The sequence below is a fragment of the Streptomyces sp. CNQ329 genome, assembly GCF_000482585.1.
Window position 1 is genome coordinate 1 of record NZ_AXVU01000015.1, and the last position, 57671, is coordinate 57671.

General features: G+C 69.2%; 48 protein-coding genes, 1 tRNA gene and 1 other RNA gene (1 of these 50 running past the window's edge). 37 read left to right on the forward strand and 13 right to left on the reverse strand.

The window, feature by feature from the left end; translation table 11 throughout:
* The 3 genes from I003_RS36860 to I003_RS0112140 all read right to left on the reverse strand — a co-directional run.
* Positions 1 to 153, reverse strand: a 153-nt coding sequence (locus I003_RS36860; protein WP_037720698.1) for a transposase, incomplete at its 3' end; no start/stop codon positions are given.
* Positions 154 to 233: 80 nt separating this feature from the next.
* On the reverse strand, positions 234 to 491 hold the full coding sequence (locus I003_RS31995) for a WXG100 family type VII secretion target (protein ID WP_051368202.1): 258 nt from the start codon (positions 489 to 491) through the stop codon (positions 234 to 236).
* Positions 492 to 501: 10 nt separating this feature from the next.
* Positions 502 to 789, reverse strand: coding sequence for a hypothetical protein (locus I003_RS0112140; protein WP_027771785.1), 288 nt, complete (start codon positions 787 to 789; stop codon positions 502 to 504).
* A 450-nt stretch (positions 790 to 1239) separates the two neighbouring features.
* Between I003_RS0112140 and I003_RS34200 the strand changes: the two genes are divergently transcribed.
* From I003_RS34200 to I003_RS0112165, 5 genes are all read left to right on the forward strand, one after another.
* Entirely contained in the window at positions 1240 to 2769 is a 1530-nt protein-coding gene (locus I003_RS34200; protein WP_078563950.1) for a serine/threonine-protein kinase, read from the forward strand.
* Between the two features lie 216 nt (positions 2770 to 2985).
* The gene (locus I003_RS0112150) at positions 2986 to 7086 is read left to right on the forward strand and encodes an FtsK/SpoIIIE domain-containing protein (RefSeq protein WP_486584189.1); all 4101 of its coding nucleotides are present in this window, start codon (positions 2986 to 2988) and stop codon (positions 7084 to 7086) included.
* Positions 7087 to 7470: 384 nt separating this feature from the next.
* Positions 7471 to 8289 carry a SpdA protein gene (locus I003_RS32005; protein WP_199784286.1) on the forward strand — a complete coding sequence of 273 codons (819 nt, stop codon included), beginning with the start codon at positions 7471 to 7473 and terminating at the stop codon, positions 8287 to 8289.
* Positions 8290 to 8864: 575 nt separating this feature from the next.
* A complete protein-coding gene (locus I003_RS0112160) occupies positions 8865 to 10229 on the forward strand; it encodes a hypothetical protein (RefSeq protein ID WP_158688962.1) in 1365 nt (454 codons plus the stop codon).
* 26 nt (positions 10230 to 10255) lie between these two features.
* On the forward strand, positions 10256 to 12367 hold the full coding sequence (locus tag I003_RS0112165) for an AIPR family protein (protein ID WP_027771788.1): 2112 nt from the start codon (positions 10256 to 10258) through the stop codon (positions 12365 to 12367).
* A 15-nt stretch (positions 12368 to 12382) separates the two neighbouring features.
* Here I003_RS0112165 and I003_RS0112170 read toward each other — a convergent pair whose 3' ends face one another.
* The 7 genes from I003_RS0112170 to I003_RS0112205 all read right to left on the reverse strand — a co-directional run bounded on the left by I003_RS0112170 (position 12383) and on the right by I003_RS0112205 (position 24815).
* The gene (locus I003_RS0112170; protein ID WP_027771789.1) at positions 12383 to 13990 is read right to left on the reverse strand and encodes a serine/threonine-protein kinase; all 1608 of its coding nucleotides are present in this window, start codon (positions 13988 to 13990) and stop codon (positions 12383 to 12385) included.
* A 182-nt stretch (positions 13991 to 14172) separates the two neighbouring features.
* The gene (locus I003_RS0112175; protein WP_051368204.1) at positions 14173 to 17325 is read right to left on the reverse strand and encodes a type I restriction enzyme subunit R domain-containing protein; all 3153 of its coding nucleotides are present in this window, start codon (positions 17323 to 17325) and stop codon (positions 14173 to 14175) included.
* A gap of 53 nt (positions 17326 to 17378) precedes the next feature.
* Positions 17379 to 17993, reverse strand: coding sequence for a DUF4276 family protein (locus tag I003_RS0112180; protein WP_027771791.1), 615 nt, complete (start codon positions 17991 to 17993; stop codon positions 17379 to 17381).
* Entirely contained in the window at positions 17990 to 19231 is a 1242-nt protein-coding gene (locus tag I003_RS0112185) for an AAA family ATPase (protein WP_027771792.1), read from the reverse strand. Before I003_RS0112185 ends, I003_RS0112180 begins: the two co-directional genes overlap by 4 nt.
* Before the next feature lie 7 nt (positions 19232 to 19238).
* Positions 19239 to 20552, reverse strand: a complete 1314-nt coding sequence (locus tag I003_RS34755) for a restriction endonuclease subunit S (RefSeq protein WP_078563954.1) — start codon at positions 20550 to 20552, stop codon at positions 19239 to 19241.
* The gene (locus I003_RS0112200) at positions 20549 to 22615 is read right to left on the reverse strand and encodes an HsdM family class I SAM-dependent methyltransferase (RefSeq protein WP_027771793.1); all 2067 of its coding nucleotides are present in this window, start codon (positions 22613 to 22615) and stop codon (positions 20549 to 20551) included. The genes I003_RS34755 and I003_RS0112200 overlap by 4 nt, the downstream gene beginning before the upstream one ends.
* Positions 22616 to 22694: 79 nt before the next feature.
* Positions 22695 to 24815: an N-6 DNA methylase gene (locus tag I003_RS0112205; RefSeq protein WP_027771794.1), complete on the reverse strand. Its 2121-nt coding sequence runs from the start codon at positions 24813 to 24815 to the stop codon at positions 22695 to 22697.
* Between the two features lie 195 nt (positions 24816 to 25010).
* Between I003_RS0112205 and I003_RS0112210 the strand changes: the two genes are divergently transcribed.
* Both I003_RS0112210 and I003_RS32010 read left to right on the forward strand, forming a co-directional pair.
* Positions 25011 to 26705: a TIGR04141 family sporadically distributed protein gene (locus tag I003_RS0112210; RefSeq protein WP_027771795.1), complete on the forward strand. Its 1695-nt coding sequence runs from the start codon at positions 25011 to 25013 to the stop codon at positions 26703 to 26705.
* A 552-nt stretch (positions 26706 to 27257) separates the two neighbouring features.
* A complete protein-coding gene (locus I003_RS32010) occupies positions 27258 to 29009 on the forward strand; it encodes a recombinase family protein (protein WP_486584190.1) in 1752 nt (583 codons plus the stop codon).
* 571 nt (positions 29010 to 29580) lie between these two features.
* On the opposite strand, the gene I003_RS0112220 is transcribed toward I003_RS32010, so the two are convergent.
* Together I003_RS0112220 and I003_RS0112225 are read right to left on the reverse strand one after the other, a co-directional pair.
* Positions 29581 to 30813, reverse strand: coding sequence for a helix-turn-helix domain-containing protein (locus I003_RS0112220; RefSeq protein WP_037720701.1), 1233 nt, complete (start codon positions 30811 to 30813; stop codon positions 29581 to 29583).
* 2 nt (positions 30814 to 30815) lie between these two features.
* Positions 30816 to 31163 (reverse strand): putative quinol monooxygenase, encoded by a 348-nt coding sequence (locus I003_RS0112225; RefSeq protein WP_486584191.1) that lies wholly within the window; start codon positions 31161 to 31163, stop codon positions 30816 to 30818.
* A gap of 471 nt (positions 31164 to 31634) precedes the next feature.
* Between I003_RS0112225 and I003_RS34205 the strand changes: the two genes are divergently transcribed.
* From I003_RS34205 to I003_RS32045, 23 genes are all read left to right on the forward strand, one after another.
* Positions 31635 to 32087 (forward strand): hypothetical protein, encoded by a 453-nt coding sequence (locus tag I003_RS34205; RefSeq protein WP_158688965.1) that lies wholly within the window; start codon positions 31635 to 31637, stop codon positions 32085 to 32087.
* 68 nt (positions 32088 to 32155) lie between these two features.
* Positions 32156 to 32350: a hypothetical protein gene (locus I003_RS34210; RefSeq protein WP_158688966.1), complete on the forward strand. Its 195-nt coding sequence runs from the start codon at positions 32156 to 32158 to the stop codon at positions 32348 to 32350.
* 153 nt (positions 32351 to 32503) lie between these two features.
* Entirely contained in the window at positions 32504 to 32770 is a 267-nt protein-coding gene (locus tag I003_RS0112240) for a DUF6284 family protein (RefSeq protein WP_027771798.1), read from the forward strand.
* Positions 32767 to 32904, forward strand: a complete 138-nt coding sequence (locus I003_RS36020) for a hypothetical protein (RefSeq protein ID WP_158688967.1) — start codon at positions 32767 to 32769, stop codon at positions 32902 to 32904. The genes I003_RS0112240 and I003_RS36020 overlap by 4 nt, the downstream gene beginning before the upstream one ends.
* A 42-nt stretch (positions 32905 to 32946) precedes the next feature.
* Positions 32947 to 34023: a hypothetical protein gene (locus tag I003_RS0112250; RefSeq protein ID WP_027771799.1), complete on the forward strand. Its 1077-nt coding sequence runs from the start codon at positions 32947 to 32949 to the stop codon at positions 34021 to 34023.
* Between the two features lie 215 nt (positions 34024 to 34238).
* Positions 34239 to 34481 carry a hypothetical protein gene (locus tag I003_RS0112255; RefSeq protein ID WP_027771800.1) on the forward strand — a complete coding sequence of 81 codons (243 nt, stop codon included), beginning with the start codon at positions 34239 to 34241 and terminating at the stop codon, positions 34479 to 34481.
* A gap of 97 nt (positions 34482 to 34578) precedes the next feature.
* Complete coding sequence (locus I003_RS0112260) at positions 34579 to 34767, forward strand: hypothetical protein (RefSeq protein ID WP_027771801.1); 189 nt, start codon at positions 34579 to 34581, stop codon at positions 34765 to 34767.
* Positions 34768 to 34884: 117 nt separating this feature from the next.
* Entirely contained in the window at positions 34885 to 36384 is a 1500-nt protein-coding gene (locus I003_RS0112265; RefSeq protein ID WP_027771802.1) for a hypothetical protein, read from the forward strand.
* A gap of 3 nt (positions 36385 to 36387) precedes the next feature.
* Positions 36388 to 36780: a hypothetical protein gene (locus tag I003_RS0112270; protein ID WP_027771803.1), complete on the forward strand. Its 393-nt coding sequence runs from the start codon at positions 36388 to 36390 to the stop codon at positions 36778 to 36780.
* A gap of 98 nt (positions 36781 to 36878) precedes the next feature.
* Positions 36879 to 39407, forward strand: coding sequence for a hypothetical protein (locus tag I003_RS0112275; RefSeq protein WP_027771804.1), 2529 nt, complete (start codon positions 36879 to 36881; stop codon positions 39405 to 39407).
* Between the two features lie 36 nt (positions 39408 to 39443).
* Positions 39444 to 39659, forward strand: coding sequence for a hypothetical protein (locus tag I003_RS0112280; RefSeq protein WP_158688968.1), 216 nt, complete (start codon positions 39444 to 39446; stop codon positions 39657 to 39659).
* 80 nt (positions 39660 to 39739) lie between these two features.
* A complete protein-coding gene (locus tag I003_RS32025; protein ID WP_051368208.1) occupies positions 39740 to 40258 on the forward strand; it encodes a hypothetical protein in 519 nt (172 codons plus the stop codon).
* Between the two features lie 15 nt (positions 40259 to 40273).
* An RNA gene (locus tag I003_RS34760) (hammerhead ribozyme type II) lies at positions 40274 to 40340 on the forward strand.
* A 32-nt stretch (positions 40341 to 40372) separates the two neighbouring features.
* Positions 40373 to 40558, forward strand: coding sequence for a hypothetical protein (locus tag I003_RS32030; RefSeq protein WP_037720704.1), 186 nt, complete (start codon positions 40373 to 40375; stop codon positions 40556 to 40558).
* Positions 40559 to 40647: 89 nt separating this feature from the next.
* Complete coding sequence (locus tag I003_RS32035; RefSeq protein ID WP_486584192.1) at positions 40648 to 41508, forward strand: deazapurine DNA modification protein DpdA family protein; 861 nt, start codon at positions 40648 to 40650, stop codon at positions 41506 to 41508.
* Positions 41505 to 41744 carry a hypothetical protein gene (locus tag I003_RS0112300; protein ID WP_027771806.1) on the forward strand — a complete coding sequence of 80 codons (240 nt, stop codon included), beginning with the start codon at positions 41505 to 41507 and terminating at the stop codon, positions 41742 to 41744. Before I003_RS32035 ends, I003_RS0112300 begins: the two co-directional genes overlap by 4 nt.
* Complete coding sequence (locus I003_RS0112305) at positions 41741 to 41980, forward strand: hypothetical protein (RefSeq protein WP_027771807.1); 240 nt, start codon at positions 41741 to 41743, stop codon at positions 41978 to 41980. Before I003_RS0112300 ends, I003_RS0112305 begins: the two co-directional genes overlap by 4 nt.
* Positions 41977 to 43866, forward strand: coding sequence for a DNA polymerase (locus I003_RS0112310; RefSeq protein ID WP_027771808.1), 1890 nt, complete (start codon positions 41977 to 41979; stop codon positions 43864 to 43866). Before I003_RS0112305 ends, I003_RS0112310 begins: the two co-directional genes overlap by 4 nt.
* Before the next feature lie 14 nt (positions 43867 to 43880).
* The gene (gene ssb, locus I003_RS0112315; RefSeq protein WP_037720708.1) at positions 43881 to 44363 is read left to right on the forward strand and encodes a single-stranded DNA-binding protein; all 483 of its coding nucleotides are present in this window, start codon (positions 43881 to 43883) and stop codon (positions 44361 to 44363) included.
* An 88-nt stretch (positions 44364 to 44451) separates the two neighbouring features.
* Positions 44452 to 45387: a bifunctional DNA primase/polymerase gene (locus tag I003_RS0112320; RefSeq protein WP_051368209.1), complete on the forward strand. Its 936-nt coding sequence runs from the start codon at positions 44452 to 44454 to the stop codon at positions 45385 to 45387.
* Positions 45384 to 47150, forward strand: a complete 1767-nt coding sequence (locus I003_RS32040; RefSeq protein WP_051368210.1) for a hypothetical protein — start codon at positions 45384 to 45386, stop codon at positions 47148 to 47150. The genes I003_RS0112320 and I003_RS32040 overlap by 4 nt, the downstream gene beginning before the upstream one ends.
* A gap of 209 nt (positions 47151 to 47359) precedes the next feature.
* On the forward strand, positions 47360 to 47530 hold the full coding sequence (locus I003_RS36865; protein WP_486584198.1) for a helix-turn-helix transcriptional regulator: 171 nt from the start codon (positions 47360 to 47362) through the stop codon (positions 47528 to 47530).
* Positions 47527 to 48987, forward strand: a complete 1461-nt coding sequence (locus I003_RS32045; protein WP_027771811.1) for a tyrosine-type recombinase/integrase — start codon at positions 47527 to 47529, stop codon at positions 48985 to 48987. Before I003_RS36865 ends, I003_RS32045 begins: the two co-directional genes overlap by 4 nt.
* 147 nt (positions 48988 to 49134) lie before the next feature.
* Here I003_RS32045 and I003_RS0112335 read toward each other — a convergent pair.
* Positions 49135 to 49206 (reverse strand) — tRNA-Arg (locus I003_RS0112335).
* Positions 49207 to 49369: 163 nt separating this feature from the next.
* Here I003_RS0112335 and I003_RS0112345 point away from each other — a divergent pair.
* From I003_RS0112345 to rho, 7 genes are all read left to right on the forward strand, one after another.
* Positions 49370 to 49822, forward strand: a complete 453-nt coding sequence (locus tag I003_RS0112345) for a response regulator (RefSeq protein WP_486584193.1) — start codon at positions 49370 to 49372, stop codon at positions 49820 to 49822.
* A gap of 126 nt (positions 49823 to 49948) precedes the next feature.
* Entirely contained in the window at positions 49949 to 50941 is a 993-nt protein-coding gene (locus I003_RS0112350) for a DALR anticodon-binding domain-containing protein (RefSeq protein ID WP_027771813.1), read from the forward strand.
* A gap of 42 nt (positions 50942 to 50983) precedes the next feature.
* Positions 50984 to 52372, forward strand: coding sequence for a diaminopimelate decarboxylase (gene lysA / locus I003_RS0112355; RefSeq protein ID WP_027771814.1), 1389 nt, complete (start codon positions 50984 to 50986; stop codon positions 52370 to 52372).
* A gap of 131 nt (positions 52373 to 52503) precedes the next feature.
* A complete protein-coding gene (locus tag I003_RS0112360; protein WP_027771815.1) occupies positions 52504 to 53796 on the forward strand; it encodes a homoserine dehydrogenase in 1293 nt (430 codons plus the stop codon).
* Positions 53797 to 53831: 35 nt separating this feature from the next.
* The gene (gene thrC, locus I003_RS0112365) at positions 53832 to 54896 is read left to right on the forward strand and encodes a threonine synthase (protein ID WP_027771816.1); all 1065 of its coding nucleotides are present in this window, start codon (positions 53832 to 53834) and stop codon (positions 54894 to 54896) included.
* Between the two features lie 412 nt (positions 54897 to 55308).
* Positions 55309 to 56280, forward strand: a complete 972-nt coding sequence (thrB, locus tag I003_RS0112370; RefSeq protein ID WP_027771817.1) for a homoserine kinase — start codon at positions 55309 to 55311, stop codon at positions 56278 to 56280.
* Between the two features lie 543 nt (positions 56281 to 56823).
* A protein-coding gene (gene rho, locus I003_RS0112375; protein ID WP_027771818.1) for a transcription termination factor Rho crosses the window boundary here: on the forward strand, positions 56824 to 57671 show its 5' portion. It continues 1114 nt past the right edge of the window; only the first 848 of its 1962 coding nucleotides appear in the window; its start codon is at positions 56824 to 56826; its stop codon lies off the right edge, out of view.

Consider the following 57671-nt stretch of genomic DNA (forward strand, 5'->3'; position numbering starts at 1 on the left):
GTAGAGGATCGAGTTCACGATCTCCCGCATCGCGTAGGCGCCCTGGTGACCGCTGACCGAGCGGTGCCGGTCCTTCCACGCGGTGATCACCGGCTCGATCAGAGCCCACTGCTCGTCGGATAAGTCGCTGGGGTACAGCTTGCGTTCACTCACACCATCACACCAGCAGACGAGCGGCTATGGACCGGCAGACTCCGCCCCGTACCCACACCAACAGGTGACGCGATAACCCATCAAAGAGTCACGAACCGCCCTCTGAGATAGGACGCCATGCCCTCCAGACCCTGGATCATGTTCTGCGCGCCGGTTGTCCACTGCTGGTAGGACTCCAGGAAGGTGCCGGACGCGAGTTGGGTGCGGAACTCGCTGGCCACTAACTGGTCGACCATCGACTTGAGGGACTGGAGCTTATCGTTGATCTCGCCTTGGCCGGTCTGCAAGGAGGTGGCGGCGCGGTTCAGGCCGTCGTAGCCGACACTTACATCTGCCATCAGGGTCTCCTCATCTGTCGCTGCTACGGACAGCGAGTGCTTTGTCAAGATCGAGTGTGCCTTCCACCAGCTCGATGAACAGGTCTCTGACCTGCCCGACAGACGCCAGCAGGCCGGCGTGCGTTTCGGCAGTTGCTCGGAGGAAGTCGTTCATAGCCGCCTGAACTGGCGGGGAAGAGGCGATGCTCTGCGTGGAATCGAGCGGGCCCGGCGACGTGCGCATGTCGGAGTGCAGGCGGGTCAGTTCGCGTGCGACTGCTTCGGCTTCCTGTGGATCGAAGGCGAATCCTTCAGCCATCTGACTCGGCCTCCAGCTTTCAGTGGATGGCTCCTCCTCGAAGCTTGAGCGTTTAATTATGCAACGGATACCCTCTGTTGGGGCAACCTGTTTCGAAAGGGAAACCGTGGAGAGGGTGGGGACGGGTCACGAAGGCGGCATCGGCCGGATCTGGCAGGGCGGTGCCGAGTGAACGGGGTCCTGGGCGGGGCGGGATGGCTTGTGGCGCCGTGGGCGCCCGTGTGATTGATCAGCCGATCGGTGGCGGATCGAGGAGCTACCTGTCAGCACCTGTCCGAGCTGGAGCGGGCGGTGGTCATCGAACAGGCGCTGGGCGAGGCCCGTGCGGCGTGGGTCAACCTGACGAGGGTTGGTGAAACTGCTCAGCCGTCGGTCATCGGTCCGGTCACGGTGAGCTGCGCACGTTGAACAGGGAACTCGCTGAGATTGCGATGTGAAGGGGGTTGGGACATGCCGGCGCGGGTGGTGGCTGGGCGGTACCGGATGAACGGTGTCCTGGGGCGGGGTGGGATGGGCGTGGTGTGGCGGGGATCGGATGAGCTGATCGGTCGATCGGTGGCGGTGAAGGAGCTGCGGGTTCCGACTGGTTCGTCGGAGGGGGAGCGGGCCAGTTTCAATGAGCGAGCGTTACGTGAGGCGCGTACCGCGGGTCGCCTGAGCCATCCAGGCGTTGTGGCGATCTACGATCTCGTGCCGGCGACCGAGCAGGATGACGCGGTCTACATCGTGATGGAGCTGGTGGAGGCACCCTCACTCGCGCAACTCCTGCAGAGCAGTGGTGGGGTGGGCCAGGAGCGGGTGGTGGGTATGGCCCGCCAGTTGTTTGCGACGTTGGCCGCGGCGCACGGCGTCGGGCTGGTCCACCGGGATGTGAAGCCGAGCAACATCATGGTCTTACCCGGTGACCGAGTGAAGCTGTTGGATTTCGGTATCGCTCATGCGATGGACGACACGCGGTTGACCCGTCAGGGTGTTGCCGGGTCGACGGGGTACATGGCGCCGGAGTTGTTCGAGGGGGCTGATCCCTCGCCGGCGGTGGATGCCTGGTCTTTGGGTGCCACTCTCTTCCAGGCTGTGGAAGGGTTTGATCCATTTGCTCGCCCCACGACGGCCGCGACGCTCCACGCCATCTTGCACGACAGCCTGCCGTCCCTGACATGTGGTGCGCCTCTTTCGGAGGTGATCGCCGGGCTTCTGACCCGGGATATCAACGAGCGGTTGAGTATCGAGCAGGCTGCCGCGCTTCTCGACGCCGACACCCCGGCCACGCCGGCGGCTTCGACGCCCGCCGCCCCGGCACCGCGACCGGATGACGGCCCGCGGCAGGACGAGACGACCTCCATCCGCCCCACCACTCCTCCCGCTGCCCGTAGGTCACCCGCATCGCCGAACCGTCCCACCCAGGCATCCTGGGCAGACCACCCCACCACTACCGGACACAACACCCTAGAGATCCGCATGGATATGCGGGGGTCGAGAAAGACGCAGGCAGGGTGCCTGGTCTTTACGCTGGTGCCCTGCTCGGCGCTGGCGATCCTTCTATGGACCATTGACCCCGAGTATCACTGGTCGTTCGCAGCACCCCTCGGCGTCGTGTCCGGTTTATCTCTTCTCATCTTCATTGGTGTTTTCACGCAGCCCCGTATTGCAACGGTGAGAGGTGCCCCCGATCGCCTGGCCTATAAACGGGGTTGGCAGAAGTGGAGCGTGGAATGGCGGGAACTGCAGCGGATCACGGTGCGTCTGTACAAAGGCGCCAGGGGGAGAACTTTTTGGGAGATTGAAGCGACCCATCTGAACCGGAATGCGAAGATTCCGCCCTCCTTCCGCCAGGGCGAGGGAACCGCCACTCTGTTCCTCAGATTCTCCACGGAGGAGCAGGCGCGCGACGAACTAGCCCGTCTCGACATCTTTCTCAGGGCGCACGCCCTCACCAGGTATCAGGCGCATGGGGACCTGGCCGACCTGCTCGACTCCTAGTCACGGCGGACTGAGCGGAAAGAGGAACGGATGATTCTTCGATTCTCGGTGCAGGACGCCGCCGGGGGAGTACGCCATGATGTGGAGGTCGTCGCCGCTTCGGAAAGTCGTGTGGGCTCGGTATTGGACGCCCTGCCGGCAGACGTGGACGGTCGGCGGTGCTACGTGGGAGCTGCCGAGTTGGATCCGCGGGCCACCGTGGCCGAGAGTCCCCTGATGCCGGGGGTTGTGGTCAGCGTGGGTGCGCCGGGGCCCGCGTTTCGTCCTGTGCCGGGGCACAGCGTGGGAGTGCTTGAGGTGGTGCAGGGGCCGGACGCGGGTCTGACCGTGGCGTTGGGTTCGGGGACTCACACGGTGGCGAGGAATCATGAGGCCGAGGTGTGTCTGCGGGATCTGGACGTCTCCCGGAGGGAGCATGCCCGGCTGGAGATCTCTCCGGACGGTCAGGTCGAGGTGGTCGACCTGGATTCGACCAACGGCACATTCGTGGACGGCGTCGAGGTCGTCGGCCGGGCAGTGTTACGGCCGGGGCGTGTACTGAGGATCGGCGGGGACGAGCTGAGATGGGTTCCCGTCCCCGAAGGGGGACTGCGGGTGACCCGCGCCCCTGACGGCCGGCTGGACTTCGACCGCACCTTCACCGCCGTTCCGGAATTGCCACGAGCCGGGGTCACCCTGCCCAGGACGTCGGCCGCTGACGATTCGACGGACCATGCGGAGTGGCTCATCTACCTCTCCGCGTTCGGAGTCATCGCCCTCGCCTTGGCTACGGGTCGCCCCATCTTCGCCCTTTTCGGCATCATCGGTATTTTCGGTGGCTTGATGCGGTCCAGCCTCACGGAACGTCAGCACAAGCAGAAGGCGAAAGCTTTCACCGCGGCGAAGGACGACGTCTGGCAGGAGATGAGCGCTCACGCGGACGAGGAACGGCGCGTGCGTCTGCTGTTGTCTCCCGGTCCTTCCGAGATCTTCGAACTGGCCGGCGGTGCTCGACCGGAGTTATGGCCGCGGCGCGTCGACTCCTCGAACGGCCTGGTCCTTCGTGTAGGGACCAGCGATCAAGCGCCGTCGGTCGATGTGCGCGGTGAGCGGTGGGACGGCTTCGAAGTTCCGTTGATGGCGGGCGTGCCGGTCACGGTGGATCTGCGCGTCACCGGTGTGCTGGGGATAGTCGGCTCCCGGGCAGGCGCCGGAGGTCTACTGGGTTGGCTGCTGATCCAACTCGTCACGTTACGCGGTCCCGACGACCTGCGCATCGTGGTGATCGCGGCGGATGGACGCGAGGACGCGGTATGGACCAGGTGGCTGCCGCACGTGGACGCCGGGCTGGCGTCGGACGGGCCCTGTCTCATCGGGAACACCCACGCCACGCGGGCGGCCCGGGTGCGGGAGCTGAGGACGCTCGTCGCCGAACGGCGTGCGGAACGCGCCAGGGCCTCCGCAACCCGGTTCGCCGAGGAGGTCGTCGTCGTCCTGGACGGCGCGCTGGCGCTGCGCAACATGCCGGGCATGAGTGAGGTGTTCCGCGACGGCCCGTCGGTGGGGGTCTACCTGCTGTGCTCGGACCAGCAGGCCATGAACGAGTGCCGCGGCCTGTGCGAGGTGAGTAACGCCGTCGTGAGTCTCACCGTCAGCCCCGGCGCTGCCCCCGTCCCGGCCAGGGTCCATGTGCTAGACGGTGAGCGGGCTGAAGGGCTGGCCCGGGCACTGGCCCCGATGCGCGATCGGGCCACTCTCGGCACCAGTGCCAACGCCGTGCCCGACCAGGTACGGTTCCTCGACCTGCTGAGCATCGGCACACCGTCCGCCGAGGACGTGTCGCGGCTGTGGCGCAACGGCGAAGGGCCACGCACCAGGGTCGTGCTCGGTGCGGATGCCGGCGGTGCGATCACCGTCGACCTCGCCGGCCAGGGTCCGCACAGCATGCTCGGTGGAGCCACCGGAGCGGGCAAGAGCATACTGCTCCAGACCCTGGTCACCTCCCTGCTCCTGGCCAACCGCCCCGACGAACTCAACCTCGTGCTGGTGGACTTCAAGGGCGGAAGCGCGTTCCTGCCCTTCCAGCGCTGCCCCCACGTCGTCTCCCTGATCCGCTCCACCGGCGAGACACCGGCCGACATCTTCGACGCCACCGCCGCAGCCAGGGTCCTGGCCTCCGTGCGTGCCGAGGTGAGCCGCCGGGAGTCCCTGCTCGCCAGGTACGACGGGGAGATCGACACGTACTGGCACCGGCGCCGGACCCAGCCCGGTCTGCCGCCGCTGCCCCGCCTGGTAATGATCTTCGACGAGTTCGCCCGCGTACTGGAAACCTCGCCCGACTTCCTCAAGGAACTCGTCAACGTCGCTGCCAAGGGCCGTTCCCTCGGCATGCATCTGATCCTGGCCACCCAGTCGTTGCAGGGCAAGCTCTCGCCCGAACTGAAGAACAACATCTCCCTGCGCATCAGCCTGCGGCAGAACGAGCCCGCCGACAGCAGCGAAGTCCTCGGCGTGCCCGACGCCGCGACCATCCCCGGCTCCCTGCGAGGTCGCGGGCTGATCATGTGCACCACCGACGAGTCGCGCACACCTCAGGTGTTCCAGTCCGGCTACCTCGGCTCGCCACCACCGTCCGGATCAGCGCGCCCCGCGGAAGTACGCGCACTGCGGTGGACCGACCACGGAGCACTCCGCCCCGCCGCCCCCGCCCCGCGCGGCAACGAGCCCACCGACCAGGAACTGGCCATCGCCGCCATCGAGGAGGCCGCCCGCCGCCAAGGGCTCACCGCCCCCTTCCGGCCCCTGCTGCCCCCGCTGCCCGTCACGCTGACACTGGAAGCCCTCACCGAGCGGCCGTCCGCCGCCCTTCCCGCCGGCGCGGTGCCGTTCGGCCTGGCCGACGAGCCGGCCGAACAGACCCAGCCCACCGAGTACCTTGACCTCGACGGCCCGGATCGACTCCTCGTCGCCGGCGGCCCCCAGTCCGGCCGTACCACCTTCGCCCGGACTCTGATCACCAGCCTCGCCACCCGGTTCCGCCCCGACCAGGTTCACCTCTACGTCATCGAGCGGCATCCCGCCGGGCTTGCCGACTACAGCGAGCTGCCCCACTGCGGGGGCGTCTTCTCCCCAGCCGAACCCGACCGGATCCGCCGCCTGATCACCTGGCTCAGCCAGGAGATCCACCACCGCGCAACCACCCCCGCATCAGAGGCGGACCACCCCCGCCCACACATCGTGGTCATCATCGACGGCTGGGAACACTTCGAGGACCACAGCGACCCCGCATTCGTCGAAACCTCACTGCTGACAACTCTGCGCGAAATCGTCGCCGCCGGAACACCACTGGGTGTACACCTCGTGCCCCTCGGCGGACAGGACATGCTCAACCACAAGCTGCCCACCTACTACACGCGCCGCCTGCTCCTCCCCTTCCCCAAGGAAGAGACCCGCCGCGCCCACCTCACCTCCCGCATGACCAGCCCACCCCTCCTGCCGGGCCGGGCCATCGACGCCGCCACCGGCCGGCACATCCACCTCTCCCGAACCACCGCCTCACCCGGCGACCTTGCGCAGCGGTCCGGATACACCGACCCCACCCACTTGCCGAGACTGTTCCCTGCCCTGCCGAGGGACATCGCCCTCAACGAACTGCCAGCGCCGCAACCGCCGCCCTCACCCACCTGGGTCCCCCTCGGCATCGGCGGAAACGACCACACCACCATCGGCATCGACCCCATCGCCGGCCCTCACTTGCTGCTGATCTCCGGGCCCTCCGGCTCCGGACGCACCACCGCCGCAGCCGCACTCGCCCACTCCCTGCGCCGCGTCGGCATCGGCGTACTCGCCGTCACCTCACCCCGCTCCCCCCTCCCCGGTCTCCTCCCCAACGACCCGGGCATCCGGCTGCTCAGCGACATCTCCCACAAGGACACCGACCTGCGCGACGCCGCGGCGGCCTTCGGCGACGGGCCCTGCACCGTCATCCTCGACGATGCCGACCACCTCACCGTGATCCCCACCCAACAAGGCTTCGCCGACGCCCCCACCCTCCTTGACGACATCGCCCGCCCCGCAGCACGCGGTCACCGCGCCCTCGTGCTCACAGCCGACGCCACACCCATCCTTACCGGCTTCCCCAGCCCGCTCTCCCGGCTGATCAACACCATCGTGACCACGGGGAACCGCATCCTGCTCGCTCCTTCAGGCAGGCCAGTCGCCGTGGCGCACAACATCGCGCTCGAAGCGGATCAGTACTTCAACGCCCCACCAGGGCGCGGCTACCTCGCGACCGGCCCGACCTCTGTCCTGCTGCAACTCGCAAGAACCGAAACCTGACCGCGGCTGCCAGGGCCCTGTGGCAGCCCAGGTCTGTCAATGCGGTGATGACCAGTGAAGCAGCCTTGTCGCGGCATACCCCCAGCGTGCACGGTCACACAGATCCGGCAGTCCAGCAGGCGATGGCGAGGCGCAAAACCGTCAGCGCTGTTCGATGCAAAGACCATTACGTGGTCATTGCGTCGCATCCGGCAGTTTTCGGTTGCGTACGCAAGAAGACCCCGTACTCAGCGCTTGCGCTGGTCACGGGGTCTTGGGCACCTCATCCAAGGTGCCCCCGGGGGGAGACTCCACAGATGGTCGCGCCCCTGACCAGCGCATTCAGGCCGGCCGCCTCGTCATCGAAGGGCGCTTCCATCCCAAGGTACTCAAGAGGGAGGCGTGATGGCTCCTCTGACATCGTCACACGACGCCGCCGCGTCGAGGAAGTCCTTCGAGCATGCGGTCGCGATGCGATGTGTGACCCTGGTCATGGCGGCGGTGATCGGGCTGACGTTTCTGTTCGGGTTCGGCAACGTGCTGGCGTTGGGGCTGCGGCTGGGCGTGCCGGTCTACGTGGCGCCGTTGGTTGCTCCGGCCGTGGATCTGTCGGTGCTTGGGCTGCTGTTGGGCGTTCGATACCTTGCCCTCAATGGTGCTCCACGTGAGCAGATCCGCCCGGCGCGCAGATTGCTGATCTTCGCGAGCGCGATGACGCTGGCGTTCAACGTGGCCGAGCCGTTGCTGGCGGGAACGTACGGGAAGGCGGCCTTTGACGCTGTGGGTCCCCTGCTGTTGATCGGCTGGGCAGAGGTAGGCCCTGGGCTCCTGCAGGCAATCAGCAGCACCGGTGGTGCGGATATGGTCTCGGCGGCTGTCGAGTCGCCCGAAGGATCACCTACAGCACCCAGCAGGATCAAGCCAGCCGGAGGCCAGCGAATCAGGAGGCAGCGCAAGAAACCGGCGCAGCCGGACCGGGAGTTGTTGCGGCGCGCTCAGCAGGAGGACGCTCGTCATCGTGAAGAGCAGCAACGGCCCATTTCGGCTGAGACGCTCAGGAAGCGGCTGGGCATCGGGGCGAAGAGATCGCGGATGCTGGTGGCCGCAGTGCGCTCCGAAGGGGTGCACTCTCTTCGCGCTGGGCGACTGGAAGGTTCTTCCGGTGAGCAACTCGGTGGTGGCCAGGGAAGCGAAACCGCGGGCAATAGCGTCTCAGCCCGTTGACGAGCGCCTAGAGGCAACTTGGTCCGGGACTGAAGCACACGCCTTGTACGGACCGTCGGTTCGATCCGTTGGCGAGATCCTCGGACCATCGGCCAACTGTCTGCCCCCGGTTCTCGGTCACCCCGGAGGGCGACCGCCACCGTCGTCGTCGCCCCAGATCGGTGCGAGCAGCCGCGGATTGCGCTGACCGCAGGGCCCGCGGAGCCACCCAGCCGCCACCGCTGCATAGACCAGACACCGACTCGTAACCCCTTTGCGATCACCGAGCTGGGCTCGCCCCACACGACCCGCTCGGGCCCTCATGGAACCACCACGCCCAAGTAGATAGCGGACCTCCTTGCGCGTACCAACCCCATTACACCGGCGGACAGGTAGGAGCAAGCTCTGTCCGCCGCTATGACAACCGAGTTCAAGATCAGTAATCCATCGGCTTGATTTCTAGAAAAATGTCCAAAATCATAACAAAACCGGACGAGTATGTGGGAAACGGGTTGTGTGAACCGGTGGTTGGAGCTGGCGCGCTACCATCCCCTTGAGCCTGGTTCGGTGTGGCGGCAGGTAATTCGGAGGAGTGGATGGCATTCGCACAACCAAGGCGGCTGGATGTCCTGCCTTCGGCGCGATCGCCACGGCTGGCGATTCTGCGCCCTGACAGTGACTTCCTGCGTCTGCTCGGCGCAGACCACACCAAGGAAAGGTCCTACTCCCAGCCGTGCCGTGACTGGCCCGAGGTTAAGTCATACCTCGCGATCCTGCTTGCTCCTGCCGACCAGCATGGCGACGATGGAGATCGGGAGCTACCGGAGCAGATCTGGGGGCTGGCCATCATGCGTCCCGCTCACGAGACCGACCGGGACCGAAAGGTCTTCGTCACCCGTGCTCGAAGGATTCAAGGAATGGTGCCCTTCTCGGGGCTCTGGTGCGCAGGCGGCGAGCGCGACGGCGCACTTGGCAGGTCACTACCGGAAAGCGGTCCTGTCACGGTCGATGCCGACATCGTGTTCGCCAATCTCCGGCGTATTTCCCCTGATGTCGAAAGGGAAGTCCAGAGGCTGTTGCCGTTGCTCGACGACGGCGAAGGCTGGAGCGACCGGGAGCTCCGCTGGCGCGATGAACGTGATGCTCTGCTGCTCTTCGCCAAAATAGCCGGGTTGGCCCCGAACAACTTCGCGCCGGTACGCAGCTGGGACAGGACAACCGCCCAGGCAAGCTTCCTCAGCGGGCTCACCGGGACTGCGGTTCAGCCGATGCTCGACGACATCCGCGGGCGGGCAGCGGAGAGGTTTAGCGGCGTAGGTGAGACCGTTGTCCAGGCGTTCGCGAGCGGTGGAGGCCGCCACAACTATGAATTCGAGGCCACGTCGATCACCGATCGGTGGGTGGTCGACGGCGGGGAGGGCTCCCTCGACGCCTACTACTACCATGTTGACACCCGGACGCTTGTCGTACTGCGCTACCTGTGCCCTGGCCCGAACGGGGGCTTGTCGACCGATGACCGGCACAGTCTGGACGATTTCCTCGGGCGTGTTCATCGCTTGCGGAGACTCGCCCAACGCAGCCCCGACGATTACGGCTTGCTGAACGACCCTCTCTTTCTGCGCATTCACGAGCAGGTGCCCTTCACGGCCGCCCTGCACCGGACGAGCTCCGGCGCGATCTACCCCTACGGCCAGATTGCAGCAGCGGTCTCGGCCGGCACGGTGCATGGCCTCCCAGGTCTTTCCACCGACTTGCTCACCCGCCACCTGGTGCCGACCGACTTCACCCGCCTGGTGCGCGACGGCTGGTTCGGTGCGCGCGACGTACCTTTCGGCGTAGTTCTGGACTGGGTGGACGCGACAATCGCAACTGCCGGTGTCGCTTTGATTGTTGCTGACTTCAGCCGTCGGCCGCGTGGCAACGGCCCAGGGATCGGGATGCGGGCTCAGGGCATCGCATGACACCACCAGTGGGAAGGCAACCCTCCATGGCCACCTCGGGCGCGGACACGCCTCGCCAGGTCACGCAGGTCCGCGAGCAACTGCACGAAACCTTCGACGGGGTGATAGACGACAGCGACATCGCCCACTTCGGAGGTGGCAACTACGAACAGCGATTCCTCTCCCGTGCGCTCGCAGCCCTCGCGGTTCGACGCGTGGGCCAATGCACCGTGGCCGAGGCGGCCCGGTTCGTCACGGACGGCATTGCTGACCAGGGATTGGACGCCATCGCCCCCCTGCCGGAGAGCGGGCAGGCTCTGCTCGTCCAGGCGAAGTGGAGCGACAAGGGCACGGCGACCTTCGACGTGGATGCCGCCAAGGCGATGGTGGACGGCCTGAACCGGATCGAGAACGAGCTGTACGACCAGTTCAACCAGCGTGCTGGCGCCCTCGCGCTGCAGGCCAGGCGGTTCATCGTCAACAAGAGAGCCACCCTTGTCATCGCACTGATGGGCACCGTGGAGCCCTCCCCGCCCGCACGCGAGGTTCTCGCGAACGCTCTGGACGAGTTCAACAGGCACGGCGCCCGCTTGAGTGTCAAGGTGCTGTACGCCGCCGACTTCCACGACCAGATCCATGCGGATCTCCGGCCGGAGCCGATCCGTCTGGACGTCCGCCTTGACGACTGGTACCAGCAGAATGGACCGCTACAGGCATATCAAGGCACGGTCTCCGCCGAAAGCGTCGCCGAATGGTACGAGACACACGGTACCGGGCTGTTCGAGCAGAATCTCCGGGCCCCGCTCGCGACCAGCGTCACCAATGCGGAGATCGGCCAAACCCTTACCTCTGATCCCACCAGGTTCTGGCATCTGAACAACGGCATCACCATGATCTGCGACTCACTCACGGCGACGCACGACAGCGCGAAGTCGCCGCGCAGCAGGCCGACCACCCTCACTGTGACGGGGGCGAGCATCGTCAACGGAGCCCAGACGGTACGGGCTGTCACCCGGGCGATGGATGACGACGGGGAGGCTGCGGCCCATGCCACGCTGAGCATCAAGGTCATCAACACGCATGGCGACGCAGGATTCGGCGTACAGGTGTCGCAGGCGGCGAACCGGCAGAACGCCATCGAGCAGCGTGATCACATCGCGCTCGAACCCGTGCACCAGGCGATCAAGGCCAACCTGCGCGCCGAGCTGCGCAAGCACTACGTGATCAAGCGGGGCGAGCCGGTCGCGCCCGAAACCGGTTGTTCACTGGACGAACTCGCTCTCGCACTCGCCTGTCTGCACGGGGATGCCGAACAAGCCGCCCGGGCCGCCAGTTCCACAGAGAACCTCTGGGAGCAGGGACCCCAGGGCAGCCACACCGTGCTGTTTCACCGTGAACCCTCTCCGCAGAAGGTGTGGCGCTCCGTCCTCACCCTGCGTGCGGCACGGAGCGCGGTCTACGAACTGGGCAGCGGCCAGAACAGCCGCGAGGCGGCGACCGCGGAGCACGGTGGCCTTCTCGTTGCTCACGTGCTCTTCCAGCATCTCGGGGCCACGAGCATCGATGACCCGGACTTCGACTGGGAGAGCGAGGTCCTGGAGAAGATCCCCACCCTCGTACCGGATCTGGTGCGCCGGCTGACACACCAGATCGTCACTCATTACGGGCCCCGCCCCCAGATCAGGATCGCCTTCCAGAGCGCGGAGACTTGCGGAGAGCTGGCGAAGCACGTCCTCGGCGACCTGGCCGACGGCGTCGCCGTTCCCATACCTCCCGCGAAGGAGCGCAAGCCGCGCCGCAGGAACACGGTGCCGGTCCTGGTCGACCGCCGTGTCATCAAGGAGGGAGCCCCCCTTCTGTATGCGGCGCTGAACGAGCCCGAGCGTGAGGCGTTGGAGGAATGGCTCGTCGAGGACGAAAGGCGACGCCAGGCAACCTGGGTCAATCACCGAACCAGGCCGATCCTGTGGGCCTACGACGAGGAGCGGTACTCGCCGTCCGGGCTCGTGTCGAAGATGTGGGCGGATGCTGGATGGGACGACCGGCCGGTGTCCAACCAGGGGACGGCTCGTTGGTTCCTCGCGGACGGCTGGAGCCTATGGGATCTTGCACAGCGCATCCACAGCGAAGAGGACGAAGAGGGCGAGGACGACGCATGACGGTACGGCGGGACGTCAGTCGGCGCCTGGCCCCTCCGGGCGGCGCAACCGGGTGAGAAGGTCGGCGATTTCGCGGGTTTCCTCATGGTCCTCGCCGAGGAGAACGCACATGTCCTCGTGGAGGGCGTCGAGGACGCCCTCGGCCTCGGTGCGGCGGCCCTCGGAGTAGAGGAGCACTCCGATGCTGCGGCGCAGGTCGAGAGCGGTCTCCGAGGCGTCGCCGGCCGTGTCGGAGAAGACCTCCAGGACGTCCTGGAACTCCCGCAGGGCGGAGGTGGCCTGGCCGAGGTTGGCCCGGCAGTGGGCGGCGTACCGGCGGCACTCCAATGCGTCTTCGCTGGACGGCCCGGCCGTACGGGCGTAAACGGCGGCCAGCGCGTCGAACTCCGGCAGGGCGCGCCGGAAGTCCTCGCCGGCCATGAGGACCGCCGCGCGCCGCCGCCGCAGGCCGAGCACACGCGGGTTGTGCGCGCCGAGGGCGGTGGACGCCGTGGCGATCGCCGCCTTGAGGACGTCCGCGGCCTGGGCGAACCGGCCCCTCTCGGCGAGGTCCGCGGACAGGGCGTAGGCATCCTGCAGCGCGGTGCCGACGCGCGCCGGGACCGGCACGGGCGGCGCCGCTGGCTCGGGTGAGGGCGCCGACGCCGTGGTCCGCCGCAGTGGCGCGTTCGGCTGCCGGTAGATCACCGTCGGGTCGGGTACCACGGCGGGGGAGTCACCGCCGGTGAAGCCCGCGGGGACGGCCGCGGAACCCGCCTGCGGCAGGTGCGGCGACAAGCGCTCGTACACCGCGTACGCGTCGGCCGGACGCTGCTCGGGCACCTTGGCCAGCAGATCGAGGGTCAGTGCCTCCAGGTCCTCCGGCACCTCGGGCCGCAGGGCGCGCAGCGGCGTCGGCGGCACGTCCATGTGCTGGTGCATGAGCTGGTAGTCGCTGTCTCCGCTGAAGACCGGCTCACCGGTCAGGAGTTCGTGCAGCACGCAGCCGAGCGCGTACAGGTCGCTGAGAGGTGTGATCTGCGCGCCGTCGATCTGCTCGGGCGGCATGTAGCGGCTGGTACCGACCAGATTGCCGGTGGCCGTGAGCCGGGTGACGTCGGTGCGCAGCAACTTCGCGATGCCGAAATCGAGCACCTTGACCGTGCCGTCGGCGGCGATCAGAACGTTGTCCGGCTTCAGGTCGCGGTGCACGACCGGGATGGCGTGGGCGTACGACAGAGCGGTGCAGATCTGCGCGGCGATCGACGTGGCCCAGCTCACCGGGAGCCGCACCGCCGCTCCGTCCCCCGCGCCCGCGAGCACCTTGCGCAGGGAGATCCCGCGCACGTACTCCATCACCAGGTACATCCGGTCGTACGACGCCTCATCCAACACCGCGTCGAACACCTGCGGCACTCCGTGATGCCCGATCCGCGCGGTGACGCGCGCCTCGCGTTCGAAGCGGCGGGCGAACTCCTCCGCCTGCGCGGGCGACGCGACGACGTCGGGCCGGATGAGCTTGACTGCGATCTCCCGGTCGAGAACGGCGTCGTAGCCGCGCCAGACCGTACCCATCCCGCCGGACTCGATCTCCTCGATCAGCTCATATCGGCCCTGCTCACCGATCCTGAGTGCCTGCGCCATCCGTAGCGCCCCCACCGTCCTGATGCCTCGTCACCTGACAGCCGTACACCGTACCGACCGGCGGCGGCGCGCACGGCAGGTCCTCCAGCAGGAGGCGGAGTATCCGTGGCCGCGGGCCTCTCTTTCCGCCAAGGTGGTTGACCCAGCGGAGCGGTCAGCCGGGAGTGCCGGAAGGCGGCGGGTCAGGCCGACTCGTCGTCGATGTTCTCCTCCCGGCGGATCATCCGCCAGGCCGCCCGGCGCGCACTCTGGTTGAGCGACTGCTTGAAGCTGTCGTCGTGGCTGAAGTACTGGCGTCCCATGTCGGCAATGGTGTCCATGTGCTTGGCCATCCTGTCCTCGAAGACCTCGTCGAAGACGAGCCCGAAGTTCTCCTCGTCGTTGACGGCGGCGGCGCGGACCTTCGGGTCCGCCTTCGCCTCCGAGAACGGCGTGATCACGTCCTGCTCGGTGAAGTCGGTACCGAACCTGTCGTTGAACTTCTCGATCAGCTCCGACAGCAGCGACTTCTCCTGCTCCTTGGCGCCGCCCGTGCCCTCGCCGAAGCCGCGCAGCTCCGCGGCTCCCTCGGCGGTCAGCGCGAGGTTGTGCTCGCCGGTCTTCTGGATGCGCAGGTGACTGAGGTCGATGTCCCCTATGTCCACGCCGCCGTCCCCACGTCGCGGCAGACGGTTGAGCAGGTGGCGGCCGTAGAGGTAGAGGCGTTCGAGGTCGGCGTCGCGGTAGGGCACGATCTGCGAGAGGAAGCCGTACTTCCGCACGTAGTCGTTGAGGTCCGCGCGGAACTGCTCGGCTACTTCCTGGGCGTCCTCATCCGGGTCGCCCGCCTCGTCCTTGCGGTCCAGCAGCTCGGTGAACCGCTCTACGGCGGAGCCGAGATGCCGGTACAGCTCCGCGTGCAGCTTCTCCCATCGGGCCACCGAGCCCGCCGCCTTCTCCTCGGCCGCCAGATAGGCGTCGGCGAACTCCCGCATCTCCTCCTCGACGAGGATGTCAGGCTGCATGACCCGGCTCTGTGCCGTGTAGAGGAGGTTGGGATCGGAGGGGAGGGTGTTCGCCTCCTCGAAGTACGGGCGGAAGGACTCCTTGATGTCCTCGGCGTCGTTGACAAAGTCCAGTACGGCCAGGTCCGCCTGCGACTTGCGGTCGGCAGTGCGGTTCAGGCGGGAGAGGGTCTGGACGGCGCTGATGCCCGCGAGCTTCTTGTTCACGTACATTGTGGTGAGCAGCGGCTGGTCGAAGCCGGTCTGGTACTTCTCGGCGACGACCAGGATGCGGTACTCGCGCTGCGTCGCCTTCCCGCCGGTGCGCACGGCCCTGTCGTCCTTGCGCGCGTACGCGAACGCCTTCGGTAGCGCGGACTCGGCCAAGCCGCCGTTTTCCTTTGGCTCGGTCGTCTCCTCGCCGTCGTACGTCAGGCTCCCGGAGAACGCGACTAGGACGCCGGGATCGGCGTACGCGCGGTCGTCGATGTACTTCCTGATCGCGCGGGTCATCTGCACGGCGCTGTGCCGCGAGGCCGTCACCACCATCGCCTTGGCCCGCCCGCCGAGCCGGCCGGCGGTGTGCGTGCGGAAGTGCTCGACGATCACCTGTGCCTGCTGCGCCACGGTGGAGTCGTGCGTGAGCGCGTACCGGGCGAGCAGCGGATTCGCCTTGGACGGGTCCACCTCGCGCTCGTCCGGGTTCTGGTTCACCAGCTTCCAGTACGTGTTGTATGTGACGTAGGTGCGCAGGGGGTCGAGGATGAAGCCTTCCTCGATGGCCTGGCGCATCGAGTACGTGTGGAAGGGGACGTACGCCGGCTTGCCGTCGACGCTCTCCAGGGTGCCGAAGAGTTCGAGGGTCTTGGCCTTGGGCGTGGCGGTGAACGCGAAGTAGGACAGGTTCGCGGCCTTGCTGCGCTGGAGGGCCTTCCGGCGGAGCTTGGCATCCGTGGTGGACGGCGCTGCCTGTTCCGTGGCCCCGGCCTCGTCGGAGTCCGAGTCGAGACCCAGGTCGCGCAGCACGGCGCGGACGTCCGTGGCCGCGTCGCCGGACTGCGAGGAGTGGGCCTCGTCCACGATGATCGCGAAGTTGTGGCCATGGATCTCGGTGGGGTTGCGACGCAGGTAGTCGATGAGGGCCGGGAAGGTGTGCAACGTGACCGTGATGATCTTCCCGGTCTCGCGGGACAGCGCCTTAGCGAGCTGCTCGGACTTTGCGCCATGCTTCTCGTCGATCTTCACCACCAGACCGGCGGTCTTCTCGAAGCTGCCCACGGTCTCGCGGAGCTGGGCGTCGAGATTGCGGCGGTCGGTGATGATCACGACCTTGTCGAAGACGGGCGCGCCCGGCTTGAGCCCGGCGGCCAGGGCGTCGGGGTCGATCTCGGCGGGGTCGGTGGGCGTGTGCAGCGACGACAGGCGGTGCGCAAGCCATCCGATGGTGTTCGACTTGCCGGAGCCGGCGGAGGCCATGCCGAGGTAGTGGTGACCGGCGCCGTGCCGGGCCGCGTGGTCGGCGAGCTTCATGACGATGTCCCACTGGTGGTAGCGCGGGAAGATCAGCTTCTTGCGGGTCCGCCCGTCCGCGCCCTTCACCCTGCTGAGGTGCACGAACCGCTCGATCAGGTCCAGCCAGGTGTCCCGCTCCCAGATCTGCTCCCACAGGTACGAGGTCGCGTACGTCCCGGGGAGGGTGGGAACCGGATTCCCACCGCCGCCGGGCTTCCCCGGACCCTCCGACCCGGTGTTGAACGGCAGGAACCGCGTCGGCTTGCCCCGCAGCTCAGGTGCGACGAACACCACGTCCGTGTCGATGGCGAAATTCGCGATCACGCGCCGCGCGAAGATCAGCTCGGTGGGGTCGCGGTCCGTACGGTACTGGTCCTTGGCGGCCTCCGCTCCCTGGCGGGTGAGGGCGTTCTTCAACTCGGCGGTCGCCAGCGGGATCCCGTTGAGGAAGAGCGTGAGGTCGAGGCGCTTGCCCTTGTCCGCCTGCTTGGCGGCGTACTCCAGTTCCCTGACGAAGGTCAGCCGGTTCGCCCGGTAGTCGTCCAGGACCGCGTCCGACGCGACGAGCGACGGCTTGAAGTAGGCGAGCCTGATCAGGACGCCGTGGTCCTTCACGCCCTTGCGGAGTACGTCCAGCACACCGTCGGCCGCGATGGCCTGGTCCACGCGCTGGGCGAAACCGGCCTGGGCGGTGTTGGGATCGCCACCGTAGAGGGCGATCAGATCGGCCCAGTCGTCGGCTTGGGTCTTACCGATGAACTCGAAGAGCTGGGCGGTGTCCAGGCCGAGTTGAGGGCGGTAGTGCGACCGGTTTCCTTCACGCCAACCGCGCTCCAGCATGGCGGCGACTATGGCATTCCCGAACGCGGCTTCGTCGTGGACGGACAAGGCGGTTACCCCTCCCGCTTTCCGGTGATCAGGTAGGTGACGTCGCGGCAGAATTTGGCGAATGAGGATGAGTGGGAGCGGGCCAGGTCGAGATCGATGACGTCGGTCAGTGCTGCCTGGTCCACGCGGGGGCGGTACCGAACTCCGTCGCGCCGGTGGTGGGTCAGCCAGCCCTTGCAGTCGCGTAACGTCTCGCTGCCGGCCGGGACCTCCAGATTCTCGGCGAGCCCGGCCCTGCCGCCGAGGGTGGGCGCTGAGGCGAGGAACCATGCCTCGAACTCCCGGTTCGCCAGCACGACGGCAGTCCGGCGGTCCGGGCGGGCGGCCTCGGCCCTGGCCAGTAGCGAAGGCCCGAGGCTTGCCGGGCAGTCGTCGTCGGCGTCGATCAGGACCAGGATGCCACCCGGTTGGCCGGCGGGCAGGCGTCGAGCCTGGGCCTCGACGGCGGCTTCCAGCCCGCCTGGCCGGACGAGCCGGCCGCGGTCGATCAGGAAGGGCGGCTGGATGTCCGCGTCCCAGATCCGCGCCTCGTACATCAGCCTTCGGAGGAGGACGGGCAGCGCGCTGATCTCGCCCTCGCCCTCCACGACGGAGGCGATCGTGACCGTCTGGTGGTTCACGCCTCACCCTCCGGCTGCTCGTCCGGCTGGGCGGCTGGTTTGACGACCGGGCGCAGTTGATCGGAGCGCAGCAGTTCTGCCGTGGTCGCCAGGCCGTCGGCGACGATCGACCGGCTCACCGGGTCCACCTCACCGATCAACGTCACCCCGTGCTCGGCGGCGACCACGCGGATGGCCGACAGGTCCGCCTCCTTGCGGTCGAACAACTCCGCGCTCTGCGTGGTGGCCAGGACCTGTACGTGCTCGCTCGCCTCCGTGAGGGCGTCGTAGAGAGCCCCGGCCGCGAGCGGGTGCAGGGCGAGTTCGGGCTCCTCGACGGCGATGAGCGGAATCCAGCCTTCACGGGCACCGGGCTGGAAGAGCGAGGTCAGCAGACCGATGGCCCGGATGGTCCCCTCCGACATGGACTCGGCCCGGAACACGTGCTGTTCCGTCTCGCTGTCCGGGGCGAAGTTGATCCGCGCCGCGATGTAGTCGGCGGCGGGGTCGGTGGGACCGGCCTCCACGACACCGGGCACGATCACCCCGAGGTACTGCGAGACACGCGCACGCTCCTGCTCCCCGAGCGCGGCCAGTGCGGGGCCCAGGTCGCCGCCGTCCTCGGCCAGGACTGCCGCGGTCGGCACGTTCGGGCTGGCCCTACGGAGATTGGCCAGGTCAGGGCTGTAGAAGAACATCTCCGTGAGAGTCCCGTGAAGTTCATCGAACGGCTCCGTATCGGCCACTCGTGAGAGTTCTAGCCGCTTCTGACGACGCCCCGTTCCCGAGTGGTCTGGCATCCGGAATCGCTCGGCGCCAGTCCCGCCCTTGCCGCCGGGGTGACTCATTTCGCAGAACTCACGCTGGATGCGGACACCAGACACCGGATGTCGTCTCCCCCCCGTGGCGGTCGGCGGCGCGACGGTGATCTCGTACCGCCCCACCCAGGGCTTCGCGCCACGGGTGCTCGCGGGCAGGTGGAACTCCAGCCCGATCGTGCAGGAGTCCGCCGGCTCAGGGACCCGGCGCAGCACCTCTTCCCAACCGCCGCGTTCTGCCACGGCCTCGCCCGGGCCGTTCACCAGCGCGTCGCGTACGAAGCGCAGGGCGTCGAGAAAATTCGACTTGCCTGCGGCGTTGAGTCCGAGTAGCACGGTGAACCGGCCGAGAGCCACGTCGCACTGCGCGATGGACTTGTAGTTGTCGATCCGGACACGGGTGATGAACGGCATCGGGCGGTGAGGTGCGGCGGGAGTCATGGCGCGATCATTCCTCGATCCCTCGTCCGCTGGCGGTGGACACGTCGATCTGGCCGGTGACGGCGGCGGTGATCAGGGCTTGGCGTCTTTCAGCGAGGAGCGTCATCTGAGTGTTGAGGGAGTCCTCAACTCTGCGCTGTGAGAGCTGATATCGCTCAAGATCATCGGCGATCCGTGACTGTTCTGGGAGTGGTGGGGCAGGAACACGCACCGCAGATACCTGGCCTTCACTGATAGACGGTACTGGCCCCGGGTTCATCAATTGGCCCATGTCGAGAAGCGATAGCACGTTCAACCAATACCTAGGGTCACCCTTGGAGAAGGAGATTGCCCTTACGTTATCGTCAATAACACATGGGTGCGCGGCGATCCGTCGACGGTTCAACAGGAGAGCAGCTCCGACGCGGGCGTACAGGACGGCGCCAGTTGGAACAATCCTGGCCCCGAGCTTTCTGGCTACATTCCGGGTGATCCAGTTTTCCGCGGACCCAAGACGGCCGATCTCGTCGGCGTTTGAGAAATCCCCAACCTTGATGAATGGGTAATCTCCGGATTTATTTCCCTGGTGGTCGTGCGGAAAAGTTGTGCCCATGATGAAGCGTGAGATGCGGTTCAGAAGTGGAGCTCCCCATGCTGCCGGGACGGAGCCGAGCCAATCGATCTCACGAAGCTCCTTGGTCGTCCTGTTGCCCCCTGTGACCTTATAGTGCACATGCGTTTTGAATCTCTCGCCCAGTAGTCTGAGTTGCTCTTTTCGGAGGAGTGTCAAACGATGGATCCGGGCAGTCTCTGCGTCGAGGAAGTCGGCGATACGGTGCTGCTCGTCCACGGGGGGCACGGGAAGACGGATGTCGCGCGCCACCTCAAGATTGATCCGAGACCGCGTCGACCCTCGGGACGAGGCGGAGACTTGGTCTGCGACGGTTGAGGATCCGAGTGCCCATGCCGCGAACCGATGAGAAAGGCGGGTTTCATCCAGTCGAACTCTGTAACAATCCGCCTTGACGATGGCGGGACCTAGGTATTCTGGTGCAATGCAGGCGCGCCCTACCGGATGTCGTTCATCGCCGAGTCCCGCAACGAGCAAATCTCCAGCCTTGACTTCATGTCGGCGCAGCTCGCGGAAATAGTCCATCGGAATGAACGCTGCATCGCAGTTTCTGAAGTGAGCAGGTCCAATATTTCCGAGACGAATAACACGTGCGCCCTCATCGGAGTAATGACTGCTTGTCAGTGAACTTCCGAAGGGGCCGTCGGTCATCTCATGAACGAAACGTCGGAGCGGAAACGTTGGGTAGGTGCAATGTGCCCTGTTGCTCATTCCGTCACCTCTCCAAGCAGCACCTGAATCTCGGCCTCCAGGGACTTCAACTCGGCATCGATCTCCGCCAACGGCCGTGGCGGCTTGTACACGTAGAAGTGCCGTGTGAACGGGATCTCGTACCCGATCTTCGTCTTGCTGTGGTCGATCCACGCATCCGGCACATGCGGCAGAACCTCGCGTCGCAAGTACTCCTCCACTTCCTCCTTTAGCGGCACGTTCTCGTAGTCCCGCAACTCCGGGTCCGGTTCCGGTTCGCCCTTGATGCGCTGCACCTCGCCTTCCGGGTCGCGGACGCCGACCGCCTCCCGCAGCGCTTTGCCGAACGGTGCGCCCGTCGGCCACAACCGGCCGGCCGCGACGACCGCGTCCTTGAGGTCGATCCACGCGTCGGACTTCGTCGCCCAGGACTTGCCGACCAGCGGGCGCAGCGCCGCTGCGAACGCATCAGCGTCAGTCGCCCGTTTGATCGGCTTCGACGTGGTGATGGTCGCCAGCGTCTCCTCCGTCATCTCGAAGCGGAGCTTCAGTGGGCGTTCGACGGTGATCCGGCGATAGCCGAAGTCCTCGCTGCGGAAGACCTTGATCTTCCCTGCCCGGTCGGCTAGGTCGTGGCCGCTGCCTTTCTTCGCGGCGTCGAGGACCGCCAGCGCCTCCGTGTACAGCCGCGTGATCTCGGAGATGTGCTGCTCGCCCAGCTCCTTACGCTTGTCACCGAGCGACTTCCGCATCTTGCGCCAGTAGTCCCGCGCGTCCAGCAGGACGACCTTGCCGCGCCTGTCCTTGGCCTTGCGGTTGCTGAGCACCCAGACGTACGTGGAGATGCCAGTGTTGTAGAAGAGCTGGTCGGGGAGGGCGACGATGCCCTCCAGCCAGTCGTTCTCCAGGATCCACTGCCGGATCCTGGACTCACCGGACTCCGCCGCCCCCGTGAACAGCGGGGAGCCGTTGAAGACGATCGCGATGCGGCTGCCGCCCGCCCCCGAGGGGGCCACCGGCTTCATCTTCGAGATCATGTGCTGGAGGAAGAGCAGCGAGCCGTCGTTGATGCGGGGCAGGCCGGCCCCGAACCGCCCGCTCTCACCCAGGCGTTCGTGCTCGTCCTCTACCGCGTCCTTGACCTTCTTCCACTCCACGCCGAACGGCGGGTTGGACAGCAGGTAGTCGAAGCTGGCTCCGGCGTGGCCGTCGCGGCTGAACGAGTTGCCGAACTCGATGTTCTCCGGGTCCTGGCCCTTGATCATCATGTCCGACCGGCAGATGGCCCAGGACTCGGGGTTGAGTTCCTGGCCGAAGACCTTAACGGTGGCGTCCGGGTTGAGGGCCGTGATGCGATCCTCAGCCGCGCTGAGCATGCCGCCGGTCCCGCAGGCCGGGTCCATGACCGTACGGACGGTGCCCGGGAGAGCCAGCGCGTCACTGTCCGGCGCGACGAGCAGGTTGACCATCAGCCGGATGACCTCCCGCGGGGTGAAATGCTCTCCGGCCGTCTCGTTGGACTGCTCGGCGAAGCGCCGGATCAGGTCCTCGAAGATGTAGCCCATCTGGTGGTTGGAGACGATCTCGACCGGCTTGCCTTCCTCCCCGAGCACGACATCGCCGTCGGCGTCCCTCTCCACCGGCCGCAGGTCGAGGTCGGCGAACCGTCCGACCACCTGGTACAGCAGGTCCGCCGCGGCCAGCCGCTTGATCTGCAGGGCGAAGTCGTACCGTTCCAGCACCTCCCGGGCGTTGGGGGAGAAGGCGCCGTAGTACTCGTTGAGGTGCTTCGCCGCGTGTGAGGGGTCGCCCGCGATGGCCTTCAGCGTGTAAGTGCTGGTGTTGTAGAAGCTGTGGCCGGACGCGATGCGCAGGAAGCGGTCGGGGTTGATGTCCTGGCCCTCGTAGCGGCTGGCGACCTCCAGGACGTTGTCCTTGGTCGGAGCGAGGACACACTCCAGGCGCCGCAGCACGGTGAACGGCAGGATCACCTTGCCGTAGTCGGACTGCTTGTAGTCGCCGCGCAGGAGGTCGGCGACCGACCACGCGTGGTTCGCCAGTTCCGTGTGCTTGCTGCTGTTCAACGGGGTCCTTCCGGTGTTCGCCGTCCCAGCGGGACAGATGACGTCAAGTCTGGTCGTTCGCGGTGCTGGGCCGCACGCTTCACGCCGATCCGTGACCGTCCGGCAACAGGGCGCCGCCGGTGAGTCCGGTGCTGAGGAGACGGGTGACCTCCTCGGCGGCCCGGTCGGCACGGCGGGCGGTGGCGCGCAGTTCGTGCAGGCGGCGGAACGCGGCGCCGTAGCGCTGCTGCTCGGCGAGCGGGAGCAAGGGAACGCGCAGGCGTCGCGGGTCCACCCGGACGAGGGATGTGCCAGTGGCGGCGGCGTTGACGTTCTGCTCTGCCGCGAGGAATCCGGCCAGGAACCATGGGTCGAGCCGGCTCCGGTCCGGGCGGAAGAGCAGGAGGTGAGGACCTAGGAGGCAGCCTGTCTCGCCCGGCTCGACGACCCGGGCCACGGCCGTGCGTCCCGCGCGGAGGATTTCTGTGAGAAGCACGTCACTTGCCTGAACCGAGGAGAGGGCGACGCCGCTGGGAAGGTCTGCTTTCGTTCCGGAAGGCGTTCGGTTCTCGAAGACGTCGGCAGCCGTGAGCGCCGGTCGTGCGCCGGGTTCCGCTGCGGGGCGAGGCTGCGGTTGGCTGCTACGGGTCCGGCGGCCCGGTGGCGCGGTGTGGAGCAGGCTGAGAGCGCCGCCGCGCAGAAGATCCGCGGCCGTAGCGGTGCGCCATTCGCGGGGCCGGTCGACGGCCGGCGGCCATTCTTCGCCGGTGCTGAGGCCAACCAGGTCTGTTGCTCCCTGACGGAGTTGGTCGTACAGCTCCGATGCCTGCCGGGCCAGCTGGGCGGGGCGGAGTGCTTGCCGGGGGGCCGTCCGGATGCGGCGGGCCGGAGTCAGGTCCACGGCCTCGTCCAGGAGGCCGGTGACCGGCACGGCGGCGGCGATACCCCGGGCTCCCGTCAAGCTGTCCCGGCGGTCGCGATAGGGCCGCCACGCCGAAATCACCCTGTCGTTGATGTCGTCCCAGTTGAGATTTCGGGTCTCGGCAGCGGCATTGACGAGCAGGACCGTATCCGGGGCCTCCGCCTGTGGCTCGGGGCGCTCCAGCACCCACAGGTGCAGGCCGATGTGGAGCGGGGTGGCCGCGCCCTGGGGAAGCGAGACGACCGCGCGGAGGGCTCCGTCGCGTACGAGTTGCGCGCGGATACGCCGGCCGGCGGTGCGTTCCGCCACGGCCGGCGGCATGAGCAGTACGGCTCGGCCGCGAGGGGCGAGATGGGCCAGGCAGTGCTGGATCCAGGCGAGTTCGGGCTCGCCTTTGGGAGGCACGCCGTAGGCCCAGCGCTGGTCGTACGCCAGATCGTCGTGCCCCCAATCACGGACTCCGTACGGGGGATTGCACAGGACGGCGTCCGCGGTGAGGCCCTTGAATGCGTCGGCACGCAGGCTGTCCCCCTGACGTACGGAAATCGCCACCTCGGGGGCGCTCAGCCGGAGCCGCACGGCGGCCTGGGCGGCCTGGGCGACCAGCACATCCTGTCCGTGCAGTTCGCTCGCGCCCGCGGACGCCGCCGCGGCGAGCAGCGATCCCGTACCGCACGCGGGGTCGAGAACGCTCGCGGGGAAGTCGCCCGCGCTGTCGGTCAGGAGCCGGGCCATCAGACCGGCCAAGGGGTGCGGCGTGAGGTACGTGCCGGTGCCCCCCGTGTCCTCCAGCAGGCGTTCCGCAAGAACATCCGTCGCGACCTCGGCGCCATCCGTGACGACGCACCGCAGCAAGGCCCTCAGCGGCCCGGCCGCCGCGGGGGCGTATGCGGCGTCCTCGGTGCCTGGGATGTCCTGGGCTCCGTCGTCTGCGGCTGACCGGACCCATCGCAGTAGTGCGTCGTCCCGCAGTTCGGGAAGGGCCTCGCGCTCTCTCCGGTCCAGCCGGGCAGCCGCGAGCACCACAGGGAGCAGGTGCAGGGCCAGTTCGCCGTCGCCCGGGTGGGTGCGCAGCGCGGTGCGCAGCCGGTCCGCCGGTGTGTCTTCAGGGAGCCGGCCACGGGCGGAGAGCCAGGCGCGTACGGCGTCGAGGTCGTACGTCGGGCTGGTGTCCGTGCCCCCCGCAGGGGCCGGGAAGTCCGGATGCCGACGACGCCAGTTGCTCACCGTGGCGCGGGTGACTCCGGCCAGACGCGAGATGTCGGCGGCGGTCACGAGGGCGCTGGCCTGCTGGTTCATGGGCTCCTGCCAGGGCGGCGTGGGGCGGGCGTGCTGGACGGCGTCACTCTATACCAACGCTCAATCGATGTGAAGCGTTTGACAGTGCTTTCAGTTGCCGCTCTACTGGTTGTGCTTTCGCTGGAGTTCCCGTCCTCCCCCGGGCTTCCCGGGCTCCCCCCTGCCCACAACACGTGATTCGAATGGAGCGGCACCATGGCCACCAGCACGTCAGGCACGTCCAAGCGCACCCTCTATCGGCTCACAGGAGTCGCTCCCACGATCGACGCGATGTTCGACGTCCTCGACCCGGCCCGGCTCGAAGCCGTCGGCGCGGAACTGCACTTCCCAGAGGAGCGGTTGGGCGTTCCTGCGCTGCTGGTCACCGGCGGCTTCGAGCGGCCGGTCGCGAGCTGGTGCGGCGAGATCAATCGCACCACCGGATGCGAGGTGTCGCGGCCGGTGAACCGGTCGGCCGGGCTGCTGATGCTCGTGGTCGACGGCGAGGTGTACGCCATCGGCTACGACCAGGGCTTCCGCCTGGTGCCCGACCGGATCAAGGACCGGCGGTTCGGGCTGAGTTTCGTGATCCGCAGGGTGGACCCCGCCCAGATCCGGGACATGGTCTCCCACACGCCGAGGGGCGGCCGGACCGACATCACCCTCGTGCCCGGCGGTGCTCCCGTCTGGAGCCTGGGTGTTCAGGAGCACGCGCAGATCGTGCGGCGGCTGGGCGGTCGGCTGGACGGGATCCAGCTGACGATCGCTCAGGACGACCGCACGAAGATCTCCAGCGTCGAGGGCGGCACCGGGCTGCGGATGCGCCTCGGTATCGACGCCGCGGACCTGGTCGCGGATATCCGGGCCATCGCCCGTGTCCTCCGGGACGAGGCCCCGGCTCCGGAACTGGAGTTCGTCGAGCACATCGTCCCGGTCAAGCGCGCCGACCTCGTCACGTCGCTGGAGGAGCGGCTCGACGACATGCTGGGCGAGGTGCCGGACGGACGTATCGCTGTTGCCGTCCCGTCCGATCACTGGGACGACTACGGCACCGCACAGACGTTCGCCATCAAGGTGCGCAGCCCGGAGGCGCGCCTCAGCGACGACTTCAGCCTGGAGTACGTCCTCGACCGGGCCCGCGTGCAGAGGGCGGGAACGCGTTTCGCCGCACTCCGGGACGGCACCGTCACCCTCTACGCGCACACACGGGCGGAGAAGGGTGACGTCATCTGGACGTCGAGCGTGCTGCGGTGGATTGAGGCGGAGGTGTCGCTCAGTACCCGCCGGTTCTTCCTGTTGGACGGGGACTGGTACGAGATCGGTGAGGCGTACCTGGAGGCGATCCGTTCGCAGGTGGAGCGGCTCATCACCGACAGGCCCTCGGTCGACCTTCCGGCCTGGGCGCTCGGGGACAAGGAGCGGGACTACAACCAGTCGGTGCCCGACCTGCGGGCCGGGTACGTCTGCTTCGACCGTGACAACGTCCGGACCGCGCTGCACCGGGGCAACGGCGTGGAGATCTGCGACCTGCTGAGTCCTGACGACGTCCTGATCATGGTGAAGCGGGCCAAGGGCTCCGACGCCCTGAGCCATCTGTTCGGTCAGGCCGTGGTCGCCGTTCAGACCCTGCTGCACTCACCGGTCGCCGTGGACGGGTTCGCCCGCAAGGTGGCCGCGGCCCGGCCCTCCCGGGCCTTGCCGGAGGACTTCCGCCCGTCAAAGGTCGTCTTCGCGATCCTGCTGAAGAGCGGAACCGACCTCACCGCCGACACGTTGTTCCCGTTCTCCCAGGTCACCCTCGTGCAGACGGCCAAGATGCTTGAGGCGTGGGGCGTAGCCGTCGAGGTCATCGGGATCCAGGCCACGGCGGTGCCTCCGAGCCGGGCGGGAACCCGCTGCCTGGCGGCGTAACTGGGGAACCGCAGCCCACAAGTGGTGCGGTTCGGCTACCTTCCGTGGCTCAGGTGGTACATACGTCGCCTCTGCCGGCCCGATATCACTCGCTTGAGGCTGTTTCCTCTGGGTGCACATAGCCAAGAGTTGCAGTAGCGGGTAATCGATGCTGGTGCCCGGGTTGGTGCTGGGCGTATGGGTGATCTCTTTGCGCCCAAGGTGATTGGCATGCCCGCGTCGACTCCTTTTGTCATGCCTTAAGCGGCGGGACAGTCACGGTTCCCCGCGTCGGCTTGGGGCTGGATGGTGGGCAGGTGGCGGTGGATGGGTACTCCGGAGGAGATCCAGTCGTGGGCGGCCTCGCGGCGTACGGGCCGAGCAGGATCACGGCACAGCCATGATGAGCCCCTGGGCTCGGGGGCGGTTCTGGTGGCGTGGTTGGGGCGGACGTCGACGTGTGATCAGCAGGATCCGACGTTGTCGTTGCCGAGACAACTGCGGGTGTGCCAACGGGTCCTGCCGGAGGGCGCGGTCATTACCGCTCACTTCTATGACGTGGAGTCCGGGCGTATGGCTCTTGGTGACCGTGGTGGTGGGTCTGCTCATGAGCGGATGGTGATCCCGGTACCGCGGGATGGTGGGCTTGGGGCGCTGCTGCGGGAGGCGAACCGGCCGGATAGGCGGTTCGATGCGGTGATCTGTGAGTCGATCGACCGGATCGCCAGGCGCACGTACCTCGCGACGGAGTTCGAGCACCGGCTTGAGCAGGCAGGAGTGGTGCTGTGGGCAGCGGACGAGCCGATCCGCCTCGCCGAGGGCAGGCGCAGAGGTCCCAGCGCTACGGAGGTGTTGGTCCGCCGGGTGAAGCAGGGGGTGGCGGAGTGGTACGTCACCGAGTTGTTGGAGAAGTCCTGGGCGGGCTTTGAGACCCATGCCGAGCAGGGCTACAACGTGGGCAAGCCCTGCTACGGCTATCGCGCCTGGAAGGTGGCGCATCCGGTGCCGGCGCGCCGGGCCAGGGGGATGAAGAAGACGTTGCTGGAGGCCCACTCAGTGGAGGGGCCGGTGGTGTCCAAGTGCTTTGCCTGGCGGGTGGCGGAGGAGCTGAGCTACAGGCAGATCGCGGAGAAACTGAACAGGGATCTGCGAATCAACCCGCCGCCGACGCCGGTGGATCCCGCGCGGGCTGCGGGGCGCTGGACCGGTTCGAGTGTCCGGGAGGTGCTGACGAATCCGAAGTACACCGGGCACATGGTGTGGAACCGGCGGGCCCGCAAGGCCGCGGGTCGAAACCGCCTCAACCCGGTGGAGGAGTGGGTGTGGTCCACCACGCCCGCGCATGCGGCGTTGGTGGAGCTGGAGACGTTCGTGCGGGCACAGCAGGTAGCAGAGCGTCAGCAGCGCTCGCGCCGCGCCGCCGGCGCCAACACCCACCCGCAGACCAAACGCGTCTACCGGCTGCGCGGCTACGTCTTCTGTGCGCTGTGCGGCCGGCGTATACACGGCAAGCCCAGCGGAAGAACCACCTACTACGTGTGTGCGCCCAAGGCGGAATACCGGCCTGAAGGGCACCCGCCGAGCGTCTGGATGCGTGAGGACATGCTCCTTCAGCACCTCGCAGCTTTTCTGTGCACCCACGTCTTCAGCGCTGCACGGCGCCAACTGCTGGAAGCCACCTGGGAAGCGGCCGATGAACAGCCGCGACAAGAACGGCAACAGCGACTGTCATCCTTGCGGGCGGCCCTCGCGGACCAGGAGAGCAGGAGCCGACGACTGGTCCGAAACATGGAGCTTCTGGACCGCCCTGACCCCAGCCTCCTCCACGAGATCGCGACGCGACATGGCGAGTTGCATGCGCAGCAGCACGCGCTCCAGCAACAACTCGCTGCCGAGTTGAACGAGGTCGATGACCATGAGCGGCATCGGCAGGCAGCGTGTATGGCGCTCAACCGCGCTCCAGTAACGCCGACCCAGTTGTCGTGCCTGCCCGACGAGGTATCCCGGCCGCTCTTCGACGCCCTGCATCTCACGGTCCGCTACGACGTGCGGGCCGGCGAGGCGCTGTGCAGGATCGTCCTCCCCTCTGCCGTCAGGGATGAGGCGTCACGCCGGACTACGCAGGGCGAGACTCTTACCATCCGATGTGAAGCCCGTACAGCTGATGAGAGCGACCTCGCGGTGGTGCAGCAACAGCAACTCCAGTCGATGATGAGGGTGCTGGTCTGGCTGGCGGACCAGGGGAGAGCTGCGAATGGGCCTGGTCGCGGTGGAGGACCGCCGCGGTCGACAGCGGAACAAGGGGGCCCTGAACAGGCTGTATGACAGAACGCGACGAGGGTGCCTGTTCCCGGCCCCCCTGTATGGTTCGAACCTGCGCACGTTCCCTGACGTGGTCCGCAGCTGCTGAATACACCCTCTCAACTGCGGCTATGCCACCTGCGGACAGGTTGAGAGGGGAAGGTGTCCTTCGGGGATGGCCGAATCTTTGCGTGCCATCGGTACGCCCACAGGTAGGGCTAAATTGAGCCCTGACCTGCAAAAACACGGAATGTGATCCCGTGCCCCCGGCAGGATTCGAACCTGCGCACACGGCTCCGGAGCACAATCAGAGTTGTGCCTGCAAATGCGCTCTGACCAGCAAGTTCCTGGTTCGCGCGAGGCGGGCGGTGCGCTTGTGTATCGCAGATAGTGCGAACAGGCCCGGTCTCTCTGCCGCCGGACCCCGTCACGGGTTGGGTGTGTAGCACGGTCGTTACCTACCGTCGTTGGTCTTCGCCGGCCACTCCCGGACGGCCCCCAGACGACCCATGCCGCCCACAGCAGGGCAGCCGAGCGGGCCCGTTGCGGGGCCCGCTCGGCTGTCGTAGGGGATCAACCGGACCGACCGGCTCAGTCACTCTAAGTTCGAGCGCTCTGCCAACTCGGCCAAGGCTGGGGGGACGTGGTTCCCGGATAGCTGGACCAGATCACGGATCACTTCACGGGAGAGGCGGTGGCTCCTGATCTGCTCCGGGGCCAGCCCTTCGGCTTCCGTCAGTGCGGCTACTGCCTCCCCGACGTGTCGCCGCTGCGCGTGCGCCCGCGCCACGTCCAGGAGGAAACGCGCCTGGCGTTCAGGAGAGAGCTTGGAAGCGTCAACGCCTTCAGCCACATCCAGGGCAAGGCCGGCGTCCCCGAGGTCGACTGCCGTGCTCACGGCGTGGATCTCGACATTCGTGGGGCCGAACTCGGTATCGAAGTCGTTGCGATCCTCACCCAACCGCGACGCAAGGGCTCGCGCACGTTCGATGTGCTTGTGGGTCGCAGACCGCCGCCCCTCGCGCGCGTTGATCACGGCGAGAACGAGATTCATCGCACCCAAGAGCGAGAGTTCGCTGGTCGGGCAATCGTGTGCCTCCGCACGAGGCGTCAGCACCTCGACTGCCGACAGCGCGGCGTGCTCCGCCTGTTCGATGCGCTGCTGTCGGATGAAGGCGTGCGCCATGCGGAAGAGTCCGGCGACGACTTCGAGGGGCTTGCCCGCCAACTCTGCTGCCTGGAGGGCCCGGTCTGCGGCCACCCATGCGGCGTCTGCCTCGTCCTGGCGCGTGAAGCTGGCTGCGGCCACCTGGTAGGCGCGTGCCCGCAGTTCGTGCAACTCGGGCTGCTGGGCCGGTGGAGCCTGCCGCACTGCCTCTTCGAGTCTGGGGAGCAGCCTGGCGAGTGTGTCGCTCAACGCCGCATTGCTCGACGCGTGCGCAAGGTCCCACGCCGTCTCGATCTGCGCCGTGAACTCGGAGAGGTCAAGCGTTTCGTCAGACGGCTGGCCGTTGAAGAGCCCTGCGAGTGCGGGATGGCCAGACAAGGCCACGCGCAAACCGTCGAGATCGTTGCTCACCTGCGGCGTCTCGGGCTCGGGCTCTGCGACCTGCCCCGCGTCCGGCCGGATCTCCCGGACCGGAACGCCAAGGGCGTCAGCGAGGGCTTGCAGCACCGATAGCCGCTCTACCGGCTGCACTCCACGTTCTACCTGAGAGACCCAGCTCTCCGATCGGTTCATGGCCGTGGCGAGGTCGCTCTGCGACAGGCCGGCCTGCCGGCGCAGCTTCTTGATTTGCTGACCTGTGGCTCGGGGCTCTTCTCTCATAGTCACCGGGCCTCATCGGGGTACTTGCCTGCATACGTGCTCAAGCGCTCCACCTCCGTGTGGCTGACGTACTTCGACCGTTCTGACAGGAAGTGCTTGATGTGCGGCTGGCGCTCGTGCTCTTCGAACGCCTCGTAGGTCTCGTACAGCTCGTAGAAGTCCCGCCGGTTCGATGCGCCCTCGACTGTGTGGCAGGCGTAGACGAGCGTCCCGGGCTCCTTCGCTCGTATCGCCGCTGTGGTCTCGCGCACGAGGTTGTCGAAGTCCTCGGCTGCGCCGTCTTGGAGCGTAAAGCGGACGAATAGTCCGAAATTTCCCATCTCTCCTCCTCTGGTGACGATCTCAAGCATCGCAGAGTTGGAGAACTTCTGCTACTCGCAGCTTTCCTCTTGACTCGCAGTTTTTCTGCGAGTAACTTCTCGTCATGTCAGCTCGGGATCGCCCGAACAGCCGCCGCAAGCGGTGGCTCGGCAGGCGGCTCCAGCCGCATGCCTTGGGCCCTGAGCTGGTCGTTCCTTCTCAACTGAACACATGCACCCGGAGCCATGACGCGCCGGCGCCTCCGAGCAAGAGACCTGCGGAGGGGCGTCGTACAGGTGGCGTCCTCTGGTCACCCGGGACCAGGCAACAGCGACAAGCCGTAGGCCCTGCCTGTGCGACTCGTACGCACCTTCTTCCCATGCCGCCCCTCACGGGACGGACACGTGATCCGCACGCACAGGTGAGACAAGGGCAAAGATCGCCGCACCCCTTCCGGGGTCCGCGCCTCCGCATCACCTGGTGCGGGGACCAGGACACCCGGAACCTCAAGGAGAGATTTTGTGATCAACACACTCGTTGCTGTTCTGGGCACGCTCGCCGGTGCGGTTGTTGCCGGGCTCATGCAGCACCTCACCGCCACGCGGAACGTACGGACCGCGGCGGCCGAGCGGCGCCGGCAGGCATTCGCCGAGGCCGTTCCTGCGTTGCTCGCCGCGATCGTGACCCACCGGCAGCACCAGTGGCTCAAGGTCGCGGCGAGCCGCGACGGACAGCCCGACACCACGGAGGCACGGCAGGCCCGCTACACGGCTCGGTCGGCCGTGACCAGCGCGATGGACGCGCTGCACATGGCCACTGACAACCGCGAGCTGCTGACCACGGCGCATGCGGCTGTGGAAGCTGCCATGGCCATCGGCGACGTGCCCGAGTCCGAGCGGGACGCGGCCGGGCTGCGGGCCCGCCAGGCACACACCGCGCTGCGCGAAGCCGGCGCCGAGGCGCTCTACGGCTGACCGGCTGCCCGATCCGTCCGACGTTGTGCGGGCGGTGAGGGGAGCCGGAATCAACCTCGGGAGTGCTCATGCTTGACGTTCCTTACCCCCAGCAGCGCATCTTGGTCCACGCCGCCCGCCGACCGGACCACCGGGTGTCGAGCTACAACGCCGATGCCCTGATGAGCCTGTACGCGGCCGATCTGGTGTCGCAGGACGCGCTCACCCCCGCAGGTCTCGCGCTGGCCCGCCGCCTGCTGGAAGCGGACCCGACCCTGCGCTGAAGACCAGCACGCACCACCGCCCCGGCATCCACGCCGTGAGGGCGCGGGATCGAATCCCGCCTGGGGCACTCCACCCGCACGGCGATTGCCACGCCTGCCACCGACGAACGGCGCGAACAGCGCCGTGCCTATCTGCTAGGGAGAACACGACCCATGAACCTTGTTGTCACTGTTCAGGAGGCTGTTACCGCGTTCGAGCCCTGGATGGAGCCCACGGATGCGGAGTTGGACGCCATCGAACAGGAGATGCCCGAGATCCTCGCGGGTATCGAACTCGTTGAGGCGCAGATCATCGCCCTTGACCGTCCGCGGAACGAAGTGGACAGCCAGCGCAGCCGCCGGGCCCGCAACCGGGTGCTGGCGGCCCGCTGCACGCTGGCCAACCGTCGCGCCGCCCGCACGTCGGGCGGCGCGGCGTGAGCGCTCGCGAGTCAAGCCTTGCCGCCGCTCATGCGGAGGTGAAGGCGGAGATCGCCCGTGCCGTCGACCTGACACGCGCCGGTGGCGCCCTGTTCCTGGCCGCCGCGCTGATCACCCTCGGAGCTCCCGCGTGAGCGTGCTCCTTCCGTTCGATCTTTAGCTGCAAGGAGGATCTGATGAGCAACACCCCGGAAAGGGCCCTGAGCAGGGGCCAGGCGATCGTGCTGGGTGCCGCCGCGGTGCCCATGGTCGCCTTCGGCGCGCTGGGCGCGGTCGGCACGTACAGCAACATCACTTCGGTGTTCGACCGGTCGGCGACCGCGCTGGGTGTGGTCGCCGCGGGTGAGGGCGCCACGCTGGTTCTGGCGCTGGTGATGGTCGGTCTGACCATGCTGGGCCAGTCGTCCCCGGCGGCGGTTCGGGTCGGGCTGTGGACGCTGCCGGCGGTGGCGTCCCTGACCGGCGCCGCAGTCGCGCAGGACACGACGGAAGCGGTGGTGTTCGCCGTGACCCCGATGGCCATGTGCGTCTCCGCGGAAGGCATGGGGCTGCTGGCCCGCCGGATCGTGGTCTACCGCACCGGAGTCGACGCCGAAGCGCAGCGCCGCAACGCGGCCGTCATGCAGCGCCTGGCCTTTCACCGTGCCCTCGCTGCCAACCACCCCGACGACAAGGCCCGCAACAAGTCGGAGAAGGAGTCGTGGAAGCTCGTCAAGCACGTGGGCGCCGGCGACGCGCAGTTGGGCGGGAACCTGGTGGAGGTGCAGCGCGAGCGGATGACCGCGGGCGCGGACGCGGCTCTGGCGGGCATGTTCGCCCTGCCCGTCACGCCGGGCGTGACGCCCGTGACGCCGGGTGTGACGGCTGCCCCCGAATCGCGTGCCGTGGTGGCTGCGGACGATGACGGCGTCACGCCCGGCGTCACGGGTGTGACGGGGGAAGGCACGCAGGTCACGGACGAATTCGCGATGGTTCCGGCGGGCGGCGTCACGGGCGTGACGCCTCCGGCCGAGCCGCCCGTGACGCTGGCCGAGATCGCGGCCGTGGCCGGGGTTCCCGCCCCGCCGGTCGGTGAGCCGCTGAGCGATGACCAACTGCTCGTGGTGCTGCGGCATCTGCGCTACGCCGATGACCCGCCGCTGTCCTACCGCCAGGCCGTGGCCTCCTTCCGGGAGGCGGGGTTCGTCGGAGGGGAGCAGCGGGTGCGCAAGGCGTGGGGCTCGCTGATGTCCCATGAGGAGTCCGAAGCCTGACCGTGCGTGCGTCCGGCACACACCAATGAGGGCCAGCCCAGTGCAAGTGGGCTGGCCCTCGTTGCGACTGCCGGAAGCAGTCGACGCAAACCAGTGAAGCAGACCCGGCGAGCCACGGCGAGCGGCACCTTCGCAGACCCGGCGAGCAGACCCGGCGAGCCCACCGCTGAATCCGCATCACGCCTGAGCATCTCAACCAGACAAGGGGATCAGCAGTGTCCACCCAGACCGAGCAGAGCACTCCCGGGACCGAGCCGGCGCAGGGCTCGCACCACTGGATCATCACGCTGGAGATTCCGGGGCGGATGGCGGGCACCTACGACGGTGCCTGCACCCCCGCGGCCGGTGCCACACGCTCCGACGTGTACCAGGCCATTCGCAGCGAACTGGTCAAGCAGTGCCCCGAGCTGGAGCGCGCGAACGTCGCGTTCTTCGCCCTGGAGCCCAACTGGTTCTGACCTGCACGTGCAGGCACCGGCCCCGGCCGCTTGCCTCCACGGCGACGCGGTCGGGGCGGTACGCACCGATCACACCCGAGGATTGGGGGCTACAGCGATGAGCGGCGCGGGCTACTGGGCGAAGGCGATCGTCAAGGCCGACGCGGTCTCGCCCAAGGCGGGCGCACTGAAGCGGCTGGATCGCTTCCGCAGCGCCGTGGCCAAGCTGGACCCGGCGGAGCAGCTTTGCGCCTGGAACGAGCTGAAGGCGGCTGTCCAGGCGGTCACGGACAGATACGCCAGGTAGTCGTTCACGCCCACGTTCACGCCGGGCAGACGTGAATGTTTGAGGGGCCTACACGCGCACGTACGCGCGCGAGGCAGAACGTTCACGTCTTCCCGGTCACAGTCAGTGAGGAGAGAGATGGAACTCTTACTGCTCTGCGCCATCGCCTTTGCGGCTGGACAGCAGAGCGAACAGTTGGCGGTCGGCATGACCCCGGGCGACCGGGCCGTGGCCAAGGAGCAGAGCCGGCACGAGAAAGCCCTGCGGAAGATCGCGGAGAAGCACGGCACGCTGCCCCCGCAGCCGATGCCCCTGCCGGGCGCCTCGCCCTGGCCGGCGGCGCCTGTGGAGCCCGCTGTCACGGTCCCGGAGGCGTTCCGCGCGGGCTACCGCGGCCACACCCCGATTGAGCGCGTGGCGACCCCTCTGGGGCGCCGTGCCGGGGGCTGGACGGCGCGGGGCTGGGGCTGGGTCAAGGACACCGGCCGCGGCGCCGTACGCGAGTACCGCCGACGGCGCACGGCGCAGGGGCACGAGGATCCCGCCCCGGTGCTGGCGCCCGTCGCGGCGCCGCCGGCGCCGGTGGATCCGCCGACCGTCCACGAGAAGCCGGAGAGGAACCCTGTGGCCAACCCGCGCTTGTGTCCGCTGTGCGGCGAGCTTGCCTGCCGCGACCTGAACGTCCTCGACTACGCCGCCGACCCCATCACCCACACCTGTGAGAACTGCGGTGCAGGGCTGGTACGCGGCAACGACGGCTGGTGGCAGCACCAGACCGGGCAGCCGCCGCAGGACCCGACGCCCGCTACTACGGAGCCGCAGCGGGCGATGGTCTGCCCCGAATGCGGCGAGACGGCCGTGAACCGTCCGCCCACGTCATGGACGCCCGCGTGGGGACCGCCGCCGGCTTGGTCGCACGAGGACGGGGAGCCGCTGTGCCCCGTCGTCGGCGACCGGGGCTATGAGCCGGCCAAACCGGCGCCCGGCCGCGACGAATCCAGCTCATCCGACGACGTAGAACCTCCCGACGCCGCGGGGACCAAGGAGCCCGCGGTCCCCGAGGAACCCGCGGCGGAACCGGCGTCCGGGAAGTCCGAGGAATCGGCGCCTGAAGAAGCACCGGAAAAGACGCCGGAAACCGCTGGGGAGGAAGAGCGCCCCGCCTCGCCGGATTCCGGTGAGGCGTCGACAGGGAATGGAGTTGGCCGCATGGCAGCAGAAGTCACCTACGAGTCCGTCATGGACGAGAGCGACGAACTGTCGCTCATGTGCGAGGACGACGTACAGGTCTACGGCCGGATCGAGCAGCGCTGCGAAAGGGAAATCGGCCGCGCCGACGCCCTGATCGCGGATGCCCGTAACGCCGGGTTCGGGGAGTCGGTCATCGGCTGGATTTCCCAGGCGCTGGAGAAGTACCAGGGAATCCATTCGGCCCTGGACGAACTGAGGGCGAACACGGTCGCCCAGGGCGAAGCCGTCGTGAAGGCGAAGGCGAGCCTGGAGGCCGGCCAGGGCCTTTACGTGGACATCGCGAAGGACATGGAGGATGTCGCCGAGCGCGACTCCTACATCTCCGATGCCGTCGATTCCGAAGACGCCACGGCCGGATCCGAGACCTACGAGACGCAGGGAGCCTGACATATGGGCGCAGTGAAGACCGCCGGATCGGTTGTCACCTACGCGGCCGTGCTCGCCAGGGCCGCGGCGTACGCAATCCGCGCCGCTCGCACAAAGGCGGCCGTGGAACGGCTCCAGGCCCGTTTCACCGACCGGGCCGATTCCGCCCGCTACCTCTCCGAGGCGATGACCGTCCTGGAGGTCGATGAGCCGACGACCACCGCCTACATGGAGGTGGCTACCCTCTCCGAGGCTATGGCCGCCAACGTCGGCACGATCGTCTCGAAGGCCGACGAACTGTCGAACGTGGCGGAGGGCCTGGACCGCGAGACCCAGGAGCAGCACGGGCGGATGGCGGAAGCGAACCGCACGCATTCGGTGCGGATGGCCGACCGGGAATTCATCCGCCGCCGCTGAGCACGCCGTAAGGCGCGGAATCGAAGACACCACCAAATGAAGGCGGGCCCGCCGCGAACGGGCCCGCCTTCTCCCATCGCGAACGGAGTGAAAACGCGATGACCGAGACGAGGGTAGCGAAGAAGGAAGACGACAAGCAGCAGGACGGCGGCTGGCGCCAGAAGGCGGAGCAGATACGGGACTGTCCCGGCCTGTACGCAGGGACAGTCCTGGCCGCATCGGGCGGGATGCTGGACGGCGGGCCGCTGGCCGCGGTCACGCTGGGCGGGGCGGTCGCCGCGGGCGGCTGGACGGCCCTGGGGATGCGCCCCGGCCCGTGGCGGTGGCTGCCCGGACAGGGCGAGCCGTGGGAGTGGATGTGCCGTTCCTCGCGCCGCGGCTACCGCCGCAAGGTCCGCCGGATGCGCCGCCGCCTGGCCGCCAAACCCGGCCCGCAGTCGGACACCGGGGGCCTGCTGGCCCCTTCGGTGGGCGTCGGAGAGGGATGGCGCGAGGACAGCCGGCGTCCCGCCCTGGTGCGCGAGGCGACCGCCGCCGCGTACACGGCGCGCTGCAAGGCGCTGCGGACTGTGTGGGCGCGGTGGCTGCCCGACTGGGAGCGCGGATGGTGGCGCCGCTACAGCCCGGCGGAGATGGCGCTGCGCGCCGGGCCCGTGGCCGCGCTGCCGGCGTCTGGCTACGTCGACATGCCGGGGGCGGCACGGCTGGTGATGGCCTGCGCCGCGGGCTGGTGGGGCATTTGGGTGTGGGACCGCCCGGACCCGCGCCCCGAAACGGCTGCGGACGGTGTGCCCGCCCGCGGCGTCGACTGGTACATCGCACGGTGGGCGGAGTGGATCGCCTGCGAGCGCGGCCCGCTGCCGGCCTCGAAGCTGACCGCCGTCGAACTGGACGCGGGCAAGCTGACCGCGGTCGTCGTCTCCACCACGGCCAAGAGCGCCACGGACGTCACCCAGGATGCGGTCAGCATCGCCTTCGAGGTCCCGCCCAAGGCCGTCAACGTCTACCGGTCCGACGACATGGCCGCCAACCGGGCCAAGCTGACCGTGCGCCTGGCGCCGCTCGCAGCCGCCGCCGGGGGCGATCTGGCGGATGTGTGGCAGGAGTACAACCCCTACGAGGGCAGCGAGCTGTACGGCCACGAGGAGACCCCCAGCGGCCGGAAGTTCACGATTCTGCTGCCGCGCAAGGGCACCCCCGCCACGGCCGTGCAGCCCCGCGCGATTGCCCAGGCGCTCGACATGCCGGGCGAGGAAGCCGTGGCACGGCTGCACCTGCGGGCCCTGGACGCCCGCAGGGTCGAGGTCAACGAGATGTTCTCCAACCCACTCCAGGACGGCGTCCGGCTCGACCTGGACGCGCTGCGCATGGACTCCAACGGCTACGTCTCGATCGGCCGCGATATCTACGGCCAGCCGGCCCCCTGGCGGCTGCTGATCCCCAACGCGGGCAAGTTCGGCCTCACAGGGGTCCGGGGCATGTCGGCGGTCCACTCGTTCGTCCCCGGCACCACCGGGGCCGGGAAGACCTCCCTGGAAGAGGCGCTGCTGCTCGCCCAGGCCATCAACGGCTTCGTGTCCTGGGTCGCGGACGGCAAGGGCGGCGTGGGCTTCGCCTCCTGGACTGATGACCTGGACTGGCTGGTCAAGTCCCCACTGGGGTTCTCCCTGATGGCCCAGGCCGCCTCCGCGGTCGGTAGGTACCGCTTCGGCGTGCAGATGGGCCTGCAGTGGCGGGACGCGGACGGCGATGTGGAGACCGGCCGGTCGTTCTTCGTGCCGGGAGAGCCGTTCGCGCCCATGGCGGTCACGTTCGATGAGTTCAACGAGATGGCCAAGGACGGCAGCCGGGACAAGAACGCCGCCGCGGTCCTCAAGGGCGTCTCCCACCTGGGGCGGCAGACCCGTGCGGCCGGTATCGGCGCGCGGGCCCACGTGCAGATTCCCAACCTGGACGCCATCGGCTCGAATGCCGACGCCAACGCGGTGCGCGACATGCTCCAGTCCGGGAACATCGCGCTGTTCCGCACCGCCCGCGCCGATATCGACGCCATGTCTTTGGGCGCCCGAACGCCGGAATTCCGCCTGGAGCCGATTCCCGAGACGTTCCCGAACGGCTCCGGTACCGGCGGCCTGTGCTACATCGCCGACGGCGGCGCGCAATACACCCAGTCCCGCGTCATGTATCACCACAACGCGGCCAAGGTGTTCCGCTCGCTGCCCCGGCACACCCTCACCGACGGTGAGGCGAACGCCGCCGGCTCCGCCTACCTCCACCGCGACGAATACCGGCACATGGACGCCGCAGAGGAAGAGGCGTTCCTGACCGAACTGACCAAACCCACGAAGAAGAACACCGGCGCCACGGTCATCGACATGAAGCCCGACAAGGCCCCCCAGGGCGCCGGGGACGTGGAAGACGACGACCTGGACGAACTCGTACCCCTCCCGGCCCGCGTACGGGTCTGGAACGCCGTGGACGGCGGGGCACGCCGCAACAAGGCCATCGCGGAAGTCACCGAGATGAAGCCCTCAGCCGTCGCCAACGTCACCGGACGACTTCAGCGCCTGAACAAACTCACCCGCATCCAGCGCGACTGGCACACAGCCGAACGCCTGGACGCCTGAAACACCTTCACCAACCCCGCGAAACGGAGTCCCAACATGGCTATGTCCACCATTTTCGTCCTCGCCTTCATCGGCCTGGTCATCTGGGTCTGGAAGGACAAGCGGTTCAAGGTCAAGGAGGTCGCAGCCGTCTCTCTGATCTGGGTGCTGATGCTGCTGACCCCCTTCGGGCCCGACATCTCCGCAGCCCTCCAGAACCTCGTCACCACCACCGTGGAGACGACCGACGAAACCGTCAGCGGCAGCAAGTAACCGCCCCGGCAAAGCAGCCGCCCCGGCCCCGCACCGCTGGGGCGGCTGCCCCCGCCCGGCCCTCAGCAAGGAAGGCCCGCATGCCCGACCTCACACCGCAGGAAAAGGCCCACGCCGACGCGGAAGCCGCCCGGCTGGTCGCCGACTGGATCAGCGACACCGGCCCCGTGGCCACCACGTACCGCGACATCACGCCCGTGCGTCCGACAGGAGCGCAGCCCGTGACCCAGCCGGGACGCACCCCGATGAGCCAGAAGGCCACCGACGCCTCCGCACTGATGCTCGCCGCCGGCGCCGCAAGCCTGCCCGCCGGCGGCTCCCTCGCCCTCGTGCTCTGGGTCGCCGGCGGCATGAGCCCCCTGCACCTGGCCCTCGTGGCAGGCGCCCCGGTCGCCCTGGTGACCGCACTCGGCATCACCGCGAAGATGCTCGGCCGCGCCGTGAAGGAAGGCGCCGAAGGCGTCGCCCAGGCAGCAGCCGCGACGCCGCCGGGCGAGGTCCACCACCACCACACCGGCACCTCCTACATCGAAAACCGAAACGTGCACGTCAACGCCGAAAACCGCTGGCTCGGCAAAACCCACAACGAGATCCACTGACCATGCCGACCCAAGAGCCGAAACGCCGCACCACGCGGCGTCCGCCGGAACTTCCCACCCGGCGCTGACGAGGCAGGGAGACCGAGAATCCGCCACGAGCGACAGGAGAGCCCCATGGGTTACATGCACTACGAGATCACCCGCAACGGCGAAGCCATCCAGGCCGGTTACGGCGTCGAGACCATCTGCGAAGAGGACGGTTGCGAAGAGCGGATCAACCGCGGGCTGGGCTGCCTCTGCGGCCAGGACCCGGGCGGCGACGAGTACGGCTGCGGCGGCTACGGCCAGGTCATCTTCTAGCCACGCCCAGGGCGACCGCCCCATCTCGCCAAAGACGCGCGGTCGCCCCGGCCAACCAGCCCCTATCGGACCTGTTGGAGGACTCCAGCGTGACCCAACCCACCGACATCTCGCGAGGCTTAGCGGGAGCTCCCGCCGCGGGCGGGATGCGTTTCTACCTGACCACGCACAAGCGGCACTGGCTGCGGCTGACCGACGTTCCGCTGTTCCTGAAGTCCGAGCACTGGGACCGGGCCGTGAAGTGGGATGAAGCCCGCGGTCCGTACGCGGTCGACTCCGGCGGCTTCTCGGAGCTCAAGGACAAGGGCGCCTGGACTCGCACCCCCCGCCAATACGTCCAGGATCTGCGCCGTATCTGGGAGCACGTCGGCCCCTACGACTGGGCCGCGCCGCAGGACTGGATGTGCGAGGAAGCCATCATCAAGGGCGGATGGTTCGGCGGCCTGTACTTCGTCGGCACCCACCTCAGCGTGCAGGAGCACCAGCGCCGCACCGTCGCCAACTTCCTCGAACTGCGCGCCCTCGCCCCCGACCTGCGCATCGCCCCCGTCATTCAGGGCGACACCGTGCCGGCATACGAGCGGTGCGTAGAGCTCTACGAGAAGGCCGGCGTCGACCTGCGCGCCGAACCCGTCGTCGGCTTGGGCTCGGTGTGCCGGTTGCAGTCCACTCGCCAGGGCGCCGCGATCGTCACCGCGATGGCCGCGCACGGCTTCAAGCTGCACGGCTTCGGCTTCAAGATCCTCGGCCTGGAGCGCGTCGGGCACCTCCTGGCCTCAGCCGATTCCGCCGCCTGGAGTGCCCACGCGCGCCGCCGGCCACCGCTTCCGGGTCACACGCACAAGAACTGCGCCAACTGCATCGACTACGCCCTGAACTGGCGCGACCGCGTCATAGCCGCAATCCCCACCCGTCGGCAGACGGTGCTCACTGATCGGAGGGCAGCATGAGCGACCACCTGCCCGCCGCCCTCCAGCAGCCCGGCGCGGTGAGTTACCAGGCTGCGGACACCGCGCTCTACACGCGGGCTCTTGCCGATGACGGCTATGGCTGGCTGGCCCGGATCCTGCCCCCGCCCGCGCCGCTGTCCTGCCCGCGCTGCCGGCGGCCCATGACGCTGCCGCAGGTGCGGCTGCTGTGGCAGTGCCCCGCCTGCGACACCCCGGAAGGAGAAAACACAACATGACCAGCAACGACAAACCCGCCTACGTACAGGAGCCGCTGTTCGAGGACAGCGCCGTCACGGGCAGCGGCCTGCCCCTTCCGTGGCCGGCGGCCACGGAGGAGAGCGTTGTGCAGGCGGTGGAGTTGGAGCGGCTTCGCCAGTCCCTGCCCCTGGACGACCCCGCCCGGCACGCGATGGACACCGTCGCGGACCGGCGTTTCGCCGCCCTGGCCACCCGATACAAGGCCGCGGCATGAGCACCTACACCCGCACCGCCGGCGGCCACACCATGACCGTCCACGCCCCCCGCAGCGCCGCCGAGTTCGACACGGCGGCGTTCGCCGCCTTCACCGCCTCGGACGTGGTGCTGGGCCTGGACGTGGAGGGCCGCGCCATCGTCAAAGGCGGCCCCGGGCACTTCGGCCCCGACGCCGGGCTGCGCCTGGTGCAACTCGGCACCTGCACCGAAGCGTGGGTGCTCGACCCGCTGGTGCCCGAGCAGCGCGACGCGCTCACAGCGGTGCTCGCCGACCCGGAACGGCACTTCGTGACGCACACCAACTACGACGTGCTCGCGATCTGGTCCGCCTTCGGCATCCCGCTGGGCCAGCGTGCGGCGGATACCCATCTGCTGTCCAAGCTGGTGGAGCCCGACGAACGTGCAGGCCACGGGCTGAAGGATCTGGCCGGCCGCTACCTCGATACGGGGCTGCGGCAGGCGCAGGAGGCCCTGTACGGCCGGATGCGCCAACTGGCGCCGGTCGGGCACCGGGCGGGCAAGTCCTGGATGGAGTGGGGCTGGGACCACATCCCCGCCGACGATGAGGCGTACGCGGTGTACGCGGGCCTGGACGCGATCTACGTGCGCCGGCTGCTGCCGCTGCTGCTCACCCGCTGCGCCCGGTTCAGTCACCTGGTCGGCATGGAGCAGTGGCTTGCGGCCCAGTCCACCGGGATCACCATCCGCGGCCTGCTGCTCGACCGCCCTTACACCGAACGCCTCCTTGGCCAGGTGCAGGGGGAGTTCGACCAGGCTGCGGAGCAGATCCAGCAGGCGCTGGGCTTCTCCGGCACCAGCCCGCGGTTCGCGGCCTGGCTCCAGGAGCAGGTCACCGGCGTGGCCCTGCCGCGCACGGCAACGGGACGGCCGCAGGTGACCGCCGACACCCTCGAAGCCCTCCAAGCGGACGTGGCCGCCGGCTGTGCGCGGCTCACCGAGGAGGGGCGGGCGCTGGTGGCTGCGCGGCGGACGATGGCCGCGCGGTCGAACACGATCAGCAACCTGAAGTCGTTCCTGGCCGCAGCGGACGCCGAGGGGCGGGTGCATCCGCAGATCAACACCCTGCGGGCCCGCACCGGCCGCATGTCGATCACGGCCCCGGCGTTGCAGACGCTGAAGAAGCACGACCCCCGGCTTCGGCACTGCTTCCGCGCCGATGACGGAAACGTGCTCATCGCCTGCGACTTCTCCCAGGTGGAAGTACGCGTCGCCGCTGCTCTGTCCCGGGACAGGACGCTCATGGATGTCATCGCCTCCGGTGCGGACATCCATGACGCCACCGCACGGCTGATGTACGGGCCCGGCTTCACCGCCGAGCAGCGCACCGTCTCCAAGCGGGCCACGTTCGGCACCATCTACGGCGGCGGCGCAAAGGCCCTGGCCGCGCAGACCGGAGTGCCGGTCAACGTGGCCCGCCAGGTGATCGCCAAGTGGCAGCGCGCCTACCCCGAGGTCATCCGCTACGGCAAGACCATCGCGAACGCGACCACGGTGATCACCGGCTCCGGCCGGCGCATCCCCGCCGACCCGGAGCGGCCGTACGCCAACAGCAACTACGCCATCCAGTCCACCGCCCGGGATTTGCTGGTGGCCTGCGTGTACGAACTCGCCACCCGGCACGGCCTGGCCGGGGCGCTGTGGCTGTTCGTCCACGACGAAGTCATCGTCCAGGTCCCCCAGCAGGACGCCGAACACGTCCGCGCCCTGCTCACCGACGTGATGACCACGAGTTTCCGCGGCGTACCCATCGCCGCGGACGCCGACGTACTCGGCACTCACTGGGGCCGCCTTTCCGAGCAGGAAGCGCCCCCGGCAGCCCCCGCATCTACCTCATCCGACTCATCCGAGCAGATCGCAGCCTGAAAGGGGCACACCCGATGGCCATCGGAGAGACCGTGATCACCCTGGCCGGCAACCTCACCGCCGACCCCGAACTGCGCTACGCCAACGACGGCACCCCGTGGGCGACGTTCACCGTCGCCTCCAACTCCAAGGTGTGGGACAAGAACCGCGCCGAGTGGGGCGAGGGCAAGACGCTGTTCCTGCGCTGCACCGCCTGGCGGTGGCTCGCCGAGAACGCCACAGCGTCCCTGACCAAGGGCACCCGCGTCATCGTCACCGGAGCCCTGCGGCAGTTCGAATACACCGCCGCCGACGGCGTCTCCCGGACCGGCTTCGGCCTGGATGCCGAGGACATCGCCGTCTCCCTGCGCTACGCCACCGCCGCCGTGGAACGCACTCCCGGAGGCGGGAAGAAGGCGCCGGGCAAACCGCCGGCGGGCGACGACCCGTGGGCCACCGCCACCCCGGCGACCGCCGGAGTCGGGGGCGGGGGCTTCAGCGACGAACCGCCGTTCTGAGACCGCCTGGGGCGGCCCGCTCTCGCCAAAGTCCGGGCCGCCCCTACACCCCCGGTCCACTCGACAGACATCAGGAGGTATCTCCACCATGACGCAACCGCGCGCCCGGATCCAGCGGCCGGGCCCGTACTGGGCTCCCGCACGTGCCCGTGCCCTGGCGATGGCCGCGCTGCACGGCCTGCCGGTCTTCCCTCTCTCGCGCAGCAAGCTCCCCGCCATCCCCAGCGCCCACCCCGAGCCGGGGGCCACCTGCACCGGCCGGTGCGGCGCGGCGGGCCACGGCGTCCACGACGCTGCCTGTGACCCCGACCGCGTCCGCGCGCTGTTCGCTGCCGCGCCGTGGGCGGCCGGCTACGGCATCGCCTGCGGCCAGGCCCCGCATAACCTGTTCGGCCTGGACCTGGACCGCAAGAACGGCCCCGACGGCGCCGTGAGCCTGCGCGCGCTCGCCGGCCGGCACGGCTTCACCGTCCCGCGGACGGTGACCGTCGCCACCCAGTCGGGCGGCTGGCACCTGTGGCTGTCCGCCCCCGCCGGCACCGTCGTGCCCAACACCGCCGGCGCACTGGCGCCCGGCATCGACACCCGCGGCGCGGGCGGCTACCTGGTCGGCCCCGGAAGCCTCGGACCCCGCGGCCGGTACCGCATGGTGACGAGTTTCAGCCACACCGGCATCGCACCTGCACCCCCCGCAATTATCGACCTCCTGAGCGCCCGCCTGACGGCCTCCCAAGACACTCCTGGACTGGCTGCCCCGGGAGGGGGGTTCAGGCCCTCACAGGGCCGTCTAGAGCCTCTGGTGCGATTTGTGCGGAACTGCGGCCCCAACGACCTGAACAACCGCCTGTATTGGGCAGCCCGCCGCGCCTTCGAAACCGATCTCGACCCCGACACCGCCACCGCGGAGCTGCTGGCCGCCGCCACCGAGCGCGGCCACCCCGAGACCGGCGCCCGCCGCACGATCGCGTCCGCGGCCAAGGGAGCCGCCCGCGCGAAGAACACCCGGAAGGAGGCCGCTTCGTGAGCGAGAAAGGCCCCAGCCAGGCATCCCAGCTCGTGACGATGGCCAAGGCGGGCTACGACTTCGTCATGTCCACCGACGGCCGCCCCTACGGGGTACGCCGCAACGGACCCAACATCGTCCGCCCCTTCAAGGGCCGCGGCGGCGTCCGCGCCGCGCTGGCCAAGCAGTACACCGAAGAGAACGGGTCAGTACCGTCCGCGTCCGCGCTCGCCGACGCCATGGCCGTGCTGGAAGGCATCGCGGACGCCACCGACCCGGTCACCGTCCACCTGCGGATCGCCCGCGACCAAGAGCGGATCGTGCTCGACCTCGGCACCGCCGACGGCACCGCCGTGGTCATCACCGCCGACGGCTGGGAGCTGACCCAGCGATCCCCGGTCCTCTTCCGCCGCTCCGGCGCCATGGTCCCGCTCCCCGTCCCTGCGCAGGGCACCACCTGGCAGGAGGGTGTGGAGCTGCTGCGGGACCTGGTCAACATGGACGACGCCGCGTTCCACCAGCTCATCGCCTGGCTGGTAGCGGCGTGGATCCCGGACATCCCGCACCCGGTGCTGACGTTCAAAGGCGAGCAGGGTACGGGCAAGTCCTACACCGCCGCGATGCTCGTCGGTCTCATCGACCCCTCCCCGGCGCCGAAGCGCTCCCAGCCCAAGGACCTGAAGGCATGGAGCGTGCAGGCGTTCAACTCCTGGGCCCTGTGCCTGGACAACGTCAGCACCATCCCGCCGTGGCTGTCCGACGCCCTGTGCCGGGCCGTCACCGGAGACGGCATCGTGGACCGGGCGCTGTACTCCGATGACGACGTGGTGGTGCTGTCCTTCCGCCGGGTGCTGGCCATGACCACCATCGACGCCGGGGCCATGGCAGGCGACCTCGCCGAACGCATGCTGCTGCTGGACCTCCAGCCGATCACCGACGACAAGCGGCGCGAGGAAGATGAGATGGACGCCGCCTACGCCGCCGGCCGGCCGGTCATCATCGCCAGCCTGCTCGACCTGCTGGCCGCCGTCCTGCGGGAGCTCCCCCGCGTGGAGTTGGCGAGCAAACCGAGACTGGCGGACTTCGCCCGCGTCCTGGCCGCCATCGACACCGTGGCCGGCTGGAGCACCTTCGCCGACTACACCGCCGCCGCCAAGAGCGTCAACGCCGACGCCCTCGAAGGCGACATCTTCGGCTCCGCCCTCGTCGCCTGGCTCGACACCCACGGCCGGTGGACCGGCACCGCCTCCCAACTCCTGGAGATGATCCCCCCGCCTGACGGCTACCACCCCAAATGGCCCAAGGACGCCACCCGCGCCGCCGGCCGCCTCAAGCGCATCGCACCCCTGCTCCGCACCGTCGGAATCAACTACGACGACACCCAGCGCACCGCCGACCGCGCCCGGCAACGACTCATCCGCCTCACGCCGGTAGAAAGTTCGGGGATTTCAGCGTCCGCAATGCCTCTAGCGTCCGCAACCCCTGCTGACCTGCACAAATCTGCGGACGCTAGCGCAGGTGACAGCGTCCGCACAGCGTCCGGTCAGCGTCCGCACGATGATCTTGCGGACGCTGCGGACACTGCTGCGGACACTACGAGCCCCACAGCGTCCGCAACCGGCACCCCCGCTGACCAGCAGGGCCACATGATCCCGGACGCTGCGGGCCCTGCGGACGCTGTTTTCCCCAACTCTTCTAATCCGGGACTCCACTGCCCGGTCTGCACCCAGCCCATGGACCCCGAACTCACCAACAACGGACACCTCACCCACCCCGAATGCTGACGCTCGCGAAGGAGTCCAACGTGGCCCGACCGCAATCGACGCCCCCCGCACGTCGGCAACAGTCCAGGGGCGGCCAGCGTAAATCCGCCCACCCGACACCCGACTACGCCGCCGGTCGATCAAAGCCCGCCCCGGCTGTCCGGCGGGCGCAGTCGGCCGACTCGGCAGCCCGACCGGTTCGTGCGATCGAGTCGGATGAGGGGAACGACCTGCTGACCATCGCTCAGGTTCTCACGCTGCTCGACGTGCCGCAGTCGACGTTCTACCGGTGGCGCCAACTCGGGCGCGGACCGAGATGCATCAAGTTGCCGAACGGGGCCGTGCGTGTGCGTCGGTCCGAGTACGACCGGTGGCTGGGAGAGCTGGAGGAGAGTGCGTGAGCGCGGCTGACGACGCTCCGCCGCTCCGTCCGCACGGGGCGGCCCGGCCGGGGTACTCCCTCGACATCCGGCTGTGGAAGGTCACGAAGGTCAACCGGAAGGCACGTCCGTACCAACTCCGTTGGGTCGTCGGCGGGATGGTGCGTAGCGCGACGTTCGCCACCTCGGCACTCGCAGAGAGCAGGCGTTCAGAGCTACGTCAGGCCATGCGCCGGGGCGAGGCTTTCGAGATCGTAAGCGGTCAGCCTGAGTCCGAAGTCCGTGCGGCGGCGGAAGCCGCCGAAGCGGTGGAGGTGAACCCGCCGGTTCGCTGGTTCGAGTTCTGCCGGAGGTACGTTGCCGGACGGTGGCGGGGGAGCGCGGCCAAGACTCGCGAGGGAATGGCGGACGGGCTTGCGGCTGTGAGCCTTGCCATGGTCGAGCGGGAAGACGGCGTCCCATCGGATGAGCTGCTGCGGTTGGCGTTCCGGTGGGGGATCGTGCCCGCGAACGCTGGGGAGGATCCGCCAGCGGCGCTCAGGGCCGCGTATGACTGGCTGACGGCAGCGGACCTCCCCGTTGTCGACCTGGCCGACGCAGAGGTGTTCGAGGACGTGCTGTACCGGCTCGCGTACAAGCTGGACGGTACCCCGGCGGCGGGCGACACGTACCGGCGTCGGCGCCGCGCGCTGAATACGGCCCTCGAACACGCTGTGGTCGCGGGGGAGCTCCCGGAGAACCCGCTTCAGCGGGCCCGCCGCAAGCGCGCCGGTGTCGACGACGTGGTAGACCGGCGCGTCCTCGTAAACGCCCTACAGGCCCGTCAGTTGCTCACCGGAGTCTCCTACGTCGGATCGTGGGATCGGTGCCGTGGGAGGCGTCTGGCTGCCTTCTACGCGGTCATGTACTACGCGGCGTTGCGTCCGGCTGAGGTGGTCGGGTTGAGGCTGTCTGACTGCGACCTCCCGGACGCAGGATGGGGCACGCTGACGCTCCGGGAGACACGTCCGGTCTCTGGCAAGCAGTGGACCGACTCAGGAGAGCGTCACGACCGGCGAGGGCTGAAGGCTCGGGAGGCCAAGAAGGATCGGCCGGTACCCATCCCGCCCGTCTTGGTGGCGATCCTACGGGCGCACCTGGACACGTTCGGCACGGCCAAGGAGGGGCGCGTGTTCGGCAACGAGCGTGGGGGAGTGGTCGGCTCGTCTACCTACTGGCGCGTGTGGGAGGAAGCGCGGGAGTACGCGCTTCCGCCTGAGCGCGTCGCCTCACCGTTGGCCGGTCGCCCGTACGACCTACGGCACGCCTGCATCACGCGGTGGTTGAACGCCGGCGTTCCGATCGCAGAAGTGGCCCGACGGGTCGGCAACTCGCCCGAGGTGATCCACCGTCGGTATCACGGCTGCATCGACGGCCACGAGGAAGCCGCTAACGCAAAGATCGCAAAGGCGCTGGAAGCGGACGGCGACACCGCTTGACGAGTTGGGTGTGTCGCGCGTATCGCAGATGGTGCGTAAACGCTGAGAGACAGTGAGAAAAAGCGGGAGTCAGTGAGACTGACTCCCGCTTTTTCGTGTCGGCATTCGCGCTGGTCAACGCATGATCTGTGCTGGTTGCCTGGCGAGTGCCCCCGGCAGGATTCGAACCTGCGCACACGGCTCCGGAGGCCGTTGCTCTATCCCCTGAGCTACGGGGGCGTGTCCCCGCGTGGTGGTGCGGTGACAGGTAGAACCCTACCAGCTTCGTGGGGGTGGTCGGGTACCGGGTTTTGGGGGTGGGGGGCGGGGCGTGTGTGCAGGTCAGGGGCCGAAGTGTCCAAAAGCCGGACGTAGGGGGGCGGGCGCGCCTACGCTTTTCTCTGTGCCTGGCTTGTCCGGTCGGGTCCTTGTGGTCGATGACAACAAGGTGATCCGGCAGTTGATCAGGGTCAATCTCGAACTTGAGGGTTTCGAGGTCGTGACCGCGGCCGATGGTGCCGAGTGTCTGGAAGCCGTCCATCGGGTGCGTCCCGATGTGGTGACGCTCGACATCGTCATGCCCCGGCTCGACGGGCTGCGGACCGCGGCCCGGTTGCGGGCCGATCCGCGGACGCGAGGGCTGCCGATAGCGGTGGTCAGCGGGTGCAGTGAGCTCGAGGCCGAGGCCGGGCGGGTGGCCGGGGTGGATGCGTTTGTGGCGAAGCCCTTCGAGCCCGTCGATCTGGTACGGGTCGTGCGGCGGCTGGCTGCGCGGCGGGCGTCCCAGCGGGTCGGGGGGGCCGTGGCCGGGGACGCCGCCGATGACGCGGAGCCCGCCGGGTCTCCGGTGTGCTGAGCCGGGGGCCGGGCCAAGGGCCGGGTCGCCGGGGGCCGGGCCAGGGGCGGGATCGGTAACGGGCCGGGGGCGCGGGCGGTAAAAAGGGGTCGCTTCGGTACCCCGGGCCTCTCGTACGCTGGGGGCGTGGACCCCGCAGAGCTCACCGGCACCGTGTTGCGTACGGTGCGATCCGCCGCGGTGGGTGAGCTCGGCGCACCCGTGCCGGCGCGTGTCGTCGTGGAGCCGCCGCGGCCCGGGGGGTGCGGGGATTACGCCACGAACGCCGCGTTGCAGCTCGCCCGTGCCGCGGGGCGCGACCCGCTCGACGTCGCCGCCCTGCTGCGCGACCGGCTGGCCGTCCAGCCCGGCATCGCCGACGTGACCGTCACCGGGCCCGGGTTCCTCAACATCGTCCTTCGCAGGGACGGCGATCCCGTCGAGGACGCCATCGCCGCCGGAGGGCTCTACGGCAGCGGGGACTTCCTGGGCGGGGCCTCGTTCCGCCTCGTCGCCGACGGCCATCCCCGTGCCCGCGTTCTCGCCGACGTCCTCGGGCGGCTCCTGCCCGCCGCCGGTGCCGTGCCCGACGAGCACGGGGATCCCGTTCGGGTGACGGCGTCGCCCGCGCCGCCCGTCCCCGGGGTCTTCCCGCCCGACGCACTCCGCTGGGCCTTCCTGCGCACCCCCGCGGACCAGCGGCCCCGGCTCGACCCCGGGCTGCTCCTGCGGCGCGAGGCCAACCCGCTCTTCCGTATCCAGTACGCCCACTCCCGTACCGCCGCCCTCGCCCGTGCCGCCGCCGCGCTCGGCATCGGCGCCGAGGCCCCACCCGCCGCGGCCACCGCCGGTCCCGTACGGCACACTCGCACCGACGGCGCCCTCCGTGCCGCCGTCGGCGAGCTCCCCGCCGTCGTGGAGACCGCCGCCCGCCGCCGCGCGCCCGACCGGCTCGCCCGGCACCTCGACGTCCTGGCCGGCGCCTTCCTCGGCGCCGAGGCGGCCCACCCCGCGCTGCCCGGCGGCGACGAGGAGCCCACCGCCGGGCACCGGGCCCGGCTGCGTCAGGCCGCCGCCGCCGGCGTCGCGCTCCGCAACGGTCTCGGCCTGCTCGGCATACAGGCGCCCGAGTACGTGTGAGCCGCTCGTGACATCCCCGCACCACCGAAGGAGTACCCCGCCGTGAGCCGATCCGCCCACCCCGCCGGCCCCCGGCACGGGGACGTGCTGCCCGAGGGGCACTACGCCGCACCGCCCGCCGACCTCAACGACCTCGACCCGCGCGTGTGGGCCCGTAGCGTCGCCCGCGACGCCGACGGCGTCGTCACCGTCGGCGGGCTCCCCGTGACCCGGCTCGCCGAGGAGTTCGGCACCCCCGCCTACTTCCTCGACGAGGAGGACTTCCGCGCCCGCTGCCGCGCCTGGACCGACGCGTTCGAGGGTGCCGACGTCTTCTACGCGGGCAAGGCGTTCCTCTCCCGCGCCGTGGTGCGCTGGCTGCGCGAGGAGGGGCTGAACCTCGACGTGTGCTCCGGCGGCGAGCTGGCGACCGCGCTGGCCGCCGGGATGCCGGCCGACCGGATCGCGATGCACGGCAACAACAAGAGCCCGCTGGAGATCGAACGAGCCGTCGAGGCAGGCGTCGGCCGGATCGTGCTCGACTCGTACCAGGAGATCGTCCGCGTCGCGCACGCCGCCGAGCGGCTCGGCAAGCGCCAGCGGGTGCAGATCCGGGTGACGGTCGGCGTCGAGGCGCACACCCACGAGTTCATCGCCACCGCCCACGAGGACCAGAAGTTCGGCCTCGCGCTCGCCGACGGCCAGGCGGCCGAGGCGGTACGGCGGGTGCTGAAGCTCGACTCCCTGGAGCTGGTCGGGATCCACAGCCACATCGGCTCGCAGATCTTCGACATGGCCGGCTTCGAGGTCTCCGCCCGCCGCGTCGTCGGGCTGCTCACCCGGATCCGCGACGAGCACGGGGTGGAGCTGCCCGAGATCGACCTCGGCGGCGGCCTGGGCATCGCGTACACCCCCGAGGACGACCCGCGCGAGCCGCACGAGATCGCCAAGGCGCTGCGCGACATCGTCTCCCGCGAGTGCACCGCCGCCGGGCTGGCGATGCCGCGTCTGTCCGTCGAGCCGGGCCGCGCGATCGTCGGCCCCACCGCGTTCACGCTCTACGAGGTCGGCACGGTCAAGGAGCTGGAGGGGCTGCGTACCTACGTGAGCGTGGACGGCGGCATGTCGGACAACATCCGCACCGCGCTCTACGACGCCGAGTACTCCGTGGCGCTGGCCTCCCGCGCCTCCTCCGCCGAGCCGGTGCTCTCCCGCGTCGTCGGCAAGCACTGCGAGTCCGGCGACATCGTCGTGCGCGACGCCTATCTGCCGGCGGATCTGTCGGTCGGCGACCTGCTCGCGGTGCCGGCCACGGGGGCGTACTGCCGCGCCATGGCGAGCAACTACAACCACGTGCTGCGCCCGCCCGTGGTGGCCGTCGCGGACGGCGGGGCGCGGGAGATCGTGCGGCGCGAGACGGAGGAGGACCTGCTGCGGCTCGACGTGGGCTGAGCGGCAGACCGCCACATCTCACGCCGTAAACGGCACGTCTCGGCATCCGGACAGGGCGTCGCAATCGCCCGCCGCTGCGTGAGACTGGAATCGCCCCGTCGGTGCACGTGAGGAACGAGGAACGAGGTCGTATGAGCGAGAGGCGTCCGCTGAAGGTGGCGCTCCTGGGCTGCGGGTCCGTCGGTTCCGAGGTCGCGCGCATCATGACGGCGAACGCCGCCGACCTCGCCGCCCGCATCGGCGCCCCGGTCGAGCTGGCGGGCGTCGCGGTACGGCGCGCGGGGGTGGCGCGGCCGGGGATCCCGGACGAGCTGGTCACCACGGACGCCACGGCGCTGGTCAAACGCGGCGACCTCGACGTCGTCATCGAACTGATCGGCGGTCTGGAGCCGGCCCGTACGCTCATCACCACCGCCTTCGAGCACGGCGCCGGGGTCGTCACCGGCAACAAGGCGCTCCTCGCCGAGGACGGCCCCAGCCTCCACGCCGCCGCCGCCCGGCACGGCGTCGACCTCTACTACGAGGCCGCCGTCGCCGGCGCCATCCCGCTGGTCCGCCCGCTGCGCGAGTCGCTGGCCGGCGACAAGGTCAACCGCGTGCTCGGCATCCTCAACGGCACCACCAACTTCATCCTCGACCGCATGGAGACCTCCGGCGCCGGCTACGCCGAGGCGCTGGAGGAGGCCACCGCGCTCGGCTACGCCGAGGCCGACCCCACCGCCGACGTCGAGGGCTACGACGCCGCAGCCAAGGCCGCGATCCTGGCCGGCATCGCCTTCCACACCCGGGTCCGTCTCGACGACGTGCACCGCCAGGGCATCACCGAGATCACCGCCGCCGACATGGCGTCCGCGAGCCGCATGGGCTGTACGGTCAAGCTGCTCGCCATCTGCGAGCGCACGCCCGACGGCAGATCCGTCACGGCGCGGGTGCACCCGGCGATGATCCCGCTGACGCACCCGCTGGCCTCCGTGCGCGAGGCGTACAACGCCGTCTTCGTCGAGGCCAGCGCGGCCGGGCAGCTCATGTTCTACGGCCCGGGCGCCGGCGGCGCGCCGACCGCGAGCGCCGTGCTCGGCGACCTGGTCGCGGTCGCCCGGCACCGGCTCAGCGGCGGCAGTGGACCGGGGGAGAGCGCGTACGCGCAACTGCCGGTGGCGCCGCCCGGCGGTGTCGTGACGCGGTACCACCTCAGCCTGGACGTGGCCGACCGGGCGGGCGTGCTCGCCCACGTGGCCGCGGTCTTCGCCGAGCACGACGTGTCCATCGACACCGTCCGGCAGCAGGGCAAGGACGGCGAGGCGTCGCTCGTGGTGGTCACGCACCGGGCGACCGACGCCGCGCTGGCGGCCACGGTCGAGGCGCTGCGGAAGCTGGAGACCGTACGCGGCGTGGCGAGCACCATGCGGGTCGAAGGGGAGTGACGTAAGGAATGAGCGCAGTGATCGACGAGCCACGCATGTCCGGCACCCGCCAGTGGCGGGGTGTCATCGAGGAGTACCGCGACCGGCTGCCGGTCGGCGCGGACACCCCGGTGGTGACGCTCCGGGAGGGCGGGACCCCGCTGGTGCCGGCACAGGTGCTCTCGGAGCGCACCGGGTGTGACGTGCACCTGAAGGTGGAGGGCGCCAACCCCACCGGGTCCTTCAAGGACCGCGGCATGACGATGGCGATCTCCGTGGCGAAGGAGTCCGGCGCCCGCGCCGTCATCTGCGCCTCGACCGGCAACACCTCGGCCTCCGCCGCCGCCTATGCGGTACGGGCCGGGCTGACCTGCGCCGTGCTGGTGCCGCAGGGCAAGATCGCGCTGGGCAAGATGGGCCAGGCGCTCGTCCACGGGGCGCGGATCCTCCAGGTCGACGGCAACTTCGACGACTGCCTGACGCTGGCCCGCGCGCTCAGCGAGAAGTACCCGGTGGCGCTGGTGAACTCCGTCAACCCGGTGCGGATCGAGGGCCAGAAGACCGCCGCCTTCGAGGTCGTGGACGCGCTCGGCGACGCGCCGGACGTCCACGTCCTGCCCGTGGGCAACGCCGGCAACATCACCTCGTACTGGAAGGGCTACCGCGAGTACCGCGGGGACGGGCTCGCCACCCGCACCCCCCGGATGTGGGGCTATCAGGCGGCCGGCGCGGCCCCGATCGTGCGCGGCGAGCCGGTGAAGGACCCGACCACGCTGGCCACCGCCATCCGCATCGGCAACCCCGCCTCGTGGGAGCTGGCCGAGCGGGCGCGCGACGAGTCCGGCGGGCACATCGAGGCCGTCACGGACCGGCAGATCCTGCGGGCCTACAAACTGCTGGCCGCGCAGGAGGGCGTCTTCGTCGAGCCCGCCTCGGCGGCGAGCGTCGCGGGGCTGCTCCAGGCCGCCGAGGCGGGCCGGGTCGACCCCGGACAGCGGATCGTCTGCACGGTCACGGGCAACGGCCTCAAGGACCCCGACTGGGCGGTCGCCGGCGCACCGCAGCCCGTCGCCGTGCCGGTCGACGCGGACGCGGCGGCGGAACGGCTGGGGCTGGCCTGACCGGGGCGCGCCCGCGGCCCGCGCCCGAGTCCGGCGGGATAACCGCGTACGGCCCGGGCGCACCGGCGTACGGACCGGGCGGCAGCCCGTACGGCCTGGGCAGACCGCTGTACGCCCCCGGGCCGCGGCCCGTGCCGTACCGGCGGTCCCGCCGCCTTCCGGGGACGTGCGCGGGCCGCGCATCGCGCGCCTCCTGTGCGCCCTATGTCGCAGGGGAACCCACCTTCGATAAGCTGGCGTTGAGCCCGCCGGTCGAGTGTCCCGGGCACCCCCTTCCGTACGCCGCCTGCTCCGCTCGTCCGCGCGCGCACGCCGTGCCGCGGGGGCGCCGGTCGGGCACAGTCGTCACCGAGCTGAATTCCCCCACCTCCCGGGAGACCGGGTGAGAGTCACAAGGAGAGTCACGCAAGCGATGGCCGGTCCAGCCTTCCGCGCCGCGCCCGTACGCGTCCGCGTGCCGGCGACCAGCGCCAACCTCGGCCCCGGCTTCGACACGTTCGGACTCGCCCTCGGGCTCTACGACGACGTGGTCGTCCGGGTCGCCGAGTCCGGGCTGCACGTCGACATCGCCGGGGAGGGCGCGGAGAACCTGCCGCGGGACGAGTCGCACCTGCTCGTACGGGCCATGCGCAGCGCCTTCGACGTGCTGGGCGGGCAGCCGCGGGGCCTGGAGGTGGTCTGCGCCAACCGGATTCCGCACGGCCGCGGGCTCGGTTCGTCCGCCGCGGCGATCTGCGCCGGCATCGTCGCGGCGCGGGCGGTGACGATAGGCGGCGCCGACCGCTCGGGCGCCCTCGACGCCCCCGGGTCGGCGGCGCTGCTGGAGCTGGCGGCGGAGCTGGAGGGCCACCCCGACAACGTCGCGGCGTGTCTGCTCGGCGGCTTCACCCTGGCCTGGACGGACGACGGCACGGGCGGCGCGGGCGCGGCGCCCGGGGACGCCCCGGCGGCGGTACGGGCCATCCGGCTGGAGCCGGCCGAGGGCGTCGTCCCGGTGGTCTTCGTGCCCGGCAACCCGCTGTCCACCGCGGAGGCCCGCGGCCTGCTGCCCCGTACCGTGCCGCACGCGGACGCGGCGCTGACCGCGGCCCGCGCGGCGTTGTTCGTCGAGGCGCTGACCCGGCGCCCCGAGCTGCTGCTCACCGCCACCGAGGACCGGCTCCACCAGGACTACCGCGCGGCGGCGATGCCGGAGAGCACGGCGCTGGTGGCCCGGTTGCGCGCCGACGGCGTGCCCGCGGTGATCTCTGGCGCGGGCCCGACGGTGCTGGCGTTCGCCGAGGACGGCGCGGCCGAGAAGGTCGCCCGTTCGGCGGGCGACGGCTGGGCGGCGAACCGGCTGGACCTCGACCGGGAGGGGGCGAGCGTGCTGCCGCTGGCCTGACGGCCGGAGGCGACCGTGCCACGCGATCTACGCGGGCACGCGCAGGTCAACGGCCCGCGCGCACCACCCGCACGACAGACCCGCACCACATGTCGCACAACACAAAGCCGGCCGCCGGGGCCGGGAGAGGGGGAATGTCTGCAGGATCCGATAGTGTTAACCTCAAGGCAGCACCAGCGCACTTCAGTCGTAGGTTCCAGACGGCCGTGCTGTGTGCTGGGGTCTCTCCGGGCCGCAGGGCCCGGGGGCAGGTCCCACCAGGGGTTTTCCCCAGCGGGGCAGCCTTTCTTCCGGGAGCCTTCCACATTGCCTGAGCAGCCTGCCGGTGCAGTGACGCTCCCGAACCGGCACCGCTGTCGTGCGTGACACCCACCCGAGTGCCCCGCGCCACCAGCATGCCGACCCTGCACAGTCTTCACCGCCGTACGGCGGACCACCGCACCGACGCGGACCCGCGGACGCAAACGCACGGGCCGCAGCCGGAGAGCACGACCGGTCGCCGAGCCAGACAGGCCGACGCACCGCTCCAGGGAAGGACCCTTCGTGAGCGACACCACCGATCTGATGGGCGTCAACGCAGAGAACGCCGCCAGCCCAGCTTCTGGGGGTGCCTCCCAGCAGGAGACTGGGGGAGCTCCCGCAACCACCGCCGGTTCGACCAGGCGCCGTCGCGGCGCCGGCCTGGAGGGCATGGTCCTGGCGGAGCTCCAGCAGATCGCATCCGGCCTCGGGATCCGGGGCACCGCTCGGATGCGCAAGAGCCAGCTCATCGAGGTGATCAAGGAGAGGCAGGGCGCCGACGGCGGCAAGCCCGCCGAGGCGAAGGCCGAGAAGGCCGCCGACAAGGCCGGCAAGGACGCGCAGCCGGAAGGCGGCGCGACCCGGCCGAAGCGCCGGGCCACCTCCCGGGCCCGTACCGGCGAGGCCGAGCAGGCCGAGGCCGAGGGCCGTCAGGACGACGGCGACTCGCGGATCGACATTCCCGGCCAGCCCGTCAAGGCGCAGGACTCCGGCGCCGAACAGAACGGCGGCGGCGACAAGGGTGAGAAGGCCGACAGGGGCGAGAAGGCCGACAAGTCCGAGAAGGGCGGCGGCGACGGCAAGCAGTCCGGCGACGGCGGCCGGCAGAAGGGCGACCGCCAGGGCGGCGACCGCCAGGGCGGCGGGCGCCGCGACCGGCAGAACCGCCGCAACAAGGGCGACGACGGCGGCCAGGGCGGTGGCGGCGGCCAGCAGAACCAGGGCGGCGGCCGGCAGCAGCAGGACGACGACTTCGAGGGCGGCCGGCGCGGCCGCAGGGGCCGCTACCGCGACCGCCGCGGACGCCGCGGGCGCGACGACTACAGCGAGCCGCAGATCGCCGAGGACGACGTCCTGATCCCGGTCGCCGG

Bases quoted from the DNA above. Each gene is read 5' to 3' on its own strand.
- I003_RS31995 (WP_051368202.1), bottom strand. From the start codon at position 491: ATGGCAGATGTAAGTGTCGGCTACGACGGCCTGAACCGCGCCGCCACC.
- I003_RS0112140 (WP_027771785.1), bottom strand. From the start codon at position 789: ATGGCTGAAGGATTCGCCTTCGATCCACAGGAAGCCGAAGCAGTCGCA.
- I003_RS34200 (WP_078563950.1), top strand. From the start codon at position 1,240: ATGCCGGCGCGGGTGGTGGCTGGGCGGTACCGGATGAACGGTGTCCTG.
- I003_RS0112150 (WP_486584189.1), top strand. From the start codon at position 2,986: ATGCCGGGGGTTGTGGTCAGCGTGGGTGCGCCGGGGCCCGCGTTTCGT.
- I003_RS32005 (WP_199784286.1), top strand. From the start codon at position 7,471: ATGGCTCCTCTGACATCGTCACACGACGCCGCCGCGTCGAGGAAGTCC.
- I003_RS0112160 (WP_158688962.1), top strand. From the start codon at position 8,865: ATGGCATTCGCACAACCAAGGCGGCTGGATGTCCTGCCTTCGGCGCGA.
- I003_RS0112165 (WP_027771788.1), top strand. From the start codon at position 10,256: ATGGCCACCTCGGGCGCGGACACGCCTCGCCAGGTCACGCAGGTCCGC.
- I003_RS0112170 (WP_027771789.1), bottom strand. From the start codon at position 13,990: ATGGCGCAGGCACTCAGGATCGGTGAGCAGGGCCGATATGAGCTGATC.
- I003_RS0112175 (WP_051368204.1), bottom strand. From the start codon at position 17,325: ATGCTGGAGCGCGGTTGGCGTGAAGGAAACCGGTCGCACTACCGCCCT.
- I003_RS0112185 (WP_027771792.1), bottom strand. From the start codon at position 19,231: ATGACTCCCGCCGCACCTCACCGCCCGATGCCGTTCATCACCCGTGTC.
- I003_RS34755 (WP_078563954.1), bottom strand. From the start codon at position 20,552: ATGAGCAACAGGGCACATTGCACCTACCCAACGTTTCCGCTCCGACGT.
- I003_RS0112205 (WP_027771794.1), bottom strand. From the start codon at position 24,815: ATGAACCAGCAGGCCAGCGCCCTCGTGACCGCCGCCGACATCTCGCGT.
- I003_RS0112210 (WP_027771795.1), top strand. From the start codon at position 25,011: ATGGCCACCAGCACGTCAGGCACGTCCAAGCGCACCCTCTATCGGCTC.
- I003_RS32010 (WP_486584190.1), top strand. From the start codon at position 27,258: ATGGCTCTTGGTGACCGTGGTGGTGGGTCTGCTCATGAGCGGATGGTG.
- I003_RS0112220 (WP_037720701.1), bottom strand. From the start codon at position 30,813: ATGAGAGAAGAGCCCCGAGCCACAGGTCAGCAAATCAAGAAGCTGCGC.
- I003_RS0112225 (WP_486584191.1), bottom strand. From the start codon at position 31,163: ATGCTTGAGATCGTCACCAGAGGAGGAGAGATGGGAAATTTCGGACTA.
- I003_RS34210 (WP_158688966.1), top strand. From the start codon at position 32,156: ATGCTTGACGTTCCTTACCCCCAGCAGCGCATCTTGGTCCACGCCGCC.
- I003_RS0112240 (WP_027771798.1), top strand. From the start codon at position 32,504: ATGAACCTTGTTGTCACTGTTCAGGAGGCTGTTACCGCGTTCGAGCCC.
- I003_RS0112250 (WP_027771799.1), top strand. From the start codon at position 32,947: ATGAGCAACACCCCGGAAAGGGCCCTGAGCAGGGGCCAGGCGATCGTG.
- I003_RS0112260 (WP_027771801.1), top strand. From the start codon at position 34,579: ATGAGCGGCGCGGGCTACTGGGCGAAGGCGATCGTCAAGGCCGACGCG.
- I003_RS0112265 (WP_027771802.1), top strand. From the start codon at position 34,885: ATGGAACTCTTACTGCTCTGCGCCATCGCCTTTGCGGCTGGACAGCAG.
- I003_RS0112270 (WP_027771803.1), top strand. From the start codon at position 36,388: ATGGGCGCAGTGAAGACCGCCGGATCGGTTGTCACCTACGCGGCCGTG.
- I003_RS0112275 (WP_027771804.1), top strand. From the start codon at position 36,879: ATGACCGAGACGAGGGTAGCGAAGAAGGAAGACGACAAGCAGCAGGAC.
- I003_RS0112280 (WP_158688968.1), top strand. From the start codon at position 39,444: ATGGCTATGTCCACCATTTTCGTCCTCGCCTTCATCGGCCTGGTCATC.
- I003_RS32025 (WP_051368208.1), top strand. From the start codon at position 39,740: ATGCCCGACCTCACACCGCAGGAAAAGGCCCACGCCGACGCGGAAGCC.
- I003_RS32030 (WP_037720704.1), top strand. From the start codon at position 40,373: ATGGGTTACATGCACTACGAGATCACCCGCAACGGCGAAGCCATCCAG.
- I003_RS0112300 (WP_027771806.1), top strand. From the start codon at position 41,505: ATGAGCGACCACCTGCCCGCCGCCCTCCAGCAGCCCGGCGCGGTGAGT.
- I003_RS0112305 (WP_027771807.1), top strand. From the start codon at position 41,741: ATGACCAGCAACGACAAACCCGCCTACGTACAGGAGCCGCTGTTCGAG.
- I003_RS0112310 (WP_027771808.1), top strand. From the start codon at position 41,977: ATGAGCACCTACACCCGCACCGCCGGCGGCCACACCATGACCGTCCAC.
- ssb (WP_037720708.1), top strand. From the start codon at position 43,881: ATGGCCATCGGAGAGACCGTGATCACCCTGGCCGGCAACCTCACCGCC.
- I003_RS0112320 (WP_051368209.1), top strand. From the start codon at position 44,452: ATGACGCAACCGCGCGCCCGGATCCAGCGGCCGGGCCCGTACTGGGCT.
- I003_RS0112360 (WP_027771815.1), top strand. From the start codon at position 52,504: ATGAGCGAGAGGCGTCCGCTGAAGGTGGCGCTCCTGGGCTGCGGGTCC.
- thrC (WP_027771816.1), top strand. From the start codon at position 53,832: ATGTCCGGCACCCGCCAGTGGCGGGGTGTCATCGAGGAGTACCGCGAC.
- thrB (WP_027771817.1), top strand. From the start codon at position 55,309: ATGGCCGGTCCAGCCTTCCGCGCCGCGCCCGTACGCGTCCGCGTGCCG.